Annotated in this window: 56 protein-coding genes and 2 tRNA genes (1 of these 58 cut by a window edge); 31 read left to right on the top strand and 27 right to left on the bottom strand. The window is 60.7% G+C overall.

The features are described 5' to 3' along the window. The 3 genes from rpsA to A7P95_RS11595 form a co-directional block, all read right to left on the bottom strand. Positions 1–1,133 carry the 5' portion of a 30S ribosomal protein S1 gene (gene rpsA / locus A7P95_RS05375; RefSeq protein ID WP_067592338.1) on the bottom strand. The gene continues 544 nt to the left of window position 1, outside the view, so the window shows 1,133 of its 1,677 coding nt (coding positions 1–1,133); its start codon is at positions 1,131–1,133; its stop codon lies off the left edge, out of view. Between the two features lie 198 nt (positions 1,134–1,331). Next, on the bottom strand, positions 1,332–1,985 hold the full coding sequence (gene cmk, locus A7P95_RS05370; RefSeq protein WP_067592336.1) for a (d)CMP kinase: 654 nt from the start codon (positions 1,983–1,985) through the stop codon (positions 1,332–1,334). Positions 1,986–2,016: 31 nt separating this feature from the next. Beyond that, positions 2,017–2,241 (bottom strand): hypothetical protein, encoded by a 225-nt coding sequence (locus tag A7P95_RS11595; protein ID WP_156503508.1) that lies wholly within the window; start codon positions 2,239–2,241, stop codon positions 2,017–2,019. 142 nt (positions 2,242–2,383) lie between these two features. Here A7P95_RS11595 and A7P95_RS05365 point away from each other — a divergent pair, with 142 nt between their 5' ends. Next, positions 2,384–4,378 carry a M48 family metalloprotease gene (locus A7P95_RS05365; RefSeq protein WP_245636566.1) on the top strand — a complete coding sequence of 665 codons (1,995 nt, stop codon included), beginning with the start codon at positions 2,384–2,386 and terminating at the stop codon, positions 4,376–4,378. A 75-nt stretch (positions 4,379–4,453) separates the two neighbouring features. Next, positions 4,454–4,906, top strand: coding sequence for a hypothetical protein (locus tag A7P95_RS05360; protein WP_067592332.1), 453 nt, complete (start codon positions 4,454–4,456; stop codon positions 4,904–4,906). Between the two features lie 113 nt (positions 4,907–5,019). Here A7P95_RS05360 and A7P95_RS05355 read toward each other — a convergent pair whose 3' ends face one another. Then, the gene (locus tag A7P95_RS05355) at positions 5,020–5,802 is read right to left on the bottom strand and encodes a polyamine aminopropyltransferase (RefSeq protein ID WP_067592330.1); all 783 of its coding nucleotides are present in this window, start codon (positions 5,800–5,802) and stop codon (positions 5,020–5,022) included. Positions 5,803–5,932: 130 nt separating this feature from the next. Here A7P95_RS05355 and aspA point away from each other — a divergent pair, with 130 nt between their 5' ends. After that, positions 5,933–7,330 carry an aspartate ammonia-lyase gene (aspA, locus tag A7P95_RS05350; protein WP_067592328.1) on the top strand — a complete coding sequence of 466 codons (1,398 nt, stop codon included), beginning with the start codon at positions 5,933–5,935 and terminating at the stop codon, positions 7,328–7,330. A 106-nt stretch (positions 7,331–7,436) separates the two neighbouring features. Here aspA and A7P95_RS05345 read toward each other — a convergent pair whose 3' ends face one another. The 3 genes from A7P95_RS05345 to A7P95_RS05335 all read right to left on the bottom strand — a co-directional run bounded on the left by A7P95_RS05345 (position 7,437) and on the right by A7P95_RS05335 (position 9,363). Then, positions 7,437–7,640, bottom strand: coding sequence for a DUF4926 domain-containing protein (locus A7P95_RS05345; RefSeq protein ID WP_067592321.1), 204 nt, complete (start codon positions 7,638–7,640; stop codon positions 7,437–7,439). Then, positions 7,637–8,353 (bottom strand): beta-ketoacyl synthase chain length factor, encoded by a 717-nt coding sequence (locus tag A7P95_RS11910; RefSeq protein ID WP_067592319.1) that lies wholly within the window; start codon positions 8,351–8,353, stop codon positions 7,637–7,639. Before A7P95_RS11910 ends, A7P95_RS05345 begins: the two co-directional genes overlap by 4 nt. A gap of 119 nt (positions 8,354–8,472) precedes the next feature. Continuing rightward, the gene (locus A7P95_RS05335; RefSeq protein ID WP_067592317.1) at positions 8,473–9,363 is read right to left on the bottom strand and encodes a LysR family transcriptional regulator; all 891 of its coding nucleotides are present in this window, start codon (positions 9,361–9,363) and stop codon (positions 8,473–8,475) included. Between the two features lie 117 nt (positions 9,364–9,480). On the opposite strand from A7P95_RS05335, the gene A7P95_RS05330 reads away from it, so the two are divergent. Then, positions 9,481–10,056 carry an NADPH-dependent F420 reductase gene (locus A7P95_RS05330; RefSeq protein WP_067592315.1) on the top strand — a complete coding sequence of 192 codons (576 nt, stop codon included), beginning with the start codon at positions 9,481–9,483 and terminating at the stop codon, positions 10,054–10,056. A gap of 94 nt (positions 10,057–10,150) precedes the next feature. Then, positions 10,151–10,633 carry a YybH family protein gene (locus A7P95_RS05325; protein WP_067592314.1) on the top strand — a complete coding sequence of 161 codons (483 nt, stop codon included), beginning with the start codon at positions 10,151–10,153 and terminating at the stop codon, positions 10,631–10,633. 127 nt (positions 10,634–10,760) lie between these two features. Here A7P95_RS05325 and A7P95_RS05320 read toward each other — a convergent pair whose 3' ends face one another. From A7P95_RS05320 to A7P95_RS05295, 6 genes are all read right to left on the bottom strand, one after another. Beyond that, positions 10,761–11,876: a beta-ketoacyl synthase N-terminal-like domain-containing protein gene (locus tag A7P95_RS05320; protein ID WP_067592311.1), complete on the bottom strand. Its 1,116-nt coding sequence runs from the start codon at positions 11,874–11,876 to the stop codon at positions 10,761–10,763. A 3-nt stretch (positions 11,877–11,879) separates the two neighbouring features. Continuing rightward, positions 11,880–12,119, bottom strand: coding sequence for a hypothetical protein (locus tag A7P95_RS05315; protein ID WP_067592308.1), 240 nt, complete (start codon positions 12,117–12,119; stop codon positions 11,880–11,882). A 30-nt stretch (positions 12,120–12,149) separates the two neighbouring features. After that, a complete protein-coding gene (locus tag A7P95_RS05310; RefSeq protein WP_067592300.1) occupies positions 12,150–12,356 on the bottom strand; it encodes a hypothetical protein in 207 nt (68 codons plus the stop codon). Positions 12,357–12,434: 78 nt separating this feature from the next. Beyond that, positions 12,435–12,725 carry a phosphopantetheine-binding protein gene (locus tag A7P95_RS05305; protein ID WP_370632689.1) on the bottom strand — a complete coding sequence of 97 codons (291 nt, stop codon included), beginning with the start codon at positions 12,723–12,725 and terminating at the stop codon, positions 12,435–12,437. After that, a complete protein-coding gene (locus tag A7P95_RS05300) occupies positions 12,722–13,969 on the bottom strand; it encodes an ABC transporter permease (RefSeq protein WP_067592296.1) in 1,248 nt (415 codons plus the stop codon). Before A7P95_RS05300 ends, A7P95_RS05305 begins: the two co-directional genes overlap by 4 nt. A gap of 86 nt (positions 13,970–14,055) precedes the next feature. Then, positions 14,056–14,949 carry an ABC transporter ATP-binding protein gene (locus A7P95_RS05295; RefSeq protein WP_067592295.1) on the bottom strand — a complete coding sequence of 298 codons (894 nt, stop codon included), beginning with the start codon at positions 14,947–14,949 and terminating at the stop codon, positions 14,056–14,058. A 167-nt stretch (positions 14,950–15,116) separates the two neighbouring features. On the opposite strand from A7P95_RS05295, the gene A7P95_RS05290 reads away from it, so the two are divergent. After that, a complete protein-coding gene (locus tag A7P95_RS05290; protein WP_067592291.1) occupies positions 15,117–16,163 on the top strand; it encodes a 2,3-butanediol dehydrogenase in 1,047 nt (348 codons plus the stop codon). Positions 16,164–16,405: 242 nt separating this feature from the next. Here A7P95_RS05290 and darH read toward each other — a convergent pair whose 3' ends face one another. The 3 genes from darH to A7P95_RS05275 all read right to left on the bottom strand — a co-directional run bounded on the left by darH (position 16,406) and on the right by A7P95_RS05275 (position 18,501). Further along, positions 16,406–17,407, bottom strand: a complete 1,002-nt coding sequence (gene darH, locus A7P95_RS05285; RefSeq protein ID WP_067592288.1) for a BtrH-related acyltransferase DarH — start codon at positions 17,405–17,407, stop codon at positions 16,406–16,408. A gap of 158 nt (positions 17,408–17,565) precedes the next feature. Further along, positions 17,566–18,093: a methylated-DNA--[protein]-cysteine S-methyltransferase gene (locus A7P95_RS05280; RefSeq protein ID WP_067592285.1), complete on the bottom strand. Its 528-nt coding sequence runs from the start codon at positions 18,091–18,093 to the stop codon at positions 17,566–17,568. A 150-nt stretch (positions 18,094–18,243) separates the two neighbouring features. Continuing rightward, positions 18,244–18,501 (bottom strand): SemiSWEET family transporter, encoded by a 258-nt coding sequence (locus tag A7P95_RS05275; RefSeq protein ID WP_067592282.1) that lies wholly within the window; start codon positions 18,499–18,501, stop codon positions 18,244–18,246. A gap of 374 nt (positions 18,502–18,875) precedes the next feature. Between A7P95_RS05275 and parC the strand changes: the two genes are divergently transcribed. The 4 genes from parC to A7P95_RS05255 all read left to right on the top strand — a co-directional run bounded on the left by parC (position 18,876) and on the right by A7P95_RS05255 (position 25,397). Then, complete coding sequence (parC, locus tag A7P95_RS05270; protein WP_067592274.1) at positions 18,876–21,182, top strand: DNA topoisomerase IV subunit A; 2,307 nt, start codon at positions 18,876–18,878, stop codon at positions 21,180–21,182. Beyond that, positions 21,182–22,783 (top strand): sensor histidine kinase, encoded by a 1,602-nt coding sequence (locus A7P95_RS05265; protein WP_067592272.1) that lies wholly within the window; start codon positions 21,182–21,184, stop codon positions 22,781–22,783. The genes parC and A7P95_RS05265 overlap by 1 nt, the downstream gene beginning before the upstream one ends. Beyond that, on the top strand, positions 22,776–24,350 hold the full coding sequence (locus A7P95_RS05260; protein WP_067592268.1) for a sigma-54-dependent transcriptional regulator: 1,575 nt from the start codon (positions 22,776–22,778) through the stop codon (positions 24,348–24,350). Before A7P95_RS05265 ends, A7P95_RS05260 begins: the two co-directional genes overlap by 8 nt. 285 nt (positions 24,351–24,635) lie before the next feature. Further along, on the top strand, positions 24,636–25,397 hold the full coding sequence (locus tag A7P95_RS05255) for a class I SAM-dependent methyltransferase (protein WP_067592264.1): 762 nt from the start codon (positions 24,636–24,638) through the stop codon (positions 25,395–25,397). A gap of 157 nt (positions 25,398–25,554) precedes the next feature. On the opposite strand, the gene A7P95_RS05250 is transcribed toward A7P95_RS05255, so the two are convergent. Both A7P95_RS05250 and A7P95_RS05245 read right to left on the bottom strand, forming a co-directional pair. Further along, the gene (locus A7P95_RS05250; protein WP_067592262.1) at positions 25,555–25,944 is read right to left on the bottom strand and encodes a hypothetical protein; all 390 of its coding nucleotides are present in this window, start codon (positions 25,942–25,944) and stop codon (positions 25,555–25,557) included. A 59-nt stretch (positions 25,945–26,003) separates the two neighbouring features. Beyond that, on the bottom strand, positions 26,004–26,462 hold the full coding sequence (locus A7P95_RS05245; protein ID WP_225748426.1) for a hypothetical protein: 459 nt from the start codon (positions 26,460–26,462) through the stop codon (positions 26,004–26,006). Between the two features lie 503 nt (positions 26,463–26,965). Between A7P95_RS05245 and A7P95_RS05240 the strand changes: the two genes are divergently transcribed. The 5 genes from A7P95_RS05240 (at position 26,966) to A7P95_RS05220 (ending at position 32,662) form a co-directional block, all read left to right on the top strand. Then, a complete protein-coding gene (locus tag A7P95_RS05240; RefSeq protein WP_067592448.1) occupies positions 26,966–27,490 on the top strand; it encodes a hypothetical protein in 525 nt (174 codons plus the stop codon). A gap of 145 nt (positions 27,491–27,635) precedes the next feature. Then, positions 27,636–29,618 (top strand): transglutaminase TgpA family protein, encoded by a 1,983-nt coding sequence (locus A7P95_RS05235; RefSeq protein WP_067592260.1) that lies wholly within the window; start codon positions 27,636–27,638, stop codon positions 29,616–29,618. Between the two features lie 140 nt (positions 29,619–29,758). Beyond that, a complete protein-coding gene (locus A7P95_RS05230) occupies positions 29,759–30,025 on the top strand; it encodes a putative hemolysin (RefSeq protein WP_067592258.1) in 267 nt (88 codons plus the stop codon). A 182-nt stretch (positions 30,026–30,207) separates the two neighbouring features. After that, on the top strand, positions 30,208–32,265 hold the full coding sequence (gene dnaX / locus A7P95_RS05225) for a DNA polymerase III subunit gamma/tau (RefSeq protein WP_067592255.1): 2,058 nt from the start codon (positions 30,208–30,210) through the stop codon (positions 32,263–32,265). 55 nt (positions 32,266–32,320) lie between these two features. Then, positions 32,321–32,662, top strand: a complete 342-nt coding sequence (locus tag A7P95_RS05220) for a YbaB/EbfC family nucleoid-associated protein (RefSeq protein ID WP_067592252.1) — start codon at positions 32,321–32,323, stop codon at positions 32,660–32,662. Between the two features lie 207 nt (positions 32,663–32,869). Here A7P95_RS05220 and aceF read toward each other — a convergent pair whose 3' ends face one another. The 4 genes from aceF to A7P95_RS05200 all read right to left on the bottom strand — a co-directional run bounded on the left by aceF (position 32,870) and on the right by A7P95_RS05200 (position 38,868). After that, positions 32,870–34,495: a dihydrolipoyllysine-residue acetyltransferase gene (aceF, locus tag A7P95_RS05215; RefSeq protein WP_067592246.1), complete on the bottom strand. Its 1,626-nt coding sequence runs from the start codon at positions 34,493–34,495 to the stop codon at positions 32,870–32,872. Positions 34,496–34,549: 54 nt separating this feature from the next. Next, entirely contained in the window at positions 34,550–35,170 is a 621-nt protein-coding gene (locus A7P95_RS05210) for a hypothetical protein (RefSeq protein WP_067592244.1), read from the bottom strand. A 68-nt stretch (positions 35,171–35,238) separates the two neighbouring features. Continuing rightward, positions 35,239–37,929 carry a pyruvate dehydrogenase (acetyl-transferring), homodimeric type gene (gene aceE, locus A7P95_RS05205; protein WP_067592243.1) on the bottom strand — a complete coding sequence of 897 codons (2,691 nt, stop codon included), beginning with the start codon at positions 37,927–37,929 and terminating at the stop codon, positions 35,239–35,241. Positions 37,930–38,262: 333 nt separating this feature from the next. Beyond that, positions 38,263–38,868: a Smr/MutS family protein gene (locus A7P95_RS05200; RefSeq protein WP_067592240.1), complete on the bottom strand. Its 606-nt coding sequence runs from the start codon at positions 38,866–38,868 to the stop codon at positions 38,263–38,265. Positions 38,869–39,086: 218 nt separating this feature from the next. Between A7P95_RS05200 and ubiM the strand changes: the two genes are divergently transcribed. Together ubiM and A7P95_RS05190 are read left to right on the top strand one after the other, a co-directional pair. Next, positions 39,087–40,259 (top strand): 5-demethoxyubiquinol-8 5-hydroxylase UbiM, encoded by a 1,173-nt coding sequence (gene ubiM, locus A7P95_RS05195; protein ID WP_067592236.1) that lies wholly within the window; start codon positions 39,087–39,089, stop codon positions 40,257–40,259. A gap of 161 nt (positions 40,260–40,420) precedes the next feature. After that, positions 40,421–40,496: transfer RNA gene (locus tag A7P95_RS05190), tRNA-Thr, on the top strand. 82 nt (positions 40,497–40,578) lie between these two features. Here A7P95_RS05190 and A7P95_RS05185 read toward each other — a convergent pair. Then, entirely contained in the window at positions 40,579–40,923 is a 345-nt protein-coding gene (locus A7P95_RS05185) for a cupin domain-containing protein (RefSeq protein WP_067592233.1), read from the bottom strand. Positions 40,924–41,219: 296 nt separating this feature from the next. Between A7P95_RS05185 and A7P95_RS05180 the strand changes: the two genes are divergently transcribed. The 5 genes from A7P95_RS05180 (at position 41,220) to A7P95_RS05160 (ending at position 45,084) form a co-directional block, all read left to right on the top strand. Then, on the top strand, positions 41,220–41,549 hold the full coding sequence (locus A7P95_RS05180; RefSeq protein ID WP_067592231.1) for a LapA family protein: 330 nt from the start codon (positions 41,220–41,222) through the stop codon (positions 41,547–41,549). 4 nt (positions 41,550–41,553) lie between these two features. Beyond that, the gene (gene lapB, locus A7P95_RS05175; protein ID WP_067592228.1) at positions 41,554–42,732 is read left to right on the top strand and encodes a lipopolysaccharide assembly protein LapB; all 1,179 of its coding nucleotides are present in this window, start codon (positions 41,554–41,556) and stop codon (positions 42,730–42,732) included. Between the two features lie 6 nt (positions 42,733–42,738). After that, complete coding sequence (locus A7P95_RS05170) at positions 42,739–43,269, top strand: DMP19 family protein (protein WP_067592224.1); 531 nt, start codon at positions 42,739–42,741, stop codon at positions 43,267–43,269. A 101-nt stretch (positions 43,270–43,370) separates the two neighbouring features. Continuing rightward, positions 43,371–44,108 (top strand): orotidine-5'-phosphate decarboxylase, encoded by a 738-nt coding sequence (gene pyrF, locus A7P95_RS05165; RefSeq protein WP_067592220.1) that lies wholly within the window; start codon positions 43,371–43,373, stop codon positions 44,106–44,108. Between the two features lie 196 nt (positions 44,109–44,304). Next, a complete protein-coding gene (locus A7P95_RS05160; protein WP_067592217.1) occupies positions 44,305–45,084 on the top strand; it encodes an amino acid ABC transporter permease in 780 nt (259 codons plus the stop codon). Between the two features lie 343 nt (positions 45,085–45,427). Here the strand turns inward: A7P95_RS05160 and A7P95_RS05150 are convergent, their stop codons facing one another. From A7P95_RS05150 to A7P95_RS05135, 4 genes are all read right to left on the bottom strand, one after another. After that, positions 45,428–47,005: a glycosyltransferase family 2 protein gene (locus A7P95_RS05150; protein ID WP_067592211.1), complete on the bottom strand. Its 1,578-nt coding sequence runs from the start codon at positions 47,003–47,005 to the stop codon at positions 45,428–45,430. Between the two features lie 117 nt (positions 47,006–47,122). Beyond that, the gene (locus A7P95_RS05145) at positions 47,123–47,863 is read right to left on the bottom strand and encodes an SAM-dependent methyltransferase (RefSeq protein ID WP_067592446.1); all 741 of its coding nucleotides are present in this window, start codon (positions 47,861–47,863) and stop codon (positions 47,123–47,125) included. Between the two features lie 26 nt (positions 47,864–47,889). Beyond that, positions 47,890–48,183, bottom strand: a complete 294-nt coding sequence (locus A7P95_RS05140; RefSeq protein ID WP_067592208.1) for a YciI family protein — start codon at positions 48,181–48,183, stop codon at positions 47,890–47,892. Positions 48,184–48,238: 55 nt separating this feature from the next. Continuing rightward, the gene (locus A7P95_RS05135; protein WP_067592205.1) at positions 48,239–48,829 is read right to left on the bottom strand and encodes a Maf family protein; all 591 of its coding nucleotides are present in this window, start codon (positions 48,827–48,829) and stop codon (positions 48,239–48,241) included. A 54-nt stretch (positions 48,830–48,883) separates the two neighbouring features. On the opposite strand from A7P95_RS05135, the gene A7P95_RS05130 reads away from it, so the two are divergent. The 9 genes from A7P95_RS05130 to A7P95_RS05090 all read left to right on the top strand — a co-directional run bounded on the left by A7P95_RS05130 (position 48,884) and on the right by A7P95_RS05090 (position 54,118). Beyond that, positions 48,884–49,387, top strand: coding sequence for a YceD family protein (locus tag A7P95_RS05130; RefSeq protein ID WP_067592202.1), 504 nt, complete (start codon positions 48,884–48,886; stop codon positions 49,385–49,387). Between the two features lie 35 nt (positions 49,388–49,422). Beyond that, on the top strand, positions 49,423–49,602 hold the full coding sequence (gene rpmF, locus A7P95_RS05125) for a 50S ribosomal protein L32 (RefSeq protein ID WP_003824258.1): 180 nt from the start codon (positions 49,423–49,425) through the stop codon (positions 49,600–49,602). A 230-nt stretch (positions 49,603–49,832) separates the two neighbouring features. Beyond that, positions 49,833–50,366 carry a phosphoribosyltransferase gene (locus A7P95_RS05120; protein ID WP_067592199.1) on the top strand — a complete coding sequence of 178 codons (534 nt, stop codon included), beginning with the start codon at positions 49,833–49,835 and terminating at the stop codon, positions 50,364–50,366. Between the two features lie 97 nt (positions 50,367–50,463). Continuing rightward, the gene (gene plsX, locus A7P95_RS05115) at positions 50,464–51,519 is read left to right on the top strand and encodes a phosphate acyltransferase PlsX (RefSeq protein WP_067592196.1); all 1,056 of its coding nucleotides are present in this window, start codon (positions 50,464–50,466) and stop codon (positions 51,517–51,519) included. Between the two features lie 38 nt (positions 51,520–51,557). Next, positions 51,558–52,298: a triose-phosphate isomerase gene (gene tpiA, locus A7P95_RS05110; protein WP_067592193.1), complete on the top strand. Its 741-nt coding sequence runs from the start codon at positions 51,558–51,560 to the stop codon at positions 52,296–52,298. Between the two features lie 13 nt (positions 52,299–52,311). Further along, on the top strand, positions 52,312–52,665 hold the full coding sequence (gene secG, locus A7P95_RS05105) for a preprotein translocase subunit SecG (RefSeq protein WP_067592190.1): 354 nt from the start codon (positions 52,312–52,314) through the stop codon (positions 52,663–52,665). A 21-nt stretch (positions 52,666–52,686) separates the two neighbouring features. Then, a tRNA-Leu gene (locus A7P95_RS05100) sits at positions 52,687–52,772 on the top strand. A gap of 222 nt (positions 52,773–52,994) precedes the next feature. Then, positions 52,995–53,630 carry a tyrosine-type recombinase/integrase gene (locus tag A7P95_RS05095; RefSeq protein ID WP_245636565.1) on the top strand — a complete coding sequence of 212 codons (636 nt, stop codon included), beginning with the start codon at positions 52,995–52,997 and terminating at the stop codon, positions 53,628–53,630. A 23-nt stretch (positions 53,631–53,653) separates the two neighbouring features. Beyond that, positions 53,654–54,118: an antA/AntB antirepressor family protein gene (locus A7P95_RS05090; protein WP_067592187.1), complete on the top strand. Its 465-nt coding sequence runs from the start codon at positions 53,654–53,656 to the stop codon at positions 54,116–54,118. The last annotated feature ends 723 nt before the right edge of the window (positions 54,119–54,841 follow it).

The following is a 54,841-nucleotide window of genomic DNA, read 5'->3' as shown; positions in this document are numbered from 1 at the left end:
ATGCCGAAGTCGGTGATGGACTTCACGGCGCCGGTGAGTTTGTCGCCTTTATTGAAGTTGGCGGCAAATTCTTCCCACGGGTTGGGCTGGCATTGTTTCATGCCCAAGCTGATGCGGCGGCGGTCTTCGTCGATGTCCAGAATCATCACTTCTACTTCGTCGCCCAGCTGCACCACTTTGCTCGGGTGAACGTTTTTGTTGGTCCAGTCCATTTCGGAAACGTGTACCAAGCCTTCGATGCCCTGCTCGATTTCAACAAACGCGCCGTAGTCGGTGAGGTTGGTTACCTTGCCGAACAGGCGGGTGCGGGCGGGGTAACGGCGGGCGAGGCCGCTCCAGGGGTCTTCGCCCAGCTGTTTCATGCCCAGAGATACGCGGCTGCGGTCTTGGTCGAACTTGAGCACTTTGGCTTCCACTTCCTGACCCACTTCCAGCACTTCGCTCGGGTGTTTCACGCGGCGCCATGCCAAATCGGTGATGTGCAGGAGGCCGTCGATGCCGCCCAAGTCCACGAATGCGCCGTAGTCGGTGATGTTCTTCACGATACCTTTCACCACGGTGCCTTCCTGCAGGCTTTCCAGCAGGGCCTGGCGCTCTTCGCCCAGGGTTTCTTCCAGCACGGCGCGGCGGGATACCACGACGTTATTGCGTTTTCTATCCAGTTTGATCACTTTGAATTCTACTTCTTTGCCTTCAAAGTGAGAGGTGTCTTTCACCGGGCGCACGTCTACCAGCGAGCCAGGCAGGAAGGCGCGGATGCTGTTGATCATCACGGTGAGGCCGCCTTTGACCTTGCCGTTGATCACGCCGGAGAGGATCTCGCCGCTTTCCATGGCTTCTTCCAAAGCCAGCCAATCGGCAGCGCGTTTGGCTTTTTCGCGCGAGAGTTTGGTTTCGCCGAAGCCGTTTTCCACGGATTCGATGGTTACGGTAACGAAATCGCCGACTTTTACTTCCAGCTCGCCCTGGGCGTTTTTGAATTCGTCCAGATCAATCAGGGATTCGGATTTCAGGCCGGCATTCACGATCACGTGTTTGTCGGTAATCGCCACCACTTCGGCGGTGATCACCTCGCCCTGGTTCATTTCTTGTACGGCTGAGTATTCTTCCAGTAACTGGGCAAAATTTTCCATAAGGTTTTGTCTTTTCCACGCACGGCCAAGGAGTGCGGAGGGTTGAGGTTGCTAAAAGCCTGCCGCCCTTGGCACGGCAGGCAGGGGTTTAATCTGTTTGCTTGTCTTTAACGGAAAAGCAATCAATCAACCGGTTATGCAGCACACGCGCCTCAAAACGGGGCGGATGCGCCGAAAGTGCGGCATTATACAGCAAGTTTATTTTTCCCGATACCAATCAAGCACTTTTTTTACCGATTCTTCGATGGTGAGCGCAGAAGTGTCGAGCAGGCGGGCTTCGGGCAGCTTTTGCAGCGGCGCAACGGCGCGCTTGCGGTCGGCTTCGTCGCGCGCTTCGATGGCGGCCAGGATGCGCTCGAAACGCTCGCCAGAAAGCGGCTCGCCGATTTGCCGGGCGCGGCGTTCGGCACGCACTTTCGCCCCGGCGGTGAGGAATATTTTGAGTACGGCATCGGGGAACACCACCGAGCCCATGTCGCGCCCGTCGGCCACCAAGCCCTGTTCGCCGAGAAACGCGCGCTGCCGTTGCAACAAAGCCTCCCGCACCGCGGGCAGTGCCGCCACCTGCGAAGCGCCCATGCCGATTTCCTCGCTGCGGATGGCGGCCGACACGTCTTCCCCGTCCAGCAGCACCGCGCCGGCGGCAAACTCGGCCGGCAAGGCCTGCGCCAAGGCGGCCACTGCGGCTTCGTCTGCCCAATCCGCGCCTCGGCGGCGGGCATGCAGCGCGGTGATGCGGTAGAGCGCGCCGGAATCGAGATACGCCCAGCCCAGCGCCTCGGCCACGCGCTGCGCCACCGTGCCTTTGCCCGATGCGCTCGGCCCGTCGATTGCGATTACTTTCTGCGGCATAGCTGTCTCCGAAATCCGAAAAAGCGCTATCTTACCCGAGATTGCGTCGGCGCGGGGCGGGCGTGCCGGCAACGGGGTTTTCAGGTAGCCTTGTCGGCAGATCAAAGGCTACCTGAAAATTTGTTACCTTGCTTTTGCGGAATGCTTGGTTTGCTTCTATTTTTTCCGTTTCTACTTTTTCAGGTAGCCTCCTAGCCGGCAAACAGGCTACCTGAAAAATAATCGCCGCCAGAGTTAGAATACGTTGCCGGCTCATTCTCTTTGCATCGGCCATCCCCCCGCCGCAAAACCATTTTCAGGTAGCCTCCCAAGCATTCCGCATCAGGCAAAAGGCTACCTGAAAGCGTCAGCTTCAACGAAGTGGACCGATGTCTTGGCGAAGCCAAGGCTGAGTTTCTGTGAAGCTAAAACGCCAGCTTCAGCGCAGTCAAACCAGCTTGGCGGGTTTCTGCAAAGCCCAAAACCAAGCCCCCCATTTTTCAGGTAGCCTCCACCCTTTGCCAAACCCCGCCGGATTGGCTATATTCAGCCCATCCCTCCCGAACACGGATTCCCCCATGCGCTTCTTCCGCCGCCAACAGCAAGCACGCCGCCGCAGCACCCGGCTGGTGGCGCTGTATGCGCTCGCGCTGGCCGGCACAGTCGTCCTCACTGCCGCCGTGCTCGGCAGCCTGCCGCTCATCTTCGGCTTCGGCAGCCCGCGCCACAGCCTGTGGTGGTACTACCTGCCGCCCGCCATCCTCGTGTGCCTGCTCACCATCGGCCTCAGCCTGCACCGCCTGCGCGAACTGCGGCTCGGCGGCGAAGCCGTGGCCAAACGCCTCGGCGGCGAGCAGCTGCAACTGCAAGAAGCCAGCTTTGCCGAACGCCGCCTGCTCAACGTGGTGGCCGAAACCGCCCTGGCCGCCGGCCTGCCCACTCCGCCCGTGTACCTCCTGCGCCGCGACGGCAGCATCAACGCCTTCGCCGCCGGCCTCAGCCGCCGCCGTGCCGTAATCGGCGTTACCCAAGGCGCGGTACACCGCCTCAAGCGCGACGAGCTGCAAGCCGTGATTGCCCACGAATTCAGCCACATCCTCCACGGCGACATGCGCCTCAACCTCCGCCTCTCCGCCTGGCTGCACGGCCTGCAAGGCATCGCCAGCAGCGGCCGCTACTTCCTCGAAGGCCGCGACGACGAACACTACCTCGAATACCGCCGCAATAAAAACGTAGACAACCACCCCTTCGACAACGGCATCGAAATCATCATGCAAACCCTGCCGCTGCAAGTCTTCGGCATCCTGATGATTGCGCTGGGCTCCATCGGCAGCCTGTTTGCCGGCTGGCTGCAAGCCGCCGTGTGCCGCCAGCGCGAATTCCTCGCCGACGCCTCCGCCGTGCAGTTCACCCGCCAAACCGCCCCGCTCATCGAAGCCCTGCGCAAAATCGCCCGCAGCGGCAGCTGCCGCCTGCGCTCCGCCCAAGGCCCCGAATACGCCCACATGATGTTCGGCCGCATCACCTCCGGCAGCCTCGCCGCCACCCATCCCCCCATCATCGAACGCATCCGCCGGCTCGACCCCGCTGCCGCCCGCCGCCTCGCCCCCGAGCTCAAAGGCGCCAACGGCCCCGTCTACTTCGCCGAAGGCCACTTCCGCTTTGCCCCCGCCGCCGAAGCCGACCCCGTTGCCGACCAAAGCGAAGCCCTCTACCGCCACCGCCAAGCCACCATGCAGGCACGCATCCGCCGCTACCGCCCCACCACCCCGCACCTGCCGCTCCACGCCGACTGGCAGGCCGCCGCCCTCGACGGCGAATACGCCTCCGCCGCCCTGCTCTGCCTATTCCAAATCCACAGGCTACCTGAAAGCGCCGCCTTCAACGCAGTGCAAACACAGCGCAACGGCTTTCTGCGCAGCACAACCCAGCCAAGCCACACCGTCGCCCTCACCCCCTTCGTCGGGCAACAGCTCGCCCGCCTGTGGCAACACCCCCTGCTGCCCAGCACTGAGCTGCTCGAACACCTCCTGCCCGCCTTCGTGATGCAGGAAGACAGCGCCCAGCAAGCCGTGCTCGACCAAATCCGATGCCACTTCCGCCAACAGAGCGCCAGCCGCGAGCAAACCCAGCTTTGGCTGCTGCTCAAAGCCTACCTCGCCCCCACCCCCCAGCCCGGCCACCTCGCCCAACACCCCGCCGCCCAAGCCCTCCTCCGCGCCGCCGAGCTTCCCCCCAAACAGCTGCAAACCGCCGTGAAAGGCGCCCTACTGCTCACCGATCCCGCCAAAACCGCCCTACTGCGCCCCCTCTCCGCCACCCTAGCCGTGAGCCAGCCCCTGCTGTGGCGCTACCTCTGCGTGCGCCTTGACGTTGGCGCCTGGCACTTCGGCGCCGCCGACCGCCGCGGCTAAAGGCTACCTGAAACCTTCCCGCCGCCAGTTTTCAGGTAGCCTTCCTCCCAACCCAAGCCCGCCCAAGAAGAAAGCATGAAACGCCCGCTTCCCCTCCTCGCTGCCCTCTTCCTCCTCACTGCCTGTCAGAAAGACGCCGCCATGCCCACCGCCACCTCCAGCCCGACGCCCCCGAAAACCAACGAAGAAATCCTCGCCGCCGCCGAAGAGCACCTCGCCGCCTACCGTTATTTCGACGCTGCCGCCTGGGCATACGAGCTGAAACAACGTGGCGTCGCCCTGCCCCCGCGCCTGCAAGCCGTGCTGGATGAAGAGCGCTACAACCCAGCCGCCCCGATATGCACCGGCAGCATCTACCACCTCCAGCCGCAGCAGCTCGCCCGCGTGCAAAGCCTGGCCGAACACGGCGACCGCGCCGCCGCCCACCGCCTGTGGCAATACTACACATTCTCCGCCCCCAACCGGGACACCGCCGAAGGCCAAGCCGCCGCAGACTACTGGGTAAAGCAAGCAGGCGAGCCGGAATAGCGCTTCTCGGCATGGCAAAAAGGCTACCTGAAAATCAGGTAGCCTTTCATACAACCATTACTCAATCGTGGCGGATATTTTTCAGGTAGCCTCAAAGGCTACCTGAAAATTCCTCAGCGCAGCCATTTCCACTCGCTGCCCGGCGGCGGCTCCGCCCGATGCAGCATGTTTTTAAAGCCCAGCCGGAACTGCTTGTCGAGCTCGGCCGCCCTTTTCTGCAATGCCGCCAAAGGCTGCGGCGTCCAGCTTTGGAAGGCCAGCACCGCCACATTGCCGTGCGTTTCCGCCAGCACGCACAACACGCGCTGCTCAAACACTTTCGACAGCCGTTGCAGGAAAAGCGGGTAGCGCTTATCGCCGCTCCACCAGTTGGTCACGAAAATGCCCTGGCTGCTCAAGGCGGTGCGGCAGTCGGCAAAGAAAGGCTCGCCCACCAGCGAATCGATAATCTGCTCGCCGTCGAAGCCGTCCACCAGCAAAATATCCGTGCCGCCGCGCAGGGTTTTGATGTATTCCGCGCCGTCGGCCTCGATGATTTCAAACTTTTCGCCCTCAAACGGCAGCTCAAACAGCCCGCGCGCCACGCTGATCACCTGCGGGTTAATTTCCACCGCCGTTTGCGCCACCTCGGGCAGGCAGGCATCAATCCAGCGGGTAAACGAGCCGCCGCCCAAGCCGATTTGCGTGATGTGCCGCACCGAAGGCGCAAACAGCAGCCAGGCCATCATGGCGCGGCTGTAGGAAAGCACCAGCTCGGCGGGGTCGTCCACATTCATCGAGCTTTGCACCGTTTCGCTGCCCAAATGCAGCGAGCGGATGTTGCCGAGCTCGGAAATGCCCACTTCGGGCATGGCCGCGCGGGCGGAACGCAGCCGGCGGTAGGGATGACGTGCCATAGAAACAAACCTTTATTGAAGAGGGCGCGAATTCTAGCACATTTCCCCGACGGCAATCGGGCGGCCGGGGCAAGCCGAAAACGGCGGAACTTGGTATCATCCCGCCATCCCTCCACGCAAAGGAAACATCATGAACACCCGCACCGAACACGACCTCTTGGGCGAGCGCAGCATCCCCGCCGACGCCTATTGGGGCATCCACACCTTGCGCGCCATGGAAAACTTCCAGATTTCCGGCCAGAAAATCTCCGACGTGCCGCAGTTTGTGCGCGGCATGGTGATGGTGAAGAAAGCGGCGGCGCAGGCTAACGGCGATTTGGGTGCGCTCCGGCCGGAAATTGCCGACGCCATCGCCCGCGCCTGCGACGAAGTGCTGGAAAAAGGCCGCTGCCTCGACCAATTTCCTTCCGACGTATTCCAAGGCGGCGCCGGCACTTCGGTAAACATGAACACCAACGAAGTGATCGCCAATCTGGCGCTGGAAATCCTCGGCCACGCCAAAGGCCGCTACGACATCGTAAACCCGATGGACCACGTGAACGCCAGCCAATCCACCAACGATGCCTACCCCACCGGCTTCCGCCTAGCCGTGTATGAAAGTGTGGAAGGGCTGCTGGGCAAATTAGACTACCTGAAAAACGCCTTCACGCAAAAAGCCGAAGAATTCAAAACCGTGCTGAAGATGGGGCGCACCCAGCTGCAAGATGCCGTGCCGATGACGGCGGGGCAGGAATTCAAATCCTTCCAAGTGCTGCTGGAAGAAGAAATCCTCAATCTGGAGCGCACGCGCCGGCTGCTGCTGGAAGTGAACCTCGGCGCCACCGCCATCGGCACCGGCGTGAACACGCCCCCGGGCTACGCCCCGCTGGCGGTGCAAAAACTTTCCGCCATCAGCGGCCTGCCCTGCAAGCTCACCGAAAACCTGATTGAAGCCACTTCCGACTGCGGCGCCTATGTGATGGTGCACGGCGCGCTCAAGCGCACGGCAGTGAAGCTCTCCAAAATCTGCAACGATTTGCGCCTGCTCTCCTCCGGCCCGCGCGCCGGCCTGAAGGAAATCAACCTGCCCGAAATGCAGGCCGGCTCCTCCATTATGCCGGCCAAGGTAAACCCGGTGATTCCCGAAGTGGTGAACCAAATCTGCTTCAAGGTGATCGGCAACGACACCACCATCACCTTCGCCGCCGAAGCCGGCCAGCTCCAGCTGAACGTGATGGAGCCGGTGATTGCGCAATGCATGTTTGAAACCATCTCGCTTTTGGGCAACGCCGCCGCCACGCTGGCCGACAAATGCGTGCGCGGCATCACGGTAAACCGCGACATCTGCGAGCGTTATGTATTCCACTCCATCGGCCTGGTCGCCTACCTCAACCCCTATATCGGCCACGAAAACGGCGACTTGGTGGGCAAAATCTGCGCCCAAACCGGCAAAGGCGTGCGCGAAGTGGTGCTGGAGCGCGGCCTCTTGAGCGAAGCCGAGCTCGACCGCATCCTGGCGCCGGAGAATTTGGTGAACATCGATTCTTGAGCGATATGCAAGAAGGGATGGTTCGCCATCCCTTCGTTTGGTAGCCAAGCATAAAGGCTACCTGAAAATTTCAACTGCGCAGACACGCCCCTGCGCTGCACTTTTTTCAGGCAGTCTCATACTGCTCGAAATCCCTTGGCGCATGCAACACCAGCAAAGCCAGCGTTTCGCCCCTTTGGTTGGCAAACTCCACCTCGTAAGCATCGCGCCCATACACGTCCACCACCGTGCCGATGCTGCCCGCGCGCAAGCCGTGTTCCCGCCAATCCCGCTTCAGCCGCACCACATCCAGCAGCCGATATTCCCTCATCTTTCGCCCCATTCCACCCGCAAAGCAGGCCACATCCCGCGCCGCGGCAACACTGCCCCGCCCTGCCGCGCCCGATCCTCCCACGCCAGCACCGCAGGCAGAAAGCCCGCCGCCGCAGGCACAAGCGCCGATGCCGCTTCGCCTTCCCCGGCCACGCTTATCCTGCCGCCTTCTGCCCGCGGCAACAGGCTACCTGAAAGTTTCCACCACACGCTGCCTTCCGGCTCGCCCTCCGCCGCACGCTCATACGCCCAGCCCAGCAGCACGGTTTGCCCGGGTTCGGCCAGCATCTCGTTCAGCGCGGCATACAGCGCCGCCCAGCAATCTTCCGCTTCCGCCGCCAGAAACACACTGTTGCCGCTGCTGCCGAGAATCTGCGCCAGATGGAAAGTGGCGGCGTTGTGGATATTGGCCATGAAATCCAGCGGCGAAGGCAGCCCGGCCGCCAGTTTCTGCCGCATCGCCGCCAAACGGCCGGGCGAGCTGAACGGCGAAGCCAGATATACGGCCGGGTTTTCAGGTAGCCCTTGGCACAGCGGCAGCGCGCCCAGCAGGGCAAGCAGGGTGAAACGGCTCAGGCGGCGCGCGTCGATGCCGTATTGTTCGCGCAGGAGTCGGCGCAGTTCGCCGTCTGTCTGCTGCGGCTCGGCCAGGAAGCGGCTGCCAGCCTGGATGCGGCACAGCGGCCGATTAAGGGGAAAATCTGCCAGCATATTCGGCAATCGTCCTTTCTGTTTTCAGGTAGCCCGATATAGTGGATTAAATTTGAATCAGAACAAGGTGGCAAGGCGGGGCAACGCAATCCTGGTTTAAATTTAATTCGCTCTGCTTTTCAGGTAGCCCTCTTTCCGCCAAACACTTCTTTCAACGCTTCCAGCACCGCCGTGTTTTTCGCCGACTGTTTGGCATGGGCAACGACGGCGTAAATATTTCTTGCTGCCAGCCGGTGCTGTGGCAACACGATTTTCAGGCGCCCGCTGTCGAGCAACGGGGCGATTTCGAGCGACAGGGCAAGGGTTAATCCCAGCCCTTCGGCGGCAAGATAGTAGGCGCTGGCGGCGGATGAAGGGCATTCGGTCAGGCTGTCGGGCCAACGCCCAGACAGGCCGAGTTCGTCCAAGGCGGCGCGCAGAATGGTTTCGCTGTGGCACAACCAGTGCGCGGAAAGCAGGTCTTCCACACGCCGCACGGGGTGGGCATCCAGATAATCGGGCGAAGCGCAGATGTGCATTGGGCAGGCGGCGAGGCGGCGGGAAACATTGTCGGGCGAATCGGCAATTTCGCCGGCGCGGATGGCGATGTCGGCATCGTTGTGCTGCAAATCGACGGCTTCGTCTTGCGCCATCAGGCTGATGCGGATATCGGGATGGCGCTCGCGCACCGTGTCCAGCAGGCGGCGGGTTTCGGGCGCATTGATGAAGCCTGTGGGCAGCGAAATCCGCACCTGCCCGCTCGGGCGGTGTTTCAGCGCGGCCATGTCGTCGTCGGCCTGCCGCATGGTTTGCGCCAAATGCTCGGCATGGCGCAGCAACAGCTGGCCGGCTTCGGTCAGCTCCAGGCGGCGCGTGCTGCGGTTGAGCAGTTTCACGCCGTAGAGCCGCTCCAAATGCCGCATGTGCTGGCTCACCGCACTGGCGGTCATGCCCAGCGGCACGGCGGCACGGCTCATATTGCCCTGTTTGGCCACTTCGGCAAAAATCAGCAGCAGTTTCGCCTTTTCCATTTCAAGTTCTGCTTCAAACTGTTTCAAGAAATACACGGATTATCAAGCAATGCTTATCCGAATACAATGCGCTCCAAGGTTAAGCAATTCTCTTCAACTCGTATCCAGGAGCAAAAAGTGGCAAACATTTCTATTTTCGGACAAGGCAATATGGGCAACGCCATCGGCAGTCTGTTTCAGGCGGCAGGGCATCAGGTTTCGTTTGTGAAACGCGGTGAGGCAAACGCACAGCTGGGCGACATCGTAGTGCTGGCCGTATATTTTGCCGCTGTGGACGACATCATCAGCCAATACGCCGCGCAGCTTGCAGGCAAAACCGTGGTGGACATCAGCAATCCGGTCAATTTTGACACGCTGGACGGCCTAACCGTTGCCGCAGGCAGCTCGGCCGCCGAACACATCGCCGCCAAATTGCCGCAAAGCCGCGTACTCAAAGCCTTCAACACCAACTTTGCCGCCACCCTGGCCAGCCGCAAAGTGGCCGACAAAGCAGAAACCACCGTACTGATTGCCGGCGACAGCGGTGAAGCCAAACAGCAGCTGGCCGACGCACTGAAAGGCAGCGGCGTGCACAGCAAAGACGCGGGCAGCCTGAAACGGGCGCGCGAGCTGGAAGCCTTCGGCTTCCTCGCCATCACCCTGGCCGTGCGCGAGCAAATCGGCTGGACGGGCGGCTTTGCATTGTTTGACTGATTCAGCCCGAAAAGCTACCTGAAAAAGCAAAACGGCTTTTCAGGTAGCCTCACCACAGCCAACCGACACTTTTCCTTCTTTAAGGAGCCAACACATGAAAAAACTGATGTCCATCCTCGTGGCCGCCGCCGCATTCGCTGCACCCGCCGCCTATGCCGACACCCAAACCGCACCCGATGCCGTGATTCATGCCAGCCGCCAAGACCAAACCGCCATCAACCGCCTGCTGGCCGATTACGCCGCCGCACTCAAAGCCGAATCGCCGCAAGCCGTTGCCGCCCTATTTACGGCAGACGGCGTGGTTATGCCGTATTCCTCGCCCACGGCTGCCGGCAAGCAGGGGCTGGAGGGCAACTACTCGGGGCTGTTTGCCAATGTCGGTTTGGATTTGGATTTCACCGTGCTGGAAATGAACGTGCTGGGCAGATACGCCTTCGTGCGCTCCACTTCCAAAGGCCCGGTTACCGTCAAATCCACCCGCCAAACTGCGCCCGATGACTTCCGCGAACTTTGGGTGATGGAAAAAGTAAACGGCCAATGGAAAATCGCTCGCTATATGTTCAACCAATCGCACTAACGCTTCCATCGTAAAGCCAGGGCAAACCACTTTCACCGGCTGGTTTGCCTTTTGCCGCATCTTCCAAAGGCTACCTGAAAACACCGGGAATCGGTTTTCAGGTAGCCCGATATTTTTCAGGTAGCCTTCAAGCCTGCCAATCCAGCAGCCAGGCGCAATGGCTGCCGCCGAAGCCGAGGAAGTAGTTGAGATAGCTGCCGTTAGGCAGGGGCCGGCCGTGCAGGGTGGGTAGGGGGAAACCGGTGCTGGCTGCGGGCAGCGGCGGTAGGCGGCCTTGTTGCAGAGCGGCGAGCAGCAGCGCGGTTTCCAGCGCGGCACCGGCGCCGAGCGTGTGCCCCGCATAGGGCTTGAACAGCAGCGCGGGCGTGTGCGGCCAAAGCGTTTCGCGCACCTGCATTTCCACCGCGTCGCTGAGGCCGCCGCTGCCGTGGGCTTTCACGCCACGCAAATCTCGGGCGGCGGTGCCGGCGCGGCGCAGGCATTCGGCAAGCAGGCGGTGCAGCGGTTCGGCGGAGGAGGCGGTGAGGTTGGCGTGGTCGGTTTGGGCGGTGAGGCCGCGCAGGCGGCAGGCGTAGCTTGGGTGCGGACGGGCAGACAGGGCCAGCGCGGCGGCGGCTTCGCCCAGCACTAGGCCGCCGGCATCGCAAAACGGCAGCCTGCCCGGCTCGGTTTCCAGCAGGTTCATGGCGTGGAAATGCTCGAAGGTGAGGCGGTTGAAGCTTTCGATGCCCAGCACCACGGCGCGCTCGGCCAGCCCGTTTTCGATGCTGCGGGCGGCGGCGAGCAGGGCTTGGGCGGAGGAGGTGCAGGAGGTGGCGAAGCTGAATACGTTTTCGCTGGCGAAACGGGTTTTCAGGTAGCCTGCGATTTCGCACAGGGTGAAGCGTTCTGCTTCGGTACACACGGGCCGCGCGGCTTCGCGGTCGGACATCACATAGGAGGTGGAGCCGAGGAAGATGGGCAGGCCGGCCAATTCGGCTTCGCTCCAGCCGGCATCGGCGGCGGCGCGGCGGATTTCGGCTTCTGCCCAGCGGCACAGCTGCGCCAGCGTGGCCAGCTCGGCGGGAAAGGCGACGAAATACGGCAGCGCGCGCGGCTGCCCCAGGCCGTGTGCGGTGCGGGCGGCAGGCGGCGCAAACGGGTGTTCGGGCGGCCCGAAGCGGCGGCTGCCCTGCCCTTGTGCGCACCAATAGCTGCTGCCGCACAAATAGGCGGCGCGGAGCGGGTGGCTTTTGATGTTCATTTTTCAGGTAGCCTCAAGCGGGTTGCCCTGCGTTTCCAACACTTCCCATTCGTATTCTGCCTCGTGGATGGCCAGCGCATGGCCGTTTTCCAAATACAGCTCGAAATCGCCGTGTTGTGCAAACCAATTAGCCAAAACGGCTTGCAGGGCGGGCAGGGAGACGAGCGCCCAGAAGCCGAAGCCGTTGTCGCTTAAGCTTATCCACGCCTTATCGGCAAGCAAGGCGCGGATGCGGCGCAGCATATCGGCGCGGGCGGCTTGGTGCTGAGCTTGTCAGAGCGCGCGGTTGATGATGCCGTTTTCATGAACCGGGAAGGCAGCGGCAACCGGGCGGTCGATGCGGTAGATGCCGCTATCCACAAACCGACGGGCAATCTCGCCATCGCTGCCTTGCACGGCTTCGATGCCGAGAAAGGCGTAGCGCTTCAGCAGGCGGGCTTGGGCATGGCGCTGTTGGAGTTGGGTGATTTTTGGGTTCATCTGGCGGGAGGATTTAGGGGATGGAGGCTACCTGAAAATAGGGAAACCAAATTTCAGGTAGCCTTTTTTCAGGTAGCCTTACGCCCCGCGCTGTTCGCGGACAAACGCCGCCAAATCGCGCACATTCATCATGTGTTTGCGCACCATGCGGTCGCCGTTGAGGCGCACGCCGTAGCGGGCTTGCAGCGCCACGGTGATTTGCAGGGCATCGAGCGAATCGAGGCCTATCGGGCTTTCGGGGCCGAACAACGGCGTGTCGTCGGCGAAGGCGGCCATGTCCACCTCGTCTTGTTTTTCGGTTTCGCGCACAATCAGCGTTTTCAGCGCCTGCTCCAGCGCGGGGGAGCTCAAATCGGGAGTGTTCATCAGAATCTTGCCTGGGTGATCAGTTGGCGGCGGTAGAGCGCGGCGGCGGCGGCGAGCGCGGCCAGGCCGAAGCCGGCGAGCTGCCACAGCTGCGGCGCGATTTGCGCCAAGGTGTAGTGGTTTAACAATAATTTTTGAAAAGCGGCCAAGCCCCAGCCCATCGGCGAGAGCTGCGAGAGCCGCTGCATCAGCTCGGGCATGATGTGCACGGGCACCATCACGCCGCCCAGCGCGGCCATGATGATGATGCCGCCGCCGCCCAACACCACGGCATGCTCGGTGCTTTTGGCCAGCACGCTCACCAAAAGCCCATAGCCCAGCGCGGCCAGGCTCACGGCGCAAGACACGGCGGCATAGCCCGCCCAGCCGCCGGCCAGCGCGAAGGCAGGCATATCCAGCAGCGGCAACACCCACGCGCCCAGCGCCACCATGCCGGCAAACTGCAACTGGTTGATTAAAAAGTAGGGAATCAGCTTAGCAGCCAAGAGTTTCCAAGCGGGGGCACGCGCCATGTTCAGGCGGGTGAGCGTGTTGGTTTGGCGCTCCATCGCCATCACATTGGAAAGCGGTATCATGATGAAAAACATGCCGAAAATCAGCCAGGCGGGCACACTGTGCTGCACCGAATTGGGCTGCTGCACGGCCTCGCCCTGGCGGTTGAGGTAGGTTTCCTGCCACATCTTGCGCCCGAGGTAGGCCTCGATTTGGCTGAATTTGCCGTCCAGCTCTTTGTTCACTTGGTCTTGAATGCGGCGCACGGCGGGATTTTTGTTGTTGTCCAACACAATTTCGTTGCCGTCAAAATACTGCGCCAGCCGCGCTTCGGTGTAGTGCTGCTGCATCAGGCCTTTGATGCCGAGCAGCCAGCCGCGGTCGGCATCGGGCTGGAGCCACAGGCGCAGCGGCTGCTCTTCGCCCAGCGGGGTGGTTTCATCGTTTGGGTTGAGCAGCAGCAAATCGGCCTCGCCGCGCTGCAAGGCTACCTGAAAATCGGCAAGGCGGCTTGGCTCGGCCAGCCGCACATGCAGTTTTTCGTTTTGCAGGGCTTGGAGGAATTGCCGGTTGAGCCGGCTGTCGGGCTTGCCGAGCAGCACGATTTGCGCGTCGGGATTGAGGTTTTCCTGGCTGCTGCTCAAGGCGGCCGACATAATCAGCATAAACAAAATCGGCATCACAAACAGCACGGCCACGCCGTGCAGGTCGCGGCTGAGCAGCTTGATCTCTTTAACGATGGCGGCGGCTAGCATTCGGCAGCTCCGGCGCGGGGGTGGGGATGAAGGTTCATTGCTTTGTTATCAACAGTTCGTGCGCAAATTTTTCAGGTAGCCTTTTTTCAGGTAGCCTGTTTGGCCAGAAAATCCAAATAAAAGCTTTCCAACGAGGCAAAGCCGAAACGGCAGGCCTGCGCGGTGTAGCCTCGGGCGTGCAGCGCGGCCAGCAGCTCGGCGGGAGCGGCGGTGTCGAAATGCAGCGTGCCGTCGGCGGCACGGCGGCCTTGCAACGCGGCCAGCTCGCCATCGGGCAGCGGCGGCTCGGTGCGCAGGCTGAGGCCGGATTCTGCGCCTTGCCGCAAAATATCGTGCAGCCCGCCGTGATACACCAGCCGCCCGCCGTGCAGCAGCGCGATGTCGCGGCACAGCAGCTCGATTTCCTGCAAATAATGCGAGGTGTACACCACGGTGATGCCTTGGCGGGCAAGCCCGGCCACGCTGTCTAAAATAAACCGGCGCGATTCGGGGTCGATGCCCACGGTGATTTCATCGAGAAAAATCAGCTTGGGGCGGTTGATGAGGCCGATGGCGAAATTCAGGCGCCGCTTGAGCCCGCCGGAGAGGTGTTTGGCCAGTTTGGCTCGGTGTTCAGAGAGGCCGGTTTGCGCCAACAGGTTTTTCAGGTAGCCTTCATCGCGCACGGCATACAGCGCAGCGAAAAAGCGCATATTGTCCCACACGGAAAGCAGCGGATAAAACGCAAAATCCTGCGGCACCAGCGACACGCGCTGCCGCTCCTTGGCCGGTAGCTTCTGCAGGGGCACGCCGTCAAACAAAATCTGCCCGCCCTGCACAGGCAAGAGCCCGGCCAAAAGCGACATCAGCGTGGTTTTGCCCGCACCGTTGGGCCCGAGCAGGCCCAGCGCCGAGCCTTCGGCCACCGGCAGGCTCACGCCGCGCAGCGTTTCTTCCCGCGCGCCCGGGTAGCGATAAGTAATCTCTTGTATTTCAATCATAAATATTCACACTCGCCCGCAAAGCGCCGCTGCTTTCCGCCCTGTGCTTCTCCCCGCCGCGCTCATAAAAAAATAATATCGAAATAATATAACAAATCCGCTTGAAACTCCCGCCCAAAGTTCCTACAATCAGCACTCCTTTCCAACCCAACATAAGGATTGCTGACATGAGCAAAATGAAAGCTGCACGATGGTACGGCCGCCGCGACATCCGCGTGGAAGACGTAGCCGTTCCCGAAATCACACGCCCCTCTCAAGTGAAAATCGCCGTGAAATACACCGGTATTTGCGGCAGCGACCTGCACGAATACCTCGGCGGCCCGATCTTTATCCCGGTAGAGAAAGAGCACCCCTATTCCGGCCGCAAAGCCCCGCTCACCCTCGGCCACGAATTCTCCGGCGAGATCGTGGAAGTGGGCGCCGACGTGACCAACGTGAAAGTGGGCGACCGCGTTACCGTTGAGCCGATTTTGGCCAAAGACGGCCTCAAAGGCAAATACAACCTCGACAAAAACCTCGGCTTCGTAGGCCTGGCTGCCGACGGCGGCTTCACCAGCTACTGCGTGGTAGACGGCGAATTGTGCCACAAGCTGCCCGACAGCATCGACTTCGAACAAGGCGCGCTCACCGAGCCCGCTGCCGTGGCTCTGTATGCCGTGCGCCAGAGCAAACTGAAAGCCGGCGACACCGCCGCCGTGTTCGGCTGCGGCCCCATCGGCCTGCTCACCATCGAAGCCCTGCGCGCCGCCGGTGCCACCACCATCTACGCCATCGAGCTTTCTCCCGAACGCCAGGAAAAAGCCCGCGAACTGGGCGCCGTGGTGATCGACCCCTCCAAAGTGAACGTAGTGGAACACATCAAAGCCGAAACCGACGGCGGCGTGAACGTGTCCTTTGAAGTAACCGGCGTGGCCCCCGTGCTCAAGCAAGCCATCGAATGCGTGGAAAACGACGGCGAATGCGTGATCGTGAGCATTTGGGAAAACGAAGCCTCCATCCACCCGAACGAAATCGTGATCAAGGAAAAAACCGTGAAAGGCATCATCGCCTACCGCGATATTTTCCCCGCCGTGCTGCAACTGATGGAACAAGGCTACTTCCCGAAAGAAAAACTGGTTACCAAACGCATCAAGCTGGAAGACATCGTGAACGAAGGCTTTGAAGCACTGGTGAAAGAGAAGAGCCAGGTGAAAATCCTCGTGTCTCCGAACTAATCGCTTGTTTCAAGCCGCTACCGCCTGCATGGGAAACCGTGCGGGCGGTTTTTGCTGGCTATAGCGAATCAAATTGGCTTTCGATACGAGGCAGCGAGCCGCAGACAGTACAGGAGTACGGCAAGGCGAGCTAACACTGTAGCGAAAGTTAAGTTGGTTCGCTATACCTGAAAACCTGCCGGCCATGCCTGCCATATTGGGCAAGAATATTTTCAGGTAGCCTCTTGCCATCCGCGCAGCTGCTATTTTGCGCCACGCAACAGCCCGCGCCACAGCCGTTCTTCCCTATCCGCAATCTCCCGCAGGAAAGTGGCAATTTGCGCGCAGCCCTGTTCACCCGGACGTTTGCACTGCTTCACGCACAAGCTGGCGAGCTGGCGCCATTGATCGCCGATGTCGGTCATTTCCTGCGAGGCGGCCTGCCAATCGGGGCGCGCGCAAATATCGGCGGCCTGCTCGAGGAAGTAGGCGTAGAGGTAGCGGAAGCCGGCGCCGCCGGTGCCGATTTCTTCCTGCATGCGCACCAGGTGGCCGAGCCACAGTTTTTGGTATTTGGCATCCGCCTGCGGCAGGCGTTCGATTTTCTTGGCCACGGTACGCATGCCGCGCACGCCCACAAAAAATACGGGCGCGAGCATGTGTTTGGCGTTGCGGCGGACGGCATCGCGCAACAGGCTGGGCAAACGCGCGGCCAGCTGCTGTTTTTCAGGTAGCCTTTGCGCATCCACGGTATACATCAGGCCTTTGCCGGCAAGCGTGCCTTTGGCGAAACGGGCACGCTGCAAATCGGCGGCGGGGCAGCGCTGCGGGCATTCGAACACCGGGTCGCTAATCAGATAATCGCCGCCCTCGCGGCCATAAACCAGGAGGTTGTGCGCGTTGAAGTGAAAGCGCATTTCGGGCGGGAAATACGGCAGCCAATACACGGAAGTCTGCAAGCCCACCGGCCGGCCTTGCGCCAGCTCGGCATCCAGCGCGGCGGCGCCCTGCTCGGGGCGGGCAAATTTTTGCAGTTTCAAACGGATGCCCAAGGCGCGGCACACGTTTTTGATGATGCTGCGCGGGGCGGCACGGTAGGAAATCAGCGGCATGCCGTTGAGCTTGACGACGGGTAGGTAAACGAAGGTGAGCGCGTGCGCCAAGCCGAACACCATGGCTTCGTTGAGGTCGTAGCCGTGGTGTTTGAGCAGGGTGGAAACGACGCCGCTTTCGCAGTGGGCGGTGTGCTGGTGGGTAAAATTCATGGCGGATGTGTGGTGGGACGGGGTGGCGGATGATACGCGAAAACAGGGGAAAACGAAATTTCAGGTAGCCTCTGGCGGGCGGGGAGGCTACCTGAAAACGCGGCTTCAACGCATTCAAATACGGCGCGGCAAAGTTTCCGTGCAGCGGGCGCACGGCATCAGCCGAGCAAATCGGGCTGCGCCTGATGCCGCCCGTGTTCGTGGTCGAGCAGCCATTGTTTGCGGTGCAGGCCGCCGCCGTAGCCGGTGAGGCTGCCGTCTTTGCCGATCACGCGGTGGCAGGGGATGAGGATGGATACGCGGTTGGCGCCGTTGGCGGCGGCCACGGCGCGCACGGCGGCGGGCTTGCCCAAGGATTCCGCCAGCGCCTGATAGTGGGTGGTCTCGCCGTAGGGAATGCTTTGCAGCGCAGCCCACACCTGCCGCTGAAATGGGCTGCCGGGCGTGTGTAGCGGCACGCTGAAGCTTTGCCGCTCGCGTCGGAAGTATTCGCCGATTTGGGCGGCGGCAAGGCGGGTGTGGGCATTTTCGCCGATTTTGCTTTGGCTGCCGAGCAGGCGTTGCAAGTCGTGCAGCTCGCCTTCGATGCGGCGGCTGCCGGCAAATTCGAGCAGGCAGAGGCCGTGTTCGCTGGCACCGGCGAGCATATTGCCCAGGGGCGTGGGGAAGGTGTGCAATACGATCATGTTTGGTTCCGTTCAATTTTTCAGGTAGCCTACCGTGCGGGCATGGGCTACCTGAAATTTATATGGCGAATCACATTGGCTTTCGATATAAGACAGCATTAGGAATACGGCAAGGCAGGCTAACGCCATAGCGAAAGTTGTGTTGGTTCGCTATAACGCGGTGACAAAGGCCACCAGCCCGAACACGATGCCGGGCGCGTTGGCCAGCGCGATGGGAATGTCGCGCGGTTTTTTGAATAAGCCGTAGATAACCCACAGCGTGCAGTTGAGGGCGGCCACCAGGGGCTGGATCGGGCTGCCTTTGTGGCCGGCCAGGTTGTTGGCAATTTGCGGGATGTAGGCCACATACATGCCCACGGCCATCACGGTGGCCACCACGGCCAGAATGCGGATTTGTTTTTCGTTCATGGTGTTATCCTTGTGTGTTCAACGTTTGCATGCCGGCTTGAAGCTTGCCGGTTTCCCGTTTTAGCTGCGCTGAAGCTTACGCTTTAGCTTCGCAGAAACTCAGCCTTGCTCCGCAAGGCATCGTTTTCAGGTAGCCTTTTTGCCTGGCGGCAGGCCGCCCGAAGGCGCGCGATTATAAACCCTCCGCCGCCGCCTTCCTTTCCCCGCAACAAAACTTAACCCAAGCCGTGCGCCCGTTTTTGCCGCGCCCCAAGCTCGGCCCGCCGCGTTGAATCCCCAGTTTTCAGGTAGCCCTTGCGCACAGCCAAGGCTACCTGAAAACCCTTGCTTGCTTTACAATTACGCCGTTTCACAACCCAAACACCCGCCACACCATGCCAGAAAACACCCCCCACGCCGGCAACGATACCCTGCTGCTCGCCCCCTACGCCGAACGCGCCTACCTCGAATACGCCATGAGCGTGGTGAAAGGGCGCGCCCTGCCCGACGTGGGCGACGGCCAAAAGCCCGTGCAGCGGCGCATCCTGTATGCCATGAAAGAAATGGGGCTGGCCGCCAACTCCAAGCCCGTGAAATCCGCACGCGTGGTGGGCGAAATCCTCGGCAAATACCACCCCCACGGCGACGCCTCCGCCTATGACGCCATGGTGCGCATGGCGCAAGACTTTACCCTGCGCTATCCTTTAATCGACGGCATCGGCAACTTCGGCTCGCGCGACGGCGACAGCGCCGCCGCCATGCGCTACACCGAAGCCCGCCTCACCCCCATCGCCGAGCTGCTGCTTTCCGAGCTGCACCAAGGCACGGTGGATTTCGTGCCCAACTACGACGGTGCGTTTGAAGAGCCCGTCTCCCTGCCCGCCCGCCTGCCCATGGTGCTGCTCAACGGCGCCTCCGGCATCGCCGTGGGTATGGCCACCGAAATCCCGCCGCACAATCTGGGCGAAGTCACCACCGCCGCCGTGGCCCTGCTCAAAAAGCCCGCGCTCACCACCGCCGAGCTGATGGAACACATCCCCGCCCCCGATTTCGCCGGCGGCGGCCATATCATCACCCCCGCCAAAGACCTGCACCAGCTCTACGACACCGGCAAAGGCAGCATCCGCGTGCGTGCCCGTTATGAAATCGACAAGCTCGCCCGCGGCCAATGGCGCCTCATCATCACCGAGCTGCCGCCCAACACCAGCGCGCAGAAAATCCTCGCCGAAATCGAAGAGCAAACCAACCCCAAGCCCAAAGCCGGCAAAAAACAGCTCAACCAAGACCAGCTCAACACCAAAAAGCTGATGCTCGACCTCATCGACAAAGTGCGCGACGAAAGCGACGGCGAACACCCCGTGCGCCTCGTGTTCGAGCCCAAATCCAGCCGCACCGACCCCGCCGACTTCATCAACACCCTGATGGCACAAACCGGCTTGGAAGGCAACGTGCCGGTGAACCTGGTGATGATCGGGCTGGACAACCGCCCCGCGCAGAAAAACCTCAAAACCATCCTGCAAGAATGGCTCGATTACCGCGTGTCCACCGTCACCCGCCGCCTGGCGTACCGCCTCGAACAGGTGCTCAAACGCATCCACATCCTCGACGGCCGCATGACCGCCTTCCTGCACATCGACGAAGTCATCCGCGTGATCCGCGAAGCCGACGAGCCCAAGCCCGAGCTGATGGCCGCCTTCGGCCTTTCCGAAATCCAAGCCGAAGACATTTTGGAAATCCGCCTACGCCAGCTCGCCCGCCTGGAAGGATTCAAGCTGGAGCAAGAGCTGGCCGACCTGCGCGAAGAAGAAGGCTACCTGAAAAACCTGCTGGCCGACGAAGGCGCCAAGAAAAAGCTCGTCATCAAAGAAATGCAGGCCGACGCCAAACAGTTTGGCGACCCGCGCCGCACGCTGGTGGCCGAAGCCGAACGCGCCGCGCTCACCCACACCACCGCCGATGAGCCGGTAACGCTCATCCTCTCGCAGCAGGGCTGGATACGCAGCCGCTCCGGGCACGGGCTGGATTTGTCGGCCACCACCTTCAAAGAGGGCGACGCCTTGCAGCAAACGCTGGAAACGCGCACCGTCGACCCCGTGGTGGTGTTCGACACGCTCGGCCGCAGCTATACCATCGACCCGGCCGAAATCCCCGGCGGTCGCGGCGACGGCGTGCCGCTGGCCTCGCTGATTGAATTACAGCCCGGTGCCGCCGTGCTCGCCATGCTGGCCGGCCAGCCGCAAGACCACTACCTACTCGCCGGCAGCGGTGGCTACGGCTTCATCGCCAAGCTGGGCGATTTGGTGGGGCGCGTGAAAGCGGGCAAGGAAGTGGTGAAGCTGGAAAGCGGCGAAACCATGCTGCCACCGTTGCCGGTGCGCCAATCTTCGCTCATCAACCCGGATTGCCGCTTGGTGCTGGCCAGCGAGGGCAAATACCTGCTCGCCTTCCCGATAGGCGAATTGAAAGTGATGGCCAAGGGGCGCGGCCTGCAACTGATGTCGCTGCGCGGCGGCGACAAGCTGCAACTGGCAGCTTTGGTGTCCACGCCGGATTTCTGGGCAGAAAGCAAGGGCAGGCGCGGCGCGGCGCACCGCGAACGGCTGCGCGTGCAAGATATTGAAGGCAAACGCGGGCACAAAGGCCGGCTGCTGGAAGTTTCAGGTAGCCTCACCGCACTCTCTGCCACACAGGAGGCTTCGTGATGCCCGCTTTTCTGCGCCCCGATCAGGAAATAGACAGCCAGTTCGACCGCCTGCCCTGGCTGATGAACATCGCCCGCGTGAGCCTACTGCTCTCACTGCTTACTTTCCACGTGCTGGTAAACGCCTACGGCAGCAATGTGGGCATGGCGCGGCTGGCGGCGATGCCCATCTTCAGCAGCCGCTTCTATATTTGGGCAGCGGCCTACGGCGGCCTCATCGTATTCAGCATGGCCTTCCCCAACTGGCAGCGGCAAGACAACAACCTGCCCAACATCAGCGCGGTGGCCGACATCACCATGATGGTGCTGCTGATGCACCTAGCCGGCGGCATTTCCTCCGGCTTCGGCATCCTGATCCTGCCCTTTATCGGCGTATCCTGCCTGCTCAGCCACGGTCGCTATCCGCTGCTGTATGCCTCCTACGTGGCCCTGCTGCTGATTATCGGCACTTGGCTGCGCTATTGGCCGCTGGAAGCCAACACCCAGGGCGGCAGTAATGCGATTATCCACACGCTGGTGCTCTCCGCAGCAGGCTATCTGGTGGCGCTGCTCACCTCGTTTTACGCCTCCTTCCTCAACCGCGCCTCCTCCACCCTGAGCAAACACCGCCGTGCCTTCGACCGCCTCAAAGGCTTAAACGAATTGGTGCTGAACCATGTGTCTGAAGCTGTGGTGGTGGTGGACGCCAGCAGCCGTATTTGGCTGATGAACCGCCAGGCCGGCCACTATTTCCCCTATGTGCAGGTAGACCGCTACGAAGAAATATTTGCCCTGCTGGTGAAACGCTGGCAGCGCGCGCCCACCCGCAACTTCATCACCCATGCCGAGCTGGGCGGGCAAGGCGTGCAGGTGCGCGCCCGCCCGCTGGTGCGCAGCGACGAATCGCTGCTGATGCTGTTTATCCGCTCCGATCAGGAAGTGGCCGTGGAAGCCATGGCCACCAAGCTTGCCGCGCTCGGCCAGCTCACCGCCAACCTAGCGCACGAAATCCGCAACCCGCTCTCCGCCATCCGCCAATCCAATGACCTCCTAGCAGAAGAAGACGAAGACCCGATGACCGCCAAACTGCGCGGCATCATCGACAACAACATCCAGCGCATCGACAAAATGCTGGAAGAAGTGAGCAGCCTAAACAAGAGCGACCGCCTCAACGGCCAAAGCATCAACCTGATGAAATTCTGGCTCGATTTCAAGCAGGAATTCCTGCTCACCCGCCCCGAAGCCAGAAACGCAGTTCACCTCTATATGCAGGGCGGCCCGCTGAAAGTGTATTTCGACAAGATGCACCTGCAGCAGATTCTGTGGAACCTCATCAACAACGCCTGGCAACACGGCAGCCAAGGCCGCGACTCCATCACCGTGATGGTGAAGCCCACCGACGACGGCATCGCCGTATCGCTCACCGTGATGGACGACGGGCCCGGCGTATCGCCGGAAAACCAGCCGCGCCTGTTCGAGCCGTTTTTCACCACCCGCGCCGAAGGCACCGGGCTGGGCCTGTATGTGGCACGCGAGCTGGCCCACGCCAACTCCGGCCAGCTCTCCTACCATCCCGAAATCAAGGGATTCGAACTAACCATGCCGAAAGACCTCAATGAGTAAACAAAGCCTGCAAAAACCGGTATTGGTTGTGGACGACGAACAAGATATCCGCGACCTGATGGAAATGACCCTGATGAAAATGGGCTTATCGGTGGAAACCGCCGAGGGCGTCAATGCCGCCAAAAAGTGGCTCGACAACAAAAAATTCTCCCTCGTGCTCACCGATATGCGCATGCCCGACGGCTCCGGGCTGGAAGTGGTGGAATACATCAACGAAAAAGAGCTGGATGTGCCCGTGGCCGTGATCACCGCCTTCGGCAATGCCGACCAGGCCGTGCAGGCCATCAAAACCGGCGCCTTCGACTACCTGCAAAAGCCCATCACTCTGGCACAGCTGCGCACCCTGGTGAAATCCGCCATCAAAATCAACGAAGAAGACAGCCGCCCGGCCGGCACCGCCGCCAAAGCAGAGCCGGCCGAACCCGTGGCCGCCGCCCAGCCCGAAAGGCTACCTGAAAAAAGCGAGCCCGCCGCAGCCGAAGCACCCCTCGCCCCCGCCGCACCCGCCAAACAGCCCGCCGCCAACCCCGAAGACATCCCCCGCCTAATCGGCCGCTCCCCGCAAATCGAAGAAGCGCGGCAGATGATCCGCAAGCTCGCCCGCACCACCGTGCCCGTGTATATCGCCGGCGAATCCGGCTCCGGTAAAGAGCAGGCCGCGCGCAGCATCCACGAGCTTTCCGACAGGCGCAGCCGCCCCTTCGTGGCCGTAAACTGCGGCGCCATCCCCGAAAACCTGATGGAAAGCGAATTCTTCGGCTACAAAAAAGGCAGCTTCACCGGCGCCGACCAAGACCGCCTCGGCTTCTTCCAACACGCCCACGGCGGCACCCTCTTCCTCGACGAAGTGGCCGACCTGCCCCTGCACATGCAGGTGAAGCTCCTGCGCGCCATCCAAGAGAAAGCCGTGCGCCGCATTGGCGACGCGCAAGAAGTGAAAGTAGACGTGCGCATCATCTCCGCCACCCATAAAGACCTAGCCGGCCTCGTGGCCAAAGGCGCCTTCCGCCAAGACTTGTTCTACCGCCTCAACGTCGTCTCCCTCACCATGCCGCCCCTGCGCGAAATGTGCGAAGACCTGCCCCAGCTCATCACCCAGCTTCTGCGTAAACACCGCCAAGGCGGCGACTACACCCTCACCCAGCCCGCCAAACAAGCCCTCCTGCAATACAGCTACCCCGGCAACTTCCGCGAGCTGGAAAACATCCTCGAACGCGCCGTTGCCCTTGCCGCCGACCACACCATCGACGCCGCCGACCTCCAGCTCTCCAGCTCCCCCCTGCTGGAAGAAGACGAAGACGATTGGGGCAGCGCCATCGCCGCCGTCAGCCCCCCCGGCCACAGCGAGCCCGACGCCGCCCACCCAGCCAACGACAGCCAGCCGAGCGAGCTGCCCGGCTTTGTGCTCGGCCGCACCCAAGTGCAAGACTACCTCGACGACGTCGAACGCATGATCATCGAGCAAGCCCTGCAAAAAACCCGCTACAACCGCACCCAGGCCGCCAAACTGCTCGGCATCAGCTTCCGCTCCATGCGCTACCGCATGGAACGCCTCGAAATCGAATAGCCGAAGCATTTGGCAGAAACAAGGTGGCAGATTTTCAGGTAGCCTTTGAGGCTACCTGAAAATTTATCCGCATGAATACAAAAACATTTTCTGCACCCGTTTCCGCAAACGCTATTGTAAATCGGCGTTGCCATGCCGATACCCTCCCGCCGGACGGCAAGCCGAAAGAGTAAAATACTCAACATCTCTTTTCAGGTAGCCCTCCTGCCGCCAAGGCTACCTGAAAACCCCGGCTACACTAAAGTTAAACCCCGCCGCAAACGCCAGCCCACACCCATCCCAGCCATGCACCCCATCCCCCTCCTCGCCCCCGCCCCGCACACCCTGCCCAAACACGCCCGCCACCCCGCCCTCGTCATCACCCACACCCCACCCGCCTCCGGCCTCTACCTCGCCGCCGAAGAGCACGGCATCGTCTTGCACCGCGCCGGCAGCAAAGGCAGCGTGTGGGTTGATTTCACTGCCGGCACCGCGCAACACCGGCGGCTGCACGGCGGCGGCGAACTGCTCGCCAAAGCCGTCGGCCGCAGCAAACAGCCCACCGTGTGGGACGCCACCGGCGGGCTCGGCCGCGACAGCTTCGTCCTCGCCGGCCTCGGCCTGCACGTGCACATTTTCGAGCAACACCCAGCCGTCTACTGCCTGCTCGCCGACGGCCTCGCACGCGCCATGCACCATCCCGACACCGCCGAAACTGCCCGCCGCCTCACCCTGCACCTCACCGATGCCGCCGCGCACATGCCCCTGCTCACCGCGCAAACCGGCCGCCCGCAAGTGGTCTATCTCGACCCGATGTACCCCGAACGGCGCAAATCCGCCGCCGTGAAAAAAGAAATGGCCTTCTTCCACGAGCTGGTCGGCACCGCGCAAAATGATGCCGCCCTGTTTGACGCCGCCCTCGCCGCCGCCACCGCCCGCGTGGTGGTGAAGCGCCCGCGCCTGGGCGAGTTCCTCTGCAGCCGAGAGCCCGACTACCAATACACCGGCAAATCCACCCGCTTCGATGTGTACCGCCCCTTGTCGCCCAGCCCGGATGCGGCTACCTGAAAACAGGCTGAATTTCTGCGAAGCTAAAGCACAGCTTCAACGCAGTTCAAACAAGAAAAGCGAATTGCTGCGCAGCCCAAGCATCGGCTGCCATGAAAACAAAACCTCCCGCCGGCCACACGGGCTGCGGGAGGTTGGTTTGATCTGTTGCGGCGTATCAGCGCTGCTGGCTTTCCAGCAAGGCTGCACGTTCTTTAAACGCTTCGTGTTCCTGCGGCGTGAGAATCCACATTTCCACGATATTGCCCGCGCCGTTGCGGCGCAGCGCCACCACTTTGCCGGTGTAGTTCGGCAGCTGGCCGTGGGTGATGAAGCGGTTGTTTTCGTCTTTGATGCGCACGCCCTGCACCATATCGAAGGTTTTCGCGCCGTTGTCCAGCCAGCCCAAAGTCAGCACGCGCAGCCAGGAAAAGCCTTCCGAAGTAAGCGTAACCTGCGGGAAAGAGGCCGATTTCAACACTGCCACTTCCATGCTGTTGATGGGGAAGCGGTAGGCCCAAACCGTGCTGCTAAACGCCAGCAGCAATACCAAGAAATATTTTTTCATCTGCATCTGCCTGTGTGGGTTAAAACGCGTTCATTATAATGCCATCGATGCGCGCCCGGCTACTTGCACGCCGCCGGCACGGCCCGCCACACGCGCGAAAGCGTGGTGCCGTTGGCATACAGCCGGATGGTGGAGCTCCTCACCCCGCGCTGCTGCACGTTCATCAGCACGCCGTCGCGCTTGGTGAACGGATTGTGCAGCGCCACCGTGTATCCCGAGTTGGTGTAGGAGCGCACCTGGATGAAGTTTTCCGGCAGTCGCAGGCGGGTTTGCAGCTGTTTTTGCAAGCATTGCGCGGCCTCGCCCGGCGCCTTGTCGCTCTGCACCTCCACTTCCGCCCTGCCCCGCTCCGGCAGGCTGCGGAAACCGTATGCCGTGCGCGAACTGCCGATTTTCACATCATCGTTGTAGTTGATATGCGACTGCTGCCGGCGGATGCCCGCCGCCTCCGGCGACACACAGCCGGCCAACACCCACACCGGCATCAAACACAGCAACAGCTTAGAACACTTCAACATTCTTCATCCCTCGTTATAGTTTCCACAGGCCGCAGAACGGCAAGCCCGGCATCATAGCAGCCCTCCAAGCAATTTCGAAACCGTTTAACCCGCCTTTACCCCAATATACTGTTCCCAATCTTCTTTTTACACTATAAAGGCTACCTGAAAGCGCAGCTTCAACGAAGTGGACCGATGTTTTGGCCTAGCCCAAGCTGAGTTTCTGCGAAGCTAAAACACCAACCACAAGCCCCACCGCCAAGCATTCTTAGAACAAATATCCTTGACACCGCCTCCCCGCCTGCCTTAGACTGCGCCCCATGAAAACGCAAAACTTCTCCTTCGCCCCCTTTTATTGGTACCGCCAAACCGCGCGGTATCTTTTGGCGTCTGCATAAAACGCAGCTGCCAGCAGCAAAGAGAAGCTACCGCCCGGAACCACCCGAGCGGTTTTTTTATTGCCCACGGCAGGCCGCTCAAACATGGATCAAACTATGAACAGCCCAGCCGAACAGGAACACAAAATGACCGCTCTAGCCCATCAAATCAGCCAAATCCCCGCCACCCAGCCGCGCACCGAGCTGCAACGCTGGTACCTTGCCGTAGACGGCAACCAACACCGCGCCGATTTGCAGGAAAGCACCCCGCAAGACAAAAACTTCATGCTGTGCGAAGCCCTGCTGCCGCAAATCCGCACCCTCGCCTGCCTGATTGCCGCCGAACGGCACGATTTCGGGCAGCATAGCCCCGAAGTGTTCACTGAAGAAGCCGATTGGTTTGCCGCACGCATTTTGGTGTTGGGCGTGCGCGTGTTCCACCTCGACATCACCCTGATTCCCATGTTGCAAACCGCCAACCGCCGCGCCGCCGCCTACGCCCGCAAACACAATCTGCCCTTCACCCCCGCGCAAATGCGCATGAGCCTGCACGCCACCCGCCCGCACGGCGGCCTGATTTTGGAAAACGCCCGCTTTGCCGACACAGATTTGGGTATAATCGGCAACTCGCTGCAACTGAGCCACGCCCTGCCCGACATCATTGTCAAATAAACGTGCGGGCCGGTACCCGGAAGGCAGCTTTCCACAGCACACCACCCGAGCCGCCCCGCCAAGAAAAGGCTACCTGAAAAACCAAAGGCTACCTGAAAAATCATACCGTTGCAGCCAAAGTGGCGCTCTGCAAAACCAAAACATCATGCTCGTCCTCAACCCCGAATACATCAACCGCCCGTCCGAACGCCTGCCGCGTTTGGGCGTTCTGCTGCTTTTGCTGTGGATTGTGTTGCCGCTGGCCTTCGCCCTGCCCACCTCCGTGATCGTCATCTTCGGCGTGCTGTGGTTTATCCAGCTCGGCTTCACGCTGGCCAATGTGCGCGGGCTGAATCCGTGGCTGAACGCCATTGGCGGCATCCTGCTGTTTGCCCTGGTATTTTCCCAGCTGGGCACCGTGTTCGGCAGCGAAGGCGGCAGCGCCCTCCTGCTGCTGATGGTGCTGATGAAAACCTTCGAAAGCCGCCAACTGCGCGACTGGCACATGCTGCTGGCCGCCATGATCTTCCTCATCGGCGCCACCGTATTGCTCAACCAAAACATGTTTATCGGCCTGTGGCTCTTGGCCGCCCTGTTCGGCACCGCCACCTGCGTGGCGCTGCTCAATATGCCGTTGCGCCTCGCCTTCCGCCACGCCGCCACTGCCCTGCTGCTCACCCTTCCGCTGGCTGCCGTATTGTTTGTGGCCGTGCCGCGCATGAACGAGCCTTTGTGGCGCATTCCGCAGCCCAACCAAAACCAAGCCAAAACCGGCCTCTCCGACACCATGCAGCCCGGCAGCATCAGCAATCTGGTGCAGAGCAACGAGCTAGCCTTCAACGCCACCTTCGACAACGGCTACACCCCCCAGCCCGCCGACCTCTATTGGCGCGCCATCACCATGAGCCAGTTTGACGGCAGCCAGTGGAGCGCCGACGACAACTTCGTGGAAAGCAACGCCGACACCGCCCTCACCCCCACCGTGGTTTCCTACAGCATGATCATGCGCGACGAGCAAGGCCGCATCCCCGCGCTCGACTATCCCTACATCAACTCCACCGCCGCCAACTCACGCAGCCGCATGCACTTTGCCGAAGGCCACACCGTGCGCGTGCGTAGCCACGACGGCCTGCGCCGCTTCACCCTGCAAGCCGCCGTGGGCAACAGGCTACCTGAAAACCTGCCCGGCTGGCAGCAGCGCCGCCTCAGCGCCCTGCCCCGCACCGGCAACCCGCGCACCCGCGAGCTTGCCGCCCAGCTGCGCAGCCAATCCGCCAACGCCACCGACCTGGTCAACCGCACCCTCGCCTACTACCGCAGCCAGCCCTTCGCCTACACCCTCACCCCCCCGCTCGACGACAGCGCCAACCGCATCGATAACTTCCTCTTCACCAGCCGGCGCGGCTTCTGCGAACACTACGCCGAAAGCTTCGTCGTCCTCATGCGCGCCGCCGGCCTGCCCGCCCGCGTGGTAACCGGCTACCAGGGCGGCGAATACAACCCCGACGGCGGCTTCTGGCAAGTGCGCGGCAAAGACGCCCACGCCTGGGCCGAAGTATGGCTGCCCGAAGCACGCGCCTGGCTGCGCGTCGACCCCACCGCCAACGTGAGCAGCAACCGCATCGAGCAAGGCCTCTCCTCCGCGCTCGAAGGCGGCGAACAAGAGCTGGTGGCCGGCAGCAACAGCTGGCAGTGGTGGAGCAAGCTCACCGCCGAAAGCCAGTTTTACTGGCAGCAATGGGTGGTGAACTACGACAGCAGCGCCCAGCAAAACCTGTTCCGCCGCCTCGGCTTCAGCGGCTTCAACCTGCTCAGCCTGCTCACCTTCCTGCTCATCGGCGGCGCCGTTGCCCTGATTCCGCTGTGGCTGTGGTGGCGGCGCAGCAGCCGGCGTTTTGCCAACCTCTTGGAAGAAGGCTTCGCCCGCGTGAAAGAGCGCCTGCTCGATGTAGAAAACGTCTCCCTCGCCGCCCTCGGCCCCATCGAAACCGCCGACATCCTGCGCGAGCAAGAACGCCTCAGCCCCGAGCTGGAAGACCTGCTGCAACAATACGCCCGCTGGAACTACGCCGACGGCCTGCCCTCCGCTGCCGAGCAGAAACGCTGGTACCGCCGATGCTGCCGCGCCATGCGCAAAATCCGGCTGTGAGCCCGCGGCTTTACTTCCCCAAACTTAGCTTAACGCCCAAGCCGCTGTTTATCTGTTATTTTTCAGGTAGCCTTTGATGGAGCAGTCCGGTTCCCTCAAAGGCTACCTGAAAATTTGTGATACTAGAGAAAGGACAACCCATGAAACGCTTCCTCCCCCTGATGGCCCTGGCCACCCTCGCCGCCTGCGCCGGCAACCAAGCCGTCACTTCCGCACCCGCCGCAGCCTCCGAGCCCGCCGTGGGCATGGCCAACCCCGCCAGCGTGTATTGCGTGCAGCAGGGCGGCAAGTCTGAAATCCGCAAAAACCAAGACGGCAGCGAATACGGCATGTGCATCCTGCCCGACGGCAAAGCAGTGGAAGAGTGGGAATACTACCGCGCCAACAACGGCGGCAATAGCAAATAAACCGCCGCCCACCCAACAGGCTACCTGAAAATCCCGACGCAGCAGCCGCATCGGATTTTCAGGTAGCCTGTTTGCACCTCATCCCGCGCACAGAAACACAGCGATAATGTTAGAATAGCGCCCGCGCCGCGCCGCCCGCGCGGCCAACCGTTTCAGTCAAGCATTCCAGCAAAGCATCCCACATGGCCTACCAAGTTCTCGCCCGCAAGTGGCGCCCCAAAACCTTCGCCGACCTCGTCGGGCAGGAACACGTTGTCAAAGCCCTGCAAAACGCCCTGGGCAAAGGCCGCCTGCACCACGCCTACCTGCTCACCGGCACTCGCGGCGTGGGCAAAACCACCATCGCCCGCATCCTCGCCAAAAGCCTCAACTGCGAACACCCACGCGAAGGCGAGCCCTGCGGCGAATGCCAGGCCTGCCGCGACATCGACGCCGGCCGCTTTGTGGATCTGCTCGAAATCGACGCCGCCTCCAACACCGGCATCGACAACATCCGCGAAGTGCTGGAAAACGCCCAATACGCCCCCACCGCCGGCAAATACAAAGTCTATATCATCGACGAAGTGCACATGCTCTCCAAATCGGCCTTCAACGCCATGCTCAAAACCCTGGAAGAGCCGCCTGAGCACGTGAAATTCATCCTCGCCACCACCGACCCGCACAAAGTGCCCGTTACCGTGCTCAGCCGCTGCCTGCAATTCGTGCTGCGCAACATGACCGCCCAGCAGGTATCGCAACATTTGGCGCACGTGCTAAACAGCGAACACATCGCCCACGAGCCCACCGCCCTCGCCCTCATCGGCCGTGCCGCCGCCGGCTCCATGCGCGACGCCCTCAGCCTGCTCGACCAGGCCATCGCCATGGGCTCCGGCAGCGTAAACGAAGCCGACGTGCGCCAAATGATCGGCGCCGTCGATCAGCGCTATCTTTATGCCCTGCTGCAAGCCGCCGCCGCCCAAGACGGCGCCGCCCTGCTTGCCACCGCGCAGGAAATGGCCGGCCGCGCCATCGGCTTCGACAGCGCCCTAAGCGAGCTCGCCCTGCTGCTGCAAAAGCTCGCCCTGTTCAAAACCGTGCCCGCCGCCATCCCCGCCGACGACCCCGAATACTCCACCCTGCAACAGCTCACCAAGCAGCTGGGCGACGAACAAATCCAGCTCTACTACCAATGCCTCATCCACGGCAAGCAAGACCTCCCGCTCGCCCCCGACGAATACGCCGGCTTCGTCATGACCCTGCTGCGCCTGCTCGCCTTCGCCCCCCTCGCCGCCGAGCACGCCCCCGCCGGCAGCCACATCAGCGGCACCGAACTGCACGACCCCGTTCCCGCCCCAAAGCCCCATCCGGCTGCCCCGCCGCAGCCGGTTCCACCCGCACAGAGGCTAGCTGAAAACCATCCCGCAGCAAGCGCACCCAGCCCAGCCAACAACAGCGCGCTTCCCGCAAACGAAAGCACGCCAGCCGAAACCGCCGCACACAACACAGAAAGGCTACCTGAAAATATTTCAGGTAGCCCAAACGGCCAGCACGAGCCTTCCTCGCCCCCAAACGAACCCGGCAATCCGGCGCCCTATTCAATCGAACCCGAGCACCCATATCCTGCCGAGCCGCAAGCCGCTCCAGCCGAAACGCTTCCCTCCGCTTTCGAGAGCAGCCCGCCGTGGGACGACATCCCGCCGCCCGCCAGTTTGGAAGCCCTGCAGTCCGAAAGCCAGCCAAACCAAAGGCTACCTGAAAACGAGCAAAGCAGGCCAAACGAGCCTTCTCCCACCCCAGCAGCCGATGCCGAACCCCCCGAACACGCCGGCACAGCCTCCCTCCCCCTGCCCAGCGCCAGCACTTGGCCGGATATCGCAGCCGCCCTCGCCCCCAAAATCGGCGCAGCCCAAATGAGCGCCCAGCACACCGCCTGCCTCGGCTACGACCCGCAGCAGCAGCTGCTCACCCTCGCCGTAGCCGAAGCCGGGCAGGTCAGCATCAGCCGCGAGCACATCCAGCGCATCGAGCAGCACCTCGCCGCCGCCTACGGCCACCCCGTCGCCATCCGCACCACCGACTGGCCGGCCGACGGCAGCGCCCCCGAAACCCTCGCCCTGCGCCAGCAGCGCCTGCGCCAAGCCGCCCGCGAGCAAGCCCAAAATCTGCTCGAAAGCGACCCCGCCGCGCAAGACATCCTCCGGCTCTTCGGCGCCCGCTGGCTGCCCGAAAGCCTTGTATTGCAGGAAGGCGGCCACACCTAAGGCCACAACTGCCAAACACCCTTTTTCCCCACCCACTTTTTACAGGAGCACACCCATGTTCAACAAAGCCGGCCTCGGCAACCTGATGCAGCAAGCACAGAAAATGCAGGAAAAAATGAAACAGGCGCAAGCCGAGTTGGCCAACATCACCGTCGAAGGCGAAGCCGGCGGCGGCCTGGTGAAAATCACCCTCAGCTGCCACCACGCCGTCAAACGCATCCAAATCGACGACAGCCTCGCCGCCGATGCCGCCAGCGACAAAGAAATGCTCGAAGACCTGATTGCTGCCGCCTTCAACGACGCCTCGCGCAAAGTGGAAGCCGCCGCCCAAGAGCACATGGCGCAATTCACCCAAGGCCTCGGCCTGCCCCCCGGCATGGACAATTTCTTCAAATAACCCGCCGCATCGGAACTACCGGCTGCCCGAACCCAATCGGCCAGCCGGTTTGTTTTGCCCGCCGCAACCGTTTGAGCGAAATTCACTTCGTTCGTTTTGGCGAAACTCTCTTCGTTCGTTTTCAGGTAGCCGCCAGGCCACCTATCCCGCCCGCCAACAAAAAGGCTACCTGAAACAATCAGGTAGCCTTTCATCATGCCCAAACGCTTACAGCGAAACGCGGCGGAAGTCTTTGAGCAGGTTGGCCAGATACACGGTGAAACGCATACCGGCGGCGCCGTCGATCACGCGGTGGTCGAACGACAGGGAGAGCGGGCACATCAGGCGTGGTTCGAAAGCGGAGCCGTTCCACACCGGTTTCATCTGCGATTTGCACACGCCCAAAATGGCCACTTCCGGCGCGTTCACAATCGGCGTGAAGCCGGTGCCGCCGATGCCGCCCAGGCTGGAAATGGTGAAGCAGGCGCCCTGCATTTCCTGCGGTTTGAGCTTGCCTTCACGGGCTTTTTTGCTCAATTCGCCCAGCTCGATGCTGATTTCCTTGAGGCCTTTTTTGTCCACGTCTTTAATCACGGGCACCACGAGGCCGTTCGGCGTGTCGGCGGCAAAGCCGATGTGGAAGTATTTCTTCAGAATCAGGTTGTCGCCGTCGAGCGAAGAGTTGAACTCGGGGAAGGCTTTGAGCACGGACACGCTGGCTTTGATGATGAAGGCCAACGGCGACAGTTTCACGCCTTCGCGCTCCCATTCTTTGTTGAGCTGCTTGCGGAAGTTTTCCAGCTCGGTCATGTCGGCATCTTCGTTTACGGTAACGTGCGGGATCATCACCCAGTTGCGCGACAGGTTTTGGCCGGAAATCTTCTTGATACGGCTGAGCTCTTTCACTTCGATTTCACCGAATTTGGCAAAATCCACTTTCGGCCACGGCAGCAAATCCAAACCGCTGCCCAAAGAGGCGCCGGCGGCAGCCGGTTTGCCCGCGCCACCCTGCATGGCGGCTTTCACAAATTCTTTGATGTCGCCTTTGGTGATACGGCCTTTGTTACCAGTGCCTTTCACCAGGCTCAAATCTACGCCCAGCTCGCGCGCCAGCTTGCGGGCGGAGGGGCCGGCATGCGCCTTGGCGAAACCGGCTTCGTTGATCGGGGCGCTGCCGTAGGCGGCGGTGGCCGGAGCGGCAGGTGCGGCGGCGGGAGCGGGGGCAGCCGGGGCAGCCGGGGCGGCTTTGGGCGCTTCGGCCGGAGCAGGGGCAGGCGCGGCTGCGGCAGCAGCACCGGCGGCGGCCACATCGATAATCACGGTACCTTCGGAAACCTTGTCGCCCACTTTCAGGTGCACGGCGGTGACGGTGCCGGCGGCGGTGCAGGGCACGTCCATGGTGGCTTTGTCGGTTTCTAGGGTAATCAGGGTGTCGTCCACAGCCACGGTGTCGCCCACTTTCACTTCCACGGCGATCACATCCACGTTTTCATGGCCGCCGATATCGGGCACGGCTACCTGAACATTGGCTGCGGCGGCTGGAGCAGGTGCAGCAGCCGGAGCGGGGGCGGGCGCGGCTTTGGGCGCTTCGGCGGGCGCAGCGGCAGCGGCTGCACCAGCGGCTTCCACCAGCACGATCACGGTGCCTTCAGATACTTTGTCGCCCACTTTCACTTTCACTTCCTTCACCACGCCTGCGGCATCGGCCGGCACGTCCATGGTGGCTTTGTCGGTTTCCAGGGTGATCAGGGTGTCGTCTAGCGCGATGGTATCGCCGGCCTTCACGGCCACGTCGATCACGTCTACATTTTCGTGTCCGCCGATATCGGGGACTTTGATTTCTACGGTGCTCATAAGCGTTCCTTATGCTATTCGGTTGGATGCCGGCGGCAAACCGGCATCATGAAATTAACGTCTTCTTCTGCAACTTACCGCATCTTGCAATGCCACGGGCTTCAGCTGGCCTTGTGCGCCGACTTCATACACCGACACCGCGCAGCGCCGCCCCGACAGGCCGATCACTTCGTAATCGCGCCCGGCCTGCGGCACAAACGAGGCCATGCGGGTGTTGCACGAGCCCTCGTTTTGAATGGTGATGTGCTGCATGGTCGGTTCGGGCATATTCCGTAAACCGATGTAGGCAGCCTGCACGTTCACGGCCTTGCCGGCCGGCACGGCATATTCGCGGAAAAACGCCCGCGAGAGGACGCCGTTCATTTGGCCGATGCTTTTGCTGTGCGCGGTTTCGGGCATGCCCAGGCTGCGGCTTTTGACCGTGCCGGCAAACGAGCCGAGTGCATCGCCCAAGCTGCCGCCCACGTTCACTTTGTGGCCGCGGCGCGCCCGCCGGTCTTCAGCTTCGCAGTCGATGCCGCTCACCATGATGGTGGGCTTTTCGTTTTGGCCGTAGAGGCGCACGCGCGCTTGGGTGTTGCTGTCGTAGCTGGTGCTTTCTTCCTGCACCACCGGCGCATTGGATGCGCAGGCAGCCAGCAAAACGGCTGAGCAGATTAAGAATAACGGTTTCATTGCTTTTCCTTTTCGGTTTTCAGGTAGCCTCATACTGCGGTGAGGCTACCTGAAAATTCAAGGGCGGTTTAGCGTTTCCAGCTGGGCGCCACTTCGGTTTGCACGCCGTATTTCTCGATGGCTTGCTGTACCACGTCTTTGCCCACTTTGCCCTGTTTGGCCAAAGCGTCGAGCGCGGCCACGGCCACGTGGTAGCGATCCACTTCAAAGAAGCTGCGCAGGTTGGCGCGGCTGTCGGAGCGGCCGAAACCGTCGGTGCCGAGCACCACATAATCGCCGTTTTCTTTGGGGATGTAGGCGCGGATGCGGTCGGCGAAGCTGCGGATGTAGTCGGTAGCGGCAACCACCGGGCCGGTGTGGCCTTGCAGCTGCTGGCTCACGAAGGGCAGCTTCTGCTCGGCAGCCGGATGCAGGCGGTTCCAACGGTCGGTTTCGATGGCTTCGCGGTGCAGCAGGTTGAAGGAGGGGCAAGACCAGATGTCGGCTTCCACGCCGAAGTCGTTCTTCAGCAGTTCGGCGGCGTGAATCACTTCCTGCAGGATGGTGCCGGAGCCCATCAGCTGAACGCGTTTGTCGCCTTTGCCGCCCTCGCGGAACAAATACATGCCTTTGAGGATTTCCTGCTCGATGCCTTTGCGCTGCGGCATGGCGGGGTGGGCGTAGTTTTCGTTCATCAGGGTGATGTAGAAGAACACGTCTTCGTTGTCCACATACATGCGGCGCAGGCCGTCTTGCACGATCACGGCCACTTCGTATTGGAAGGTGGGGTCGTAGCTCACGCAGTTCGGAATCAGGTCGGCCTGCAGCTGGCTGTGGCCGTCTTCGTGTTGCAGGCCTTCGCCGTTGAGGGTGGTGCGGCCTGCGGTGCCGCCCAAGAGGAAGCCGCGGGCGTGCATGTCGCCGGCTGCCCAGGCCAAATCGCCCACGCGCTGGAATCCGAACATGGAGTAGTAAATATAGAACGGAATCATGGCGTAGTTGTTGTTGGCATAGCTGGTGGCGGCAGCAATCCAATCTGCCATGGCGCCGGGCTCGTTGATGCCTTCCTGCAGGATTTGGCCGTCTACCGATTCTTTGTAGAACATCAGCTGATCTTTATCCTGCGGGGTGTATTGCTGGCCTTTCGGGTTCCAAATGCCGTATTGGCGGAACATGCCTTCCATACCGAAGGTGCGGCTTTCATCGGGCACAATCGGCACGATGCGGCGGCCGATTTGCTTGTCTTTCAGCAAGGCAGCCAAGATGCGCACGAAGGCCATGGTGGTGGAGAATTCGCGCTCGCCGCTGGATTGCAGCTGGGCATCGAAGGTTTCCAATGCGGGAATCGGCAGGGCTTCGGTGCTCGGATGGCGTGCCGGCAGGTAGCCGCCCAAAGCGTTGCGGCGCTCGCGCAGATACTGCATTTCCGGGCTGTCTTCGGGGAAGCGGAAATAAGGCAGGTTGCCGCTTTCGATTTGCTCATCAGTCACTTCGATACCGAAGCGGTCGCGGAACTGTTTGAGCGACTGCACGTCCATCTTCTTGGCTTGGTGGGCCACGTTCTGGCCTTCACCGGAAGCGCCCATGCCGTAGCCTTTGATGGTTTTGGCCAAGATCACAGTGGGGCGGCCGTCTGCGTTGTTCACGGCTTCGTGGTAGGCGGCATACACTTTATACGGGTCGTGGCCGCCGCGGTTCAATGCCCAAATTTCGGCATCGGACATATCGGCCACCATTTCACGCAGTTCGGGCGTGTTGAAGAAGTGCTCGCGCACATAGGCGCCGTCTTTGGATTTGAAGGTTTGGTAGTCGCCGTCCAGACATTCTTCCATGCGCTGTTTGAGGGCGTGGTTGGTGTCTTTGGCCAGCAGGGCGTCCCAACGGCGGCCCCAGATGACTTTCAGCACGTTCCAGCCGGCGCCGCGGAAGTTGCCTTCCAGCTCTTGGATGATTTTGCCGTTGCCGCGCACCGGGCCGTCCAAACGCTGCAGGTTGCAGTTGATCACGAAAATCAGGTTGTCCAAACCTTCGCGAGCAGCCAAAGCGATGGCACCCTGGCTTTCCGGCTCGTCCATTTCGCCGTCGCCGCAGAAGCACCATACTTTGCGGCCTTTGGTTTTGGCTAGGCCGCGGGATTCCAGATATTTCAGGAAGCGTGCCTGATAAATCGCCATCAACGGGCCCAAGCCCATGGATACGGTGGGGAACTGCCAGAAATCGGGCAGCAGGTGCGGGTGCGGGTAAGACGGCAGACCTTGGCCGCCCACTTCCTGGCGGAAGTGGTCCAGCTGCTCTTCGCTCAGGCGGCCTTCCACAAAGGCGCGGGAATAAATACCGGGGGAAGAGTGGCCTTGCACAAACACCAAATCGCCTTCTTCGCCGGCGGCTTCGTTTTTGGCACGCCAGAAGTGGTTGAAGCCCACGTCATACAAAGTGGCGGAAGACTGGAAGGAAGCGATGTGGCCGCCCAGCTCCAAATCTTTTTTGCCGGCACGCAGCACCATGGCGGCGGCGTTCCAGCGGATGGCGGCGCGGATGCGGTGCTCCAGCTCCATATTGCCGGGCGATCTCTGCTCGCGGCCCACGGGAATGGTGTTCAGATAAGCGGTGGTGGCGCTAAACGGCAGGTGCACGCCGCGGCGGCGGGTGTAGCGCACCAGGTTTTCCAACAGAAAATGCGCCCGCTCCGAGCCTTCGGTTTCGAGCACGGAACTGAGCGCATCCAGCCACTCTTGGGTTTCAATCGGGTCTACATCGTGATCATGTTTCTCAACAGACATAATCCTCATCCTCTTTACTTCGGGTTAATCAACAAAATTCGCTTTTTCGTTTTGCAACACAGCAGAAATCAGCTATAAAAGCATACGCTTAAACAAGCAAATCGGAAAACTGTTGTTTTCCGAACATAAGCGCCAGGCAAACGATGCCGCAACACACTGTATTTCCGCGGGATATTAACAGCACAACGCCGGAATGGCAACGATTTTTTCCAGCCGCCGCCGCTTTATTTTCCCCGCTGCGCACACCCCATCCGCAGTAGGCTACCTGAAAAATCACCCAAAATTTCCCGCCGCGCCGGCATGCACAAAACAACAAAATGGAAACGCCGAGTGCTATTCATCCCGCCGTTTGCGCAGCAACACCAACACCGCCCCATCGTTGCCGCCGTGCGGTTCCGCATAGGCCAATACGTCCGGATGCGCCATCAGCCAGCGCCGCACCAAGTTTTTCAACACCGGCGCAAAGCCCTGCGAACCCAGCCCGCTGCCGTGCACAATTTCCGCGCACACCCCGCGCCGGTGGTACCCCTCCTCAATAAACTCGCTCAACACCTGCTGCGCCTCCTCCCGCGTGTAGCCGTGCAAATCCAAGCGCGCCACCCGCGGCCAATGCCCCGACACCAAACGGCGGATGTCGTCCTGCCCGCGCCCGTTTTTGCAAAACGAACGCGGCGGCTCGCGCTCGCTCTCTTCGCTCACATAAAAATACCGCCCCTCGTCCATCATCCCTTCCGCATCGAAACGCCGTTTCAGCGGCCCCTTCTCTTGCGGCAGCGGCACACGGTTGCTGCTTTTCAGCGGCACCACCGCCCCCACCGCCGCCGCAAAATCAAACGCCTGCGCCTTTTCTTTCCGCGCCTGCGCCGCCGCTTCCTCCTGCCGGCGCTTCGCCTCCTTGCCCAACTGTTTCAGCAGCTGCTGCGTATCCTGTTTGCTCATGTTTGCGCTCCGATAATTGAAGGCACTATTGTAAACCCAAATACCCGACAGATTTTCAGGTAGCCTCCAACCCGCAACAGGCTACCTGAAAAATTTTCCGCCCAACTAAAACCCCTTCCCATATTTTCAGGTAGTCCTTTCCTCCCGTTTCCACCCCGCAACTTGCGGTATAATCCCCGCAACCCTTCCCCAGCGCATCATGCCCACAGGAGCCCATCATGCAGCACACCTACGACATCGTCGTCATCGGCGCCGGCCCCGCCGGCCTCAGCTTCGCCACCGCCGCCGCACCCAGCGGCCTCAACATCCTGCTCATCGAGCAAAGCAGCCAAGACACCCTCGCCAATCCGCCCTACGACGGCCGCGAAATCGCCCTCACCCACCCCTCGCAGCAGATTATGGAACAGCTCGGCATGTGGCAGCGCATTCCCGCCGAAGCCGTGTATCCCCTCAAAGCCGCCAAAGTGCTCAACGGCAGCTCCCCCTACACCCTCAGCTTCCCCCCGCCCACCGACGGCAAAGGCCAGCTCGGCTTCCTCGTATCCAACCACGACATCCGCCGCGCCGCCTACGAATCCGCCAGCCAGCACAACAACATCCACTTCCTCACCGGCCACAAAGTGCAGGAAGCCGTCAACGGCGAAGACGGCGTGAGCGTATTGCTCGACAACGGCGACACCGTATCCGCCAAGCTGCTCATCGCCGCCGACAGCCGCTTCTCCCAAACCCGCCGCCAAGCCGGCATTTCCGCCGACATGCACGACTTCGGCCGCACCGTGCTCGTGGCCCGCTTTGCCCACACCGTCTCCAACGAAAACACCGCCTGCGAATGCTTCCGCTACGGCCGCACCATCGCCCTGCTCCCGCTGGGCGAATACATGACCAACTGCGTCATCACCATCGACAACCGCCGCCTGCACGAAATCACCGAGCTCAGCCCCGAAGCCCTCGCCGCCGACCTCGAACAGCAGCTGCAAGGCCTGCTCGGCAAAATGACCCCCGCCGGCAGCATCCACACCTACCCCCTGGTCGGCGTACACGCCCGCCGCTTTTCCGCCCGCCGCACCGCCCTCATCGGCGACGCCGCCGTGGGCATGCACCCCGTTACCGCCCACGGCTTCAACCTCGGGCTTGCCAGCGCCAACATCCTCGCCGGCCTCATCGTGCAGGCCGCCGCTTCCGGCCAAGACATCGCCTCCGCCGACCTCTTGGAGAAATATGAAGCCAAACACATCCTGCACACCCGTGCGCTCTATCACGGCACCAACTTCGTGGTGAAACTCTTCACCACCGAAACCGCGCCCGCCAAATTCCTGCGCAACACCGTGCTGCGCCTGAGCAACCACCTGCCCCCGGTGAAAAAACTCATCACCAAGCAGCTCACCGGCTAGCGTGCCATCCCTGCCCCGCTATTTTTCAGGTAGCCTCTCATTCCGTTGAGGCTACCTGAAAATTATCCGACTCACGTTCGCCGCAAAACAACACATCCACCCCATCTGAAGCCAACCCCTTGCCAAACCCCCGCAAGCTCGGCATAATGCGCCGCTTCTTCGCCGGTGTAGCTCAGTTGGTAGAGCACCTGACTTGTAATCAGGGGGTCGCGAGTTCGATTCCTGCCGCCGGCACCAATACAGCAAAACAGGCTGCCTTTTTCAGGTAGCCTGTTTTCTTTGTGCGATTGGGATTTATCCTGCCCGGCCCAAGGGCGCATCAATCCGCATTTACCATCACCAGCTGCATCCGGCAAGCGCTCACGGCGGTAAGCGCGTGCCTGTCGTTCGGCGCCAGATACACCACGTCGCCGGCATGCAGGATTTCGTGGCGCGCGCCGATGGAGAAGTCCATCTCGCCTTCCAGCAGGGTTACCACCACGGCTTTGGTGGAAGTGTGCTCGGTGAGCATTTGGCCGGCGTCCAGCGTAAACATCACCACGCGCAAAAGATCGTTATTCAGCACCGTGCGCGAGGTGGTGGCCTGCTCGCTGATGGGCAACGCCTGGTTCAGGCCGAGCTTGAACAGGGATTCGGATACGGGGGTAACGGAAGTGGCAGACATCAGATTGCTCCTTGTGTGAGGGTGGAAAATCCGGCCGGCAGGGTTTGGTGAAATCTTTTTATTTTCAAGGCTTGCCAAAATAGAGTAGGCTACCTGAAAACATCATAACACATTTTCAGGTAGCCTTTTGCCCTCGTGATTATGTTACCAATCGGCTTCATGGAAAGCGTGCCGACACGTTTTCAGGTAGCCTCCAAAGCGGCGCGGGCCATCAGTTAGGCTACCTGAAAACCCCCAAATGGTTTACACTTCGCCATTGATATCCATTCCCGCCCGCATGATGAAAGGCTTGCCCCATGAAACTGATTTCGCTGATTGTCAAACTGCTGCTTCTGGCCGTGTTCATCGTTTTGGCCGCATTCAACACCAAGCTGGTGGGCTTTTCCTACCTGCCCGGCAGCGAAATCAACCTGCCGCTGATTGTGCTCCTGCTGATTTTCTTTATCGTCGGCGCCGTGTTCGGCGTGTTTTCTATGTTCGGCCGCCTGCTCTCGCTGCGCCATGAAAACAACCGCCTGCGCAACGAAGTGCGCAAAAACGCCCGCATCGCGCAGGAAGGGCTGCAAACGCCCGTGCCGGTGGATGCCGAGCAGCCCGTGCCCGCCGCCGCGCCGGTGAAGGAATAAGCGCATGGACGGCAATATCTGGTGGTGGCTCACGCCGATTATCCTGCTGCCCGTGTTTTTCGCCATGGGCTGGTTTGCCGCGCGGGTGGACATGAAAGCCGTGCTCAAGCAGGCCAAATCCGTGCCCACCGCGTTTTACGCCAGCCTCGATGCGCTGGTAGACCGCAACCTCGGCAGCGCCGCCCGCCACCTGGCCGACATGACCGAGCTGCTGCCCGCCGGCGACAACGCCTACGAGCTGCACCTCACCCTGGGCAAACTCTACCGCCAGCGCGGCGAAAACGACAAAGCCATCCGCCTGCACCAAGCCCAGCTCGAAGCCCCCGAAACCGTGGGCGAAAAGCGCAACCAAGTGCTGTTCGAGCTCGGGCAAGACTACCAAAACGCCGGCTTGGTAGACCGCGCCGAGCAAATCTTCCTCGGCCTGCAACAAGGCAATATGGCCACCCAAGCCCGCCAAGTGCTGCTCAACATCTACCAGCAAGACCGCGACTGGGCCAAAGCCATCGAAACCGCCCAGCTGCTCAGCCACGACGAACAAACCTACCGCTTTGAAATCGCGCAATTTTATTGCGAACTGGCGCAAGCCGCCCTGTTCAAATCCGATTTCGAGCAAGCCCGCGCCAACATCGCCCAAGCGCTGGATGCCAACCGCAAATGCGCCCGCGCCAACATGATTCTCGGCGATTTGGAGCAGAAACAAGGCAACTACCCCGCCGCTGTGGCCGCCTACACCGCCATCGAAAAACAAAACCACGCCTACCTCAGCATGGTGGGCGAAAAACTTTATGACGCCTATGATGCCCAAGGCCAAGCCGCCGCCGGCCTCGCCGTGCTCACAGGCTACCTGAAAACCTTCCCCCAGCTCGATTTAATCAACGTCGTATACGAAAAATCCCTGCTGCTCTACGGCGAAGAGAAAGCCGCCGAAACCGCCGTGGAAATCGTGCGCCAGAAGCCCGACCTCGGCGGCGTATACCGCCTGCTCGGCCTGCGCCTGAACCAGCTCAATCCCGCCTGGAAATCCGATGCCGACATGATCCGCGGCGTTATCGGCCGCACCTTGCAGAAAAACGTGATGTACCGCTGCCGGCACTGCCACTTCAAATCGCAAGTTTTCTTCTGGCACTGCCCCGCCTGCAACAAGTGGGAAACCTTTACCCCCAACAAAATCGAAGTTTAGCCATCCATGCCCCAACACAATATGTTCACCATCAACGAGCTCTACCGCATGCTCAACGTCTGGTCGCAGCGCGTGCGCCACACCGCCCGAGGCATCGAGCATTTCACCGCCGCCGAGCACGCCCTGCTCGCCTACCTCAGCCTCGACCTCATCATGGAAGACGACGGCTTGGTGCAACTGATTGCCGCCAGCCGCGCCGAACACGCCCTTTCCGCCCAGCTGGCCGAAACCCTGCGCCGCTGGGGCGTGCAAGACACCCCCGATATCATCGACCGCGCCCGCACCCTCTATCAGCAGCACGGCGCCGCCATCCGCGCCGCCGCCGAGCGCAACGGCAACATCGAAGAGCTGCGCGCACAATTCCCCCAGTTCGACCCGCTCGATGCCGACTACTGCATCGCCTGCGAGGAAGACTTCTGCACGATTTGCTCCTACGTGCGCCGCCATCCCGCCGATTTCGCCCAACTGGCCGCCGCCGCAGGGCAAGTGAACAGCCCCCTGCCCCCGGTGCAGCCGGCCAGCCTGTTTCCCGCCTGAGCATCCCGCACGCCGAAAGGCTACCTGAAAACCCTTCCCCTTTTTCAGGTAGCCTTTTTTCAGGTAGCCCCATTTCAAACATCCGCCAACAAGGAACACGCATGAACCCGCTCATCCTCGACCCCACCCCGCCCGCCGCCCGCATTCCCGTGATTGTCGCCCTCGATTTTGCCAACGAAGCCGACACCCTCGCCTTCGTACGCCGCCTCAGCCCCGATTTGTGCCGGCTCAAAATCGGCAAAGAGCTCTTCACCGCCACCGGCCGCCGCCTGGCCGAAGCCCTCATCCACCAAGGCTTCCAGCTCTTCCTCGACCTCAAATACCACGACATCCCCAACACCGTTGCCGCCGCCTGCCGTGTGGCCGCCGACATGGGCGTGTGGATGGTGGATATGCACACCGCCGGCGGCCGCCGCATGATGGAAGCCGCCGCCGAAGCCGTGGCCAACCACGCCCAACGCCCGCTGCTCATCGGCGTCACCATCCTCACCAGCATGGAACAGGGCGATTTAAACGAGCTCGGCCTCACCGCCCCCATCGCCGAATGGGCATCGCGCTGGGCGGCCTTAGCGCAGCAGTCCGGCCTCGACGGCGTGGTCTGCTCCCCGCACGAAGCCGCCACCCTGCGCCAAGAGCGTGGCAGCGAATTTGTGCTGGTTACCCCCGGCATCCGCCCCAACCCCGGCGGCAACCAAGACGACCAGCGCCGCATCATGACCCCCGCCCAAGCCCTCTCCGCCGGCGCCAGCTATCTGGTGATGGGCCGCCCCATTACCCAAGCCGCCGACCCCACCGCCGTGCTGGCCGAAATCAACCGCCTGGCCAACCCCGCCGCTTAAGCGATCAAACGCAATAAAGGCTACCTGAAAACCCACTCCGGTTTTTCAGGTAGCCTTTTGTCCGCTTCATTACCAAGTGTCTCGGCAAATCCCCTGCTAGCTGCCCACCGCCTGACAAACCCGCCGTTTTCTTGTACAATCCGCCCCTTATTTCGTCAAAATCCGTAAACATTTCCGCAATAGAGCAAAGATTGCCATGAACAGCGAAACCGGCCTTATTCAACTGTTTTCCCAACATTTCCCGATTATCTACGAATATCGCCAAATGTTCTTCTTCGGCGTGCTGGCCACCATCGGCATCGCCGCCGCCTCCACCTTCTTCGGCATGATTTTGGGCTTATGCAACGCCCTGATCCGCGTGATCCGCATCGAAAAAGGCAATATGGTCAGCCGAGGCCTGCTGTGGCTGCTGCAACAATGCTCGCGCCTCTACGTTACCCTGTTTCGCGGCACGCCGATGCTGGTGCAGATTTTCATTTGGCACAACGTATGGTCTCCCCTGTTAGTGCACCAGCAAGACGGTCTGCTGATCCGCGGCGACTTGGCCGTTTTCCTGCGCCAAAACTACGCCCCGCTGGTAGCCGGCATTTTGGCGCTGTCGTTCAACTCCGGCGCCTACATCACCGAAGTATTCCGCTCCGGCATCAAATCCATCGACCGCGGCCAAATGGAAGCCGCCCGCTCGCTGGGCTTAAGCTACGGCCAAGCCATGCGCTACATCATCCTGCCGCAAACCCTGCGCCGCATGCTCGGCCCCTTGGGCAACGAATTCATCACCCTGCTCAAAGACAGCTCTCTCTTGGCCACCATCGCCGTGGCCGAGCTCACCTACGTCGCTAAGAGCGCGGCCGGCCGTTATTATGTGTATGAAGAGCCGTATTACTTCATCGCCCTGGTGTATCTCGTGCTCACCATGGCGCTGGCCTGGTTCTTCGCCCGCCTGGAGAAAAAATACAATACCGACGGCAACCGCTAAACCGCTGCCGCAACATAGCAAAAGGCTACCTGAAATGATTAGCTTCGCAGAAACTCGCGGGGTTCGTTTTCAGGTAGCCTTTATCACAAGCCTGCTGCCTCGATGGCACAGCCATGCCATTTATCCATTAGCCCCATTTTCAGGTAGCCTCAAAGCAGCCCAACAGGCTACCTGAAAACCTCCGGCCAGGCCAAACACCCTGCCTGCGCATGAATAACGGCGGCATCAGCATGCCGATACCGTTCCAACCAGAATCGCGCCCGGCGGCCGCATTGCCCAAATCAAAGGCTACCTGAAAAACCGCAATCCAGGTTTTCAGGTAGCCTCTTCTCATTCATGCCGCCTATTCGGCAGGCAGAAACCGATTCACCCCGTTTTCGCACCACGCCAGCTTTTTCTCCTGCGCATCGGCCAGCAGGCGGTCGTTTTCCGGCAGGGCGGCTCGTTCGGCCTCGGGGTGGTAGAGGTGGTAGGCCACGGCGGCGAATTTTAGGTTGGCGCGTTGGCCGCCGCTGTTGAAAAAGCGGGCGACAAACTCGCTATCTTCGCGCCCCCAGCCGACAAAGTCGTTGTTGAAGCCGTTGATTTTCAGCGCATCTTCGCGGAAGAAGGCCATATTGCAGCCGCGGATGCCGTGGAAATCGTTTTGGATTTCGCGGCGCAAAATCTGGCCGGAAAGCCAAGGCAGGCGGCAGGCGGAGAAGCGTTTTTCAAAGCGTGTTTCCAAACCTTTTTCATACCATTTCAGCACGCGGTAGCGGGCAGGCTCGGCCAGCAGCTCGGCGGTTTTCTCGGGCGTGAGGATCACGCGGCTGCCCTGCACAAACAGGCCTTTTTTAGCCGCGCGTTTGTGGTCGGCGATGAATTCGGGGTGCAGCACCATGTCGCCGTCGATGATAACGATGTAGTCGCTGCCGGCCTGCGCCAGGGCGCGGTTGCGCGATTCGGCCAGGCGGAAGCCGTCGTCGGGCTGCCAGGCGTGGCGCAGCGGCACGGGGAATTCGGCCTGATAGCGCTCGATCACGGCGCGGGTGTCGTCGCGCGAGCCGTCGTCGGCCACAATCACTTCCTGCGGCAGCACGCGCTGCGCCAGTACGGAGCGCAACACGGCTTCCAGCGCGTCGGGGCGGTTGTAGGTGGTGATGATGAGCGACACGGTAAGCCGCTGGTTGGCTTCGTGCAGTTTGATGTATTTGTAGTAGGCGCCGCTGGCGTTGGCAAAGGCGATGGTGAAGCCGTCGCCGCCGTCGAGGATGCCGCGTTTCAAAATATAGTTTTTGAAAAACGCTGCCGCGCCGTGCCCCACCGCGCCGGGCACGGAGGCGCGCCGTTTGAATTGCTGCTGGGCGGCGAAGAGGTCGGTGTAGTGCTGCATTTTGCTGATGAGCTCGGCGGCGCCGTCGAATGAATAATGCAGGAGCGGATGGTTTTCAGGTAGCCTTTCCACGCTGCTGCCGGCGGGCTCGATCAGGGATTCGTGCACTTGGTTGTCGTTGAAGCGCACGGTGCGGCGGTGGTAGAGGCGCTTTACCCAGTCGGGATACCAGCCGCAGGTGCGGATGGGGCGGCCGCGGTAGTGGTTGAGGCGCGGCAGGACGTAGATTTTGCCGTGCGCCTGCCAATCGAGGGCGCGGATGGCGGCGGCCTGCTCGGGCGGCAGGATTTCGTCGCTGTCGATGTTGAGCACCCAGTCGTTGCGGGCGAGGCCGGCAGCAAGGTTTTTCATAGGACCGAAGCCGATGAAGTCGTGATGGTGCACGGCCACGTTGGGGAAGCGGCGGGCGATGTCGAGCGTGCGGTCAGTGGAGCCGTTGTCGAGGAGGATGATTTCGTCGAAATCAGCCAGGGCAGCGAGGCTGGCTTCGAGATGGCGCTCGGCGTTTTTCACCAGCATGGTGATGCTCACGGGAATGGGGTTCATAAGGCTTCTCTTCTGGCGGTTGGGTGGGGAAAGGCTACCTGAAAAATATCGGCCGTGCTTGGCTTCGCTTTTTCGTTTTCACTTCGTTTATCGCACTTTTCAGGTAGCCTCTACGGCTTAACGGCGTTTGCGGGCGGGCGCGGGCGCTTGGCCGGCATACAGCACGAACACGGTGGGCTGTTTGTGCAGGTCGGGCAGCGCCGCCTGCGTGCGCCATCGGCCTGCCGACATGCTGAGGATGCGCTGCTCGGGCAGGGTGAGGTTGCTGGCGGCGCACAGCAGGGTGTCGGGGTGCAGGGTGGCGACGGCGTCGGCCAGCAGGGCGTTGTTGCGGTAGGGGGTTTCGATGAAGATTTGGCTTTCGTTGCGGCTGCGCGAATCGTGCTCGATGGTTTTCAGGTAGCCTTGGCGGCCGGCGGGGTCGGCTGGCAGGTAGCCGCGGAAGGCGAACTGCTGGCCGTTGGCGCCGGATGCCATCAGTGCGAGCATCAGGCTGGAAGGCCCCACCAGCGGCCACACGGCAAAGCCGGCCTGGTGCGCCAATGCCACCAGCGCGGCGCCGGGGTCGGCCACGGCGGGGCAGCCGGCTTCGCTGAGCAGACCCATGCTGCGGCCTTGGCGCAACGGTTGCAGCAAACCGGGCAGCTCGTCGGGGGCGGTGTGTTTGTTCAGCGCGCGCAGATTAAGCTGCTGCAAAGGCGTGTTCAAGCCGAAATGGCGCAGGCAGGCGCGGGCGGTTTTTTCGGCTTCAACCACGAAGTCGGTGAGGCCGGCGAGCAGGGCTTGCTCCTGCGGCAGGAGGCAGGGGGTGCTGGGGCTGCCGAGCGGGGTGGGGATGAGGAACAGGGTGGGTTGCATATTTTTCAGGTAGCCTAGAGGCCGCATTAAAGGGTTTCCCGATAGGCGATTAAATCATCGGCGGTTTTAGTCGGGATAAACTGGGTGATTTGGTATTCGGCCAGCTTGGCTTGGTAAAACGGGTCTTCGGCAATCATGGCTTCCACCTGCGCCCGGCTCCCGGCTCGCATAATAATCACGCCGCCGGTGCGCGGTTCTTTGCGGCCGGAAAACAGGAAGTGGCCGGCGGCATAGTGGCGGTTGAGGTATTCAATGTGTGCAGGCAGGTACGCTTCGATTTCGGCTAAAGGTTTGATGTAATTCAAGGAAACAATAAACATAGCTTATTCTCCAAAAGGCAGAAGAGGCTACCTGAAATTTCAGGTAGCCTCAAGCTTACAACACCGCCACACCTTCGGCCTGCAAAAAATCAATCAGCCGGAAAATCGGCAGGCCAATCAGCGCGTTGGGATCGCTGCTGTCGATGCGTTCAATCAGCGCGCCGCCCAAACCTTCACTCTTGGCGCCGCCGGCGCAGTAAACGGCATCCGGTTCGCGCTCGAGATAGCTGGCAATCTGCTGCGCCGTGAGCGGGCGCATTTTCACGGCGGTGGTGTCCACATGGCGCTGCAGGCTACCTGAAAACGTGTTGAGCACACACAGGGCGCTGTAGAAATGCAGCTCTTGCCCGGCGGTGTCGGCCAGCATCTGTTGTGCTTTCGCCACGCTCATCGGCTTGCCCAACTGCCGCCCGCCGCAACAGGCCACCTGGTCGGCACCAATCACCAAATGCCGCGGATAACGCGCCGCCAGCGAGCGGGCTTTGGCTTCGGCCAGCCTCTCGGCGGTTTGCCGCGGCGTTTCGCCCGGCAGCGGCGTTTCGTCGCAATCGGGCTTGGCAGAGGTAAAACGCAGGCCGAGTTTGGCCAGCTGCTGCTGGCGGAATACCGAGGAAGAGCCGAGCACAATCAGCAGGGATTCGTTCATAAACCGTATTAAAATATTGACGTTTCAGGCGGCGGATTATATCATGGCGCGTTTATGTCAGACCCTATTTTGATTGATCCGCAAGCAGTCGCCGCGCAGGCGCAGCATTTGGCCGGCCAAATCCGGCTGAACGAGATGGACGAGCGCATCGCCCGGCACGAATGTTTGGCCGAGCGGGAAACGCCGGTGGACTTTGCCTTGCAGGGCGGCCGCGACAAACGCGAGCGGCTGTATTTGGATTTGTCGGTTTCCGCGCAATTGTCGCTGGTTTGCCAACGCTGCATGCAGCCGATGCCGTTTGTTTTAGACGAACGGGCGCGCATCGTCTTGTTCGACAACGAAACGGCCTTGGACGAAGCCATGGCCGCCGAAGAAGAACTGGAAGGCATGCTGCTGGAGCCGGAGCTGGACGTCGGCATGCTGGTGGAAGACCAAATTCTGATGACCCTGCCCTACGCCCCCTGCCACTCAGACTGCGAGCACGGCAAGCTGGCCGAAATCAATCAGGATCGCCCCAATCCCTTCGCTGCCTTGGCGGCGCTGAAAAGTGGTCGTTAATTATTTACTCAGGTTTATTTTCAGGAGTTTGCAACATGGCTGTTCAACAAAACAAAAAATCCCCCTCACGCCGCGGCATGCACCGCGCCCACGACGCGCTGACCGCCCCCGCCCTGTCTGTGGACAGCGCCACCGGCGAAGTGCACCGCCCGCACCACATTTCTGCCAACGGTATGTACCGTGGCCGCAAAGTGGTGAAAGCCAAAGACGAATAAGTCGGCCACAGGCAGATACCAAGCCAGCAGATTGCCCACGCAATTACTGGCTTTTTTGCGTTGCCCCGGCAAACTGCGGCAATTAGGCTGCCTAAGGGCAAATTGCATTTTCAGGTAGCCTTCCGGTTGCCGAGCGCCCTCTGCCTGTTTACAATTTGCCGCTGTTTACCGGCACACAGAGCCCGGCTCCGTTGCCGAGTTTGCCGCACGCCCCAACCAAGGATTGAAACATGTCGGAAAAAATCTGGTACACCTATGACGAAATCCACCAAGCCCTGCGCAGCTTAGCCCACAAAATTCAAACGTCCGGCACCCGCTACGACGCCATGATCGCCATCGGCGGCGGCGGTTTCATCCCCGCGCGTATCCTGCGCAGCTTCCTCAATATCCCCATCTACGCCGTAACCACCGCCTATTACTGCAACGACCACAGCCACGCCGCGCGCGATTCCGTGCAGAAAATCCAATGGCTCGATCCCATGCCGGAAAGCCTGAAAGGCAAACACGTTTTGGTGGTGGACGAAGTAGACGACAGCCGCGTTACCCTGCAATTCTGCCTCGAACAGCTGATGCAGGAAGACTTCGCCTCGATGGGCGTGGCTGTATTACACGAAAAAATCAAAGAAAAGAAAGGCATCCTGCCGCCCGGCATCGCCTATTTCAGCGGCCTCGTTACCCCCGATTGGTGGATCAACTACCCCTGGGATGCCGACGACATCACCGAACACAACGCCCTGGCCGCCCAACGCCAGGCCCTACCCTAAGCCCTGCCGGCTACCTGAAACATCCGCCGCACACGGTTTGCATTTTTCAGGTAGCCTCAATCGCACGGCCACAAGAAATAATGGAGAATAGAATCAGATGATTACCTTAGCCATCGATGCCATGGGCGGAGATGCCGGCCTCACGGTAACCATTCCCGCAGCGCTGGAATTCCTGCAAGCCAAACCCGATACCAAGCTGATTTTAGTGGGCGACGAACCCTCCATCCGCAACGCCCTCGGCGCGCACGCCGGCCACGAACGGCTGCACATCGTGCACACCACGGAAGTGGTCGGCATGGACGAAGCGCCGCAATCCGCCCTAAAAAACAAAAAAGACTCCTCCATGCGCATCGCCATCACCCAAGTGAAAGACGGCGCCGCACAAGCCGCCGTATCCGCCGGCAACACCGGCGCACTGATGGCCACCGCCCGCTTCGTACTCAAAACCCTGCCCGGCATCGACCGCCCGGCCATTGCCAAATTCATGCCTTCCAAAGGCGGCGGCTTGGCACTGATGCTCGACTTGGGCGCCAATGTGGATTGCTCGGCCGCGCAGCTGCTGCAATTCGGCGTGATGGGCGGCGAACTGTTTGGCGCCATGTATCCGCGCAGCAGCCAGCCGCGTATCGGCCTGCTCAACGTCGGCACCGAAGACATCAAAGGCGGCAGCGTCATCAAAGAAGCACACCAGCTGCTGCAAAACAGCCCGCTAAACTTCATTGGCAACGTAGAAGGCGACGCCGTATTCAGCGGCGAAGTAGACGTGGTGGTGGCCGACGGCTTCACCGGCAACGCCGTGCTCAAAGCGATTGAAGGCGCAGTTAAATTCATCGGCGGCGTAATCCGCGAAGAATTCAGCCGCAACTGGCTGAACAAGCTGGCCGCCCTGCTCGCCTTCCCCACCCTGCGCGGCTTCAAAAACCGGCTCGACCCGCGCAAATTCAACGGCGCCATCTTCCTCGGCCTGCGCGGCATCGTGATCAAAAGCCACGGCGGCGCCGACGTAGAGGCCTTCAAATACGCCCTGCTGGAGGCCTACCACGAAGTCGAATCCGGCTCCATGGCCAAAATCGAACAAGGCATCGCCACCCAGATGGCCCGCCTGAACGCCGCGGCAGAGCAAACCGAAACCCCCGCACCCCAGCCCCAATAAGGCAACCCGTCTCAACCCAAGGAAAGGATGGCGGCATCATGATGTGGCAACAACCCTGGATTATCGGCAACTGGAAAATGAACGGTCGCAGCAATACCGTTGCAGCCTTCGCCCAAGCCTGGGCCGAACAAAGGCTACCTGAAAACGTGGTAACCGGCATCGCCGCCCCCCTGCCCTACTTGAGCGCATTCCGGCAAGCCGCCCCCGCCCTACACATCGGCGCGCAAGACGCCAGCCGCTTTGCCGCCGACGGCGCCTTCACCGGCGAAACCTCCGCCGCCATGCTGGCCGACCTCGGCGCACAATTCGTACTGCTCGGCCATTCCGAACGCCGCCAATATTTCAGCGAAAACAACGAAATCCTGTCGGCCAAGCTGGATAACGTTCTGGCTGCCAGCTTAATCCCCATCCTATGCGTTGGCGAAACCCTAGCCGAACGCCAAGCCGGGCGCGAGCAAGCCGTTGTGGCCGAACAACTTGCCGTGTTGCGCGGCAAAGCCCTAACACACCTTGCTATTGCCTACGAGCCGGTATGGGCCATCGGCACCGGCCAAGTGGCCACGCCCGAGCAAATTTCCGACATGTACGCCTTTATTTACGCCGAGCTCTTGTCTTTCGCCAGCAAGGGTGCTAATATCCGCGCTCTTTACGGCGGCAGTGTCAATCCGCAGAACGCGCAAACGATTCTGTCCCTGCCCAAAGTAGACGGCGCGTTAGTCGGCGGAGCTTCTTTAAAAGCAGACGGTTTCGCAGCCATCGCCCAAGCCGCCGCACAATAAACAGTGAACAGACATGGAAGCATTTAAAACCATTATTATGATTATCGGCGGCTTTGCCTCGCTGGCAATCATCGGTCTTGTCCTGATGCAACAGGGTAAAGGCGCGGATGCCGGCGCCGCTTTCGGCTCCGGTAGCGCGCAAGGCGTATTCGGCTCGGCTGGCAGCGCCAACTTCCTGAGCCGCAGCACCGCCGTTGCCGCTGCCATATTTTTCTGCTGCTGCATCGCACTCAGCATCATCTCGAGCAAAGGCAATGGCAGCCGGCTCGGTTTGGATGACGCGCCTGTGCAGCAAGCCGCTCCTGCTGCCGCATCCCAGCCTGCCGCCCCGGCGCAAGCCGCCAGCCAGGCAGTGATTCCGGAGTAGCAGCCTCAACAATTTTTTCAAGCCGACATGGTGGAATTGGTAGACACGCTATCTTGAGGGGGTAGTGACCGTAGGTCGTATGAGTTCAAGTCTCATTGTCGGCACCATCAAACAAAAACAGCCCAAATTTTCGGGCTGTTTTTTACGTCTAACGCCATCCAATGCAATTAGCCAAATTCAATACAGGCAAGGCTTTCAGGCTGATTCAGCCTATCCTTTCCCCCTCCCTATTCAGCTAATCCCGTCTAATGCCGTCTAATTGAATTGCCCCTTTTATGGGGGTATGATTGGGGGTATCCAGAAAATACCCTCAAAAATATACCCCCAGAATGCCCCTGAACGACCGCCAAATCAAGAACGCGAAACCTACCGGCACAGGAAAAAAAGCTAAGCTGTTTGACGGTGGTGGCCTGTATCTGGAAGTTACCCCGGCAGGCGGCAAAATCTTCCGCCTGAAATACCGTATCGACGGCAAGGAAAAAACGCTGACTATCGGCAAGTATCCTGCCGTTTCCCTCTCCGAAGCACGGCAGGCTGCCGAAAACGCCCGCCGTCTGCTGTCAGACGGGCAAGACCCCGCTGCCGCCAAGCAACAGGAAAAACAAGAGCGAAAAGCTGCCGCCCTAAATACCTTTGAAGCCCTTGCCCGCCGTTGGCATGCCGACAACCTGCACCGCTGGCAGCCCGTTCACGCCGAACGTATCCTTGCCGATATGCAAAAAGACGTGTTTCCCCACATTGGGCAAATACCGCTGGCCGAAGTGAGCGTTTCCGACGTGAAAAACGTTATTGCCGCCATTGTGGCACGCGGCGCCAATGTAACCGCCGAGAAAGTGCGGCAATGGATAGGCGCGGTGTACACCTATGCCGCCATGTTGGAGATATCGGAACGGGGCAGCCTTCCCCTGCCCGCCAAAGGCCGCAGAATGCGCCCGGATTGCATTCAGGCCGCAGGGCAAGGGTAGGGCTACCTGAAAGGACAAACGCCATGCAAAACACCAATACAGCGCAACTCATCCCCATTGCCAAGCAAGCCATCGCAGGCGAAGAGCGGCAGACAGTCAATGCCCGCGAACTGCACGCCTTCCTTGAGGTGGGTAAAGACTTTTCCAATTGGATTAGAAACCGTATTGAAGAATACGGGTTTGTTGAAAACCAAGACTTTGTAATTTTCGCCAATTCTGGCGAAAAATCAGAAGGCACTTTTGCTAAACCTTTAGAAAAAACCCGCAGAGGCCGTCCGACCAAGGAGTATTTCCTCACACTCGACACCGCAAAAGAGCTGGCTATGGTAGAGCGCAACGACAAAGGCAGGGAGGCACGCCGCTACTTTATCGAATGCGAACGGCAGGCCAAGCAGGCCGCCCCATCCCTGGGCGGTTTTGCATCTAGTTTGAACTATTTCCGTTTTGGAACTAGTTCGATTTTCCCAGCTGCCGGAAACCTGTATTAGTCACTATTAGACGCATGATGGCTAATTAGCTATTTACAGATAAGGCTACCTGAAAACCCGACACCAGCCGCCGCGCTGGTGTTTTGCATTCCCCGGTAGTTCGGATTGAAATCCGAGAGCCGGATTTATTTCCGAGCTTCGGAGTGAGGTTTTATGAGGTTTTGCCCGTGCGGCAATGTAGGGTTTTGTTAGGTTTCCCCGCCACCGATTCGGGCGGAGCTGGTGAACCAAATGCACCACCTAGTGAACCACCTGCGCTAGGTAGTGAACCTGCTGCACCAGGCAAACCGGAAGATGACAAGTTTTGACAAGTTTTCAGCACCCGGAGCAGGAGCAAGACCCCGATTGCCACACCTAGGGAACAGAGGGCGCTTTGTGTTACACAGTAACAAATTCATTCAAACAAAATTAATTCTTGTACTTCAAAAACTGAAGTAATTAAGCCGCCATTACTTCAATTTCTGAAGTAACGCTTGCCTAAAAAATGGGCAATTACTTCAAAAACTGAAGTAGTCAGGCCATTTTTGGCCTCCGAGTTACTTCAATTTCTGAAGTCCTATATATATAAGCCATATATACCCCCATTTTTTCTTTCACCCTCTTGCACAAAATATAGGCAGAAACACACGGGCGGCACACGGCGGCAAAATTGCAGGCCACCTGAAAACCGCATCGGGAGATTTCCGAACAGGCAGACACCCGGAAACGGCAAAGCGCACCCAA

Origin of the sequence: Eikenella longinqua (genome assembly GCF_001648355.1) — a bacterium.
GTDB lineage: Bacteria > Pseudomonadota > Gammaproteobacteria > Burkholderiales > Neisseriaceae > Eikenella > Eikenella longinqua.
The sequence above is the reverse complement of the archived record's forward strand: the minus strand, read 5'-3'. Positions and strand labels throughout refer to the sequence as shown.

What these genes read in the sequence shown, in the direction of transcription:
- cmk (WP_067592336.1), bottom strand. Translation starts at nt 1,985, where the DNA reads ATGCCGCAGAAAGTAATCGCAATCGACGGGCCGAGCGCATCGGGCAAA.
- A7P95_RS11595 (WP_156503508.1), bottom strand. Translation starts at nt 2,241, where the DNA reads ATGAGCCGGCAACGTATTCTAACTCTGGCGGCGATTATTTTTCAGGTA.
- A7P95_RS05360 (WP_067592332.1), top strand. Translation starts at nt 4,454, where the DNA reads ATGAAACGCCCGCTTCCCCTCCTCGCTGCCCTCTTCCTCCTCACTGCC.
- A7P95_RS05355 (WP_067592330.1), bottom strand. Translation starts at nt 5,802, where the DNA reads ATGGCACGTCATCCCTACCGCCGGCTGCGTTCCGCCCGCGCGGCCATG.
- aspA (WP_067592328.1), top strand. Translation starts at nt 5,933, where the DNA reads ATGAACACCCGCACCGAACACGACCTCTTGGGCGAGCGCAGCATCCCC.
- A7P95_RS05345 (WP_067592321.1), bottom strand. Translation starts at nt 7,640, where the DNA reads ATGAGGGAATATCGGCTGCTGGATGTGGTGCGGCTGAAGCGGGATTGG.
- A7P95_RS11910 (WP_067592319.1), bottom strand. Translation starts at nt 8,353, where the DNA reads ATGCTGGCAGATTTTCCCCTTAATCGGCCGCTGTGCCGCATCCAGGCT.
- A7P95_RS05335 (WP_067592317.1), bottom strand. Translation starts at nt 9,363, where the DNA reads ATGGAAAAGGCGAAACTGCTGCTGATTTTTGCCGAAGTGGCCAAACAG.
- A7P95_RS05325 (WP_067592314.1), top strand. Translation starts at nt 10,151, where the DNA reads ATGAAAAAACTGATGTCCATCCTCGTGGCCGCCGCCGCATTCGCTGCA.
- A7P95_RS05320 (WP_067592311.1), bottom strand. Translation starts at nt 11,876, where the DNA reads ATGAACATCAAAAGCCACCCGCTCCGCGCCGCCTATTTGTGCGGCAGC.
- A7P95_RS05315 (WP_067592308.1), bottom strand. Translation starts at nt 12,119, where the DNA reads ATGCTGCGCCGCATCCGCGCCTTGCTTGCCGATAAGGCGTGGATAAGC.
- A7P95_RS05310 (WP_067592300.1), bottom strand. Translation starts at nt 12,356, where the DNA reads ATGAACCCAAAAATCACCCAACTCCAACAGCGCCATGCCCAAGCCCGC.
- A7P95_RS05300 (WP_067592296.1), bottom strand. Translation starts at nt 13,969, where the DNA reads ATGCTAGCCGCCGCCATCGTTAAAGAGATCAAGCTGCTCAGCCGCGAC.
- A7P95_RS05295 (WP_067592295.1), bottom strand. Translation starts at nt 14,949, where the DNA reads ATGATTGAAATACAAGAGATTACTTATCGCTACCCGGGCGCGCGGGAA.
- A7P95_RS05290 (WP_067592291.1), top strand. Translation starts at nt 15,117, where the DNA reads ATGAGCAAAATGAAAGCTGCACGATGGTACGGCCGCCGCGACATCCGC.
- darH (WP_067592288.1), bottom strand. Translation starts at nt 17,407, where the DNA reads ATGAATTTTACCCACCAGCACACCGCCCACTGCGAAAGCGGCGTCGTT.
- A7P95_RS05280 (WP_067592285.1), bottom strand. Translation starts at nt 18,093, where the DNA reads ATGATCGTATTGCACACCTTCCCCACGCCCCTGGGCAATATGCTCGCC.
- A7P95_RS05275 (WP_067592282.1), bottom strand. Translation starts at nt 18,501, where the DNA reads ATGAACGAAAAACAAATCCGCATTCTGGCCGTGGTGGCCACCGTGATG.
- parC (WP_067592274.1), top strand. Translation starts at nt 18,876, where the DNA reads ATGCCAGAAAACACCCCCCACGCCGGCAACGATACCCTGCTGCTCGCC.
- A7P95_RS05265 (WP_067592272.1), top strand. Translation starts at nt 21,182, where the DNA reads ATGCCCGCTTTTCTGCGCCCCGATCAGGAAATAGACAGCCAGTTCGAC.
- A7P95_RS05260 (WP_067592268.1), top strand. Translation starts at nt 22,776, where the DNA reads ATGAGTAAACAAAGCCTGCAAAAACCGGTATTGGTTGTGGACGACGAA.
- A7P95_RS05255 (WP_067592264.1), top strand. Translation starts at nt 24,636, where the DNA reads ATGCACCCCATCCCCCTCCTCGCCCCCGCCCCGCACACCCTGCCCAAA.
- A7P95_RS05250 (WP_067592262.1), bottom strand. Translation starts at nt 25,944, where the DNA reads ATGAAAAAATATTTCTTGGTATTGCTGCTGGCGTTTAGCAGCACGGTT.
- A7P95_RS05245 (WP_225748426.1), bottom strand. Translation starts at nt 26,462, where the DNA reads ATGTTGAAGTGTTCTAAGCTGTTGCTGTGTTTGATGCCGGTGTGGGTG.
- A7P95_RS05240 (WP_067592448.1), top strand. Translation starts at nt 26,966, where the DNA reads ATGACCGCTCTAGCCCATCAAATCAGCCAAATCCCCGCCACCCAGCCG.
- A7P95_RS05235 (WP_067592260.1), top strand. Translation starts at nt 27,636, where the DNA reads ATGCTCGTCCTCAACCCCGAATACATCAACCGCCCGTCCGAACGCCTG.
- A7P95_RS05230 (WP_067592258.1), top strand. Translation starts at nt 29,759, where the DNA reads ATGAAACGCTTCCTCCCCCTGATGGCCCTGGCCACCCTCGCCGCCTGC.
- dnaX (WP_067592255.1), top strand. Translation starts at nt 30,208, where the DNA reads ATGGCCTACCAAGTTCTCGCCCGCAAGTGGCGCCCCAAAACCTTCGCC.
- A7P95_RS05220 (WP_067592252.1), top strand. Translation starts at nt 32,321, where the DNA reads ATGTTCAACAAAGCCGGCCTCGGCAACCTGATGCAGCAAGCACAGAAA.
- aceF (WP_067592246.1), bottom strand. Translation starts at nt 34,495, where the DNA reads ATGAGCACCGTAGAAATCAAAGTCCCCGATATCGGCGGACACGAAAAT.
- A7P95_RS05210 (WP_067592244.1), bottom strand. Translation starts at nt 35,170, where the DNA reads ATGAAACCGTTATTCTTAATCTGCTCAGCCGTTTTGCTGGCTGCCTGC.
- aceE (WP_067592243.1), bottom strand. Translation starts at nt 37,929, where the DNA reads ATGTCTGTTGAGAAACATGATCACGATGTAGACCCGATTGAAACCCAA.
- A7P95_RS05200 (WP_067592240.1), bottom strand. Translation starts at nt 38,868, where the DNA reads ATGAGCAAACAGGATACGCAGCAGCTGCTGAAACAGTTGGGCAAGGAG.
- ubiM (WP_067592236.1), top strand. Translation starts at nt 39,087, where the DNA reads ATGCAGCACACCTACGACATCGTCGTCATCGGCGCCGGCCCCGCCGGC.
- A7P95_RS05185 (WP_067592233.1), bottom strand. Translation starts at nt 40,923, where the DNA reads ATGTCTGCCACTTCCGTTACCCCCGTATCCGAATCCCTGTTCAAGCTC.
- A7P95_RS05180 (WP_067592231.1), top strand. Translation starts at nt 41,220, where the DNA reads ATGAAACTGATTTCGCTGATTGTCAAACTGCTGCTTCTGGCCGTGTTC.
- lapB (WP_067592228.1), top strand. Translation starts at nt 41,554, where the DNA reads ATGGACGGCAATATCTGGTGGTGGCTCACGCCGATTATCCTGCTGCCC.
- A7P95_RS05170 (WP_067592224.1), top strand. Translation starts at nt 42,739, where the DNA reads ATGCCCCAACACAATATGTTCACCATCAACGAGCTCTACCGCATGCTC.
- pyrF (WP_067592220.1), top strand. Translation starts at nt 43,371, where the DNA reads ATGAACCCGCTCATCCTCGACCCCACCCCGCCCGCCGCCCGCATTCCC.
- A7P95_RS05160 (WP_067592217.1), top strand. Translation starts at nt 44,305, where the DNA reads ATGAACAGCGAAACCGGCCTTATTCAACTGTTTTCCCAACATTTCCCG.
- A7P95_RS05150 (WP_067592211.1), bottom strand. Translation starts at nt 47,005, where the DNA reads ATGAACCCCATTCCCGTGAGCATCACCATGCTGGTGAAAAACGCCGAG.
- A7P95_RS05145 (WP_067592446.1), bottom strand. Translation starts at nt 47,863, where the DNA reads ATGCAACCCACCCTGTTCCTCATCCCCACCCCGCTCGGCAGCCCCAGC.
- A7P95_RS05140 (WP_067592208.1), bottom strand. Translation starts at nt 48,183, where the DNA reads ATGTTTATTGTTTCCTTGAATTACATCAAACCTTTAGCCGAAATCGAA.
- A7P95_RS05135 (WP_067592205.1), bottom strand. Translation starts at nt 48,829, where the DNA reads ATGAACGAATCCCTGCTGATTGTGCTCGGCTCTTCCTCGGTATTCCGC.
- A7P95_RS05130 (WP_067592202.1), top strand. Translation starts at nt 48,884, where the DNA reads ATGTCAGACCCTATTTTGATTGATCCGCAAGCAGTCGCCGCGCAGGCG.
- rpmF (WP_003824258.1), top strand. Translation starts at nt 49,423, where the DNA reads ATGGCTGTTCAACAAAACAAAAAATCCCCCTCACGCCGCGGCATGCAC.
- A7P95_RS05120 (WP_067592199.1), top strand. Translation starts at nt 49,833, where the DNA reads ATGTCGGAAAAAATCTGGTACACCTATGACGAAATCCACCAAGCCCTG.
- plsX (WP_067592196.1), top strand. Translation starts at nt 50,464, where the DNA reads ATGATTACCTTAGCCATCGATGCCATGGGCGGAGATGCCGGCCTCACG.
- tpiA (WP_067592193.1), top strand. Translation starts at nt 51,558, where the DNA reads ATGATGTGGCAACAACCCTGGATTATCGGCAACTGGAAAATGAACGGT.
- secG (WP_067592190.1), top strand. Translation starts at nt 52,312, where the DNA reads ATGGAAGCATTTAAAACCATTATTATGATTATCGGCGGCTTTGCCTCG.
- A7P95_RS05095 (WP_245636565.1), top strand. Translation starts at nt 52,995, where the DNA reads ATGCCCCTGAACGACCGCCAAATCAAGAACGCGAAACCTACCGGCACA.
- A7P95_RS05090 (WP_067592187.1), top strand. Translation starts at nt 53,654, where the DNA reads ATGCAAAACACCAATACAGCGCAACTCATCCCCATTGCCAAGCAAGCC.